This window comes from Streptomyces sp. NPDC059455, assembly GCF_042750115.1.
GTDB classification, from domain to species: Bacteria; Actinomycetota; Actinomycetes; order Streptomycetales; family Streptomycetaceae; genus Streptomyces; species Streptomyces endocoffeicus.
Map to the genome: position 1 here is coordinate 39,764 of NZ_JBHYVB010000009.1, position 57,671 is coordinate 97,434.

The window sequence follows — 57,671 nt, forward strand, 5'->3', positions numbered from 1 at the left end:
GCGCGCCCGCGCGCGCGGGCGGGGGGGGGGGGGGGCGGGCGCCGGCGCCCCCCCCCGGGGGCGCGCCGCGGGCGCGCCCCCCCCACGCCACCTACGACTTCGCGGAGCTGAACGCGGCCGCCAACCGGCTGGCGCACCATCTGATCGCCCAGGGCGTGGGCCCGGAGCGGGTCGTCGGGGTGAAGCTGCCCCGGACCTCCGACATGGTCGTGGCGATCCTGGGTGTGCTGAAGGCGGGCGGGGTCTATCTGCCCGTCGATCCCGAACTCCCCGCCGAGCGCGTGGCGTTCCTCCTGTCCGACGCCGAGCCCGCGCTGGTGCTCGACGAGGCCGCCCTGCGCGCCGTCCCGGCCACGCTGCCGGTGGCGAACCCCACGGACACGGACCGGACCGCCGCGCTGCGTCCCGACAGCGCCGCCTACGTCCTGTACACCTCGGGCTCCACCGGCCGCCCCAAGGGGGTGGCCGTGGAGCACCGGTCGCTGGTCAATCTGCTGGTCGGCCACCGCGAGGGCTTTGTGGCGGAGGCGGGCGGCGGGCCGCTGCGAGTGGCGCTGACCGCGTCGTTCTCCTTCGACACCTCGCTGGAGGGGTTGCTGCTGCTGGCCGACGGCCATGAGCTGCACCTCATCGACGAGGCCACCCGGCTCGACCCGGCCGCGCTCGTGGCGCGCGTCGCCGGGCACCGCATCGACTTCCTCGACCTCACCCCCTCGTATCTGCGGCAGCTCCTCCCGGCCGGGCTGCTGGACCACCCCCGGCACCGGCCGCGGGTGCTGATGCTGGGCGGCGAGGCCATCGGTTCGTCGCTGTGGCGGCGGCTGGCGGACACGCCGGGGACGACGGCGTACAACTTCTACGGTCCGACCGAGTGCACCATCGACGCGCTCGCCGCCCGGATCGGCGGCGCGGGGCGCCCGGTGGTGGGCCGCCCGCTGGGCAATCTGCGCGCCCATGTGCTCGACTCCCGGCTCCGGCCGGTGCCGGTGGGGGTCGCGGGTGAGCTGTATCTGGCGGGTGAGCAGGTGGCCCGGGGGTACCGGGGCCGTCCGGGGCTGACCGCGTCCCGCTTCGTGGCCGATCCGTACGGGCCCGCCGGGAGCCGGATGTACCGCACCGGCGACCTGGCCCGCTGGACCGCGGACGGGGAGCTGGACTACCTCGGCCGGGCCGACGACCAGGTGAAGATCCGGGGCCACCGGATCGAACCGGGCGAGATCGAGGCGGCGTTGCTGGATCTGCCGGCCGTCGCCGAGGCGGCCGTCGTCGCGGTGACCGACGACCGCGGCCACACCCGGCTGGCCGCCTACTACGTGCCCGCCCCCGGTGGTGAGCCGCCCGCCTCCGGCGAGTTGCGCGCGGCTCTCGGGCGGACCCTGCCCGGCCATATGGTCCCAGGTGCCTTCGTCGCCCTCGACGCCATGCCGCTCAACACCAGCGGCAAGCTGGACCGCCGGGCGCTGCCCGCGCCGCGGCTCGACGCGGACCGGTCGGAGCGGGACGCCACCGTGCCGCGCACCGAGGCGGAGCGGGAGCTGGCGCGGATCTGGGCCGAGGTGCTGGGCGCCCGGACGGTGGGGGTGAACGACAACTTCTTCGAGCTGGGCGGCGATTCGATCCTCAGCATCCAGATCGTCTCCCGGGCCCGCCAGGCCGGCCTCGCGCTCACCTCGCGGGATGTCTTCCTGCATCAGACCATCGCCGAGCTGGCCGCCGCCGTGGCACCGCGCGACGCGGCCGAAGCCGCCGGGGACGAGCCGGCGGAGGTGGCGGGTCCGGCGCCGCTGACCCCGATCCAGCACTGGTTCTTCGCCACCCATGGCCCGCTGCGCCACTTCACCATGTCGATGGTCCTCGATCTGCCGCCCGGCCTGGACGAGGGCGCGCTGGAGGCCGCGCTGGACGCCCTGGTCGCGCACCACCCGGCCCTGCGCACCCGGTTCGTCCAGGGCGACGACGGCGGGTGGCGGCAGCTCGCGGACGGCGCGCCGGGCGGGCCGGTGCTGCGCCGCCACGATCTGTCCGGGCTCGGCGGCGCCGAGGAGACGGCCGCGGCCGAGGCCGCCGCGGAGGCCGCCCGCGCCGAACTCGACCTGACCACGGGGGCGTTGCTGCGGGGTGCCCTGCTGAGGCGCGGGGCGGGGGCCCGGCCGCGGCTGTTCCTCACCGTGCACCACCTGGCCGTGGACAGCGTCTCGTGGCGCATTCTGCTGGGCGATCTGGAGAGCGCCTACCGGCAGGCCGCCGCCGGGGAGCCGGTGCGCCTGGAGCCCGCCTCCACCCCCTTCACCACCTGGGCCCATCGGCTGGGCGAGCGGGTGCGGGAGGGCGAGCTGGACGGCGATCTGCCGTACTGGGAGGGCGTACGGCGGGCGGGCGGCGCGGGCCTTCCGGCGGACCGTCCCGGCACGGCCACCGCCGGGTCCACCCACACCGTGCGCGTGACGCTCGGCCGCGAGGTCACCGATGGGCTGCTGCGCCGGGTGCCCGGGGTGTACCGGACGCAGATCAACGATGTGCTCCTCGGCGCGCTGGGGCGGGTGCTCGCCGGATGGACGGGCGGGGACCGGGTGCTGGTGGCCATGGAGGGCCATGGCCGCGAGGAGCTGGACGCGGCCGTCGATCTGTCCCGGACCGTGGGCTGGTTCACCACGCAGTACCCGGTGGCGCTGACGCTGCCCGGGGACGGCTGGGGCGCGGTGCTGAAGTCGGTGAAGGAGCAGCTGCGCGCGGTGCCGCACCGGGGGCTGAGCCATGAGGCGCTGGCGTATCTGAGCGCACCGGACTCCCCCGCGCGGGCGCTCGCCGACGCGCCGCTGCCGGGCATCTGCTTCAACTACCACGGCCAGTGGGACTCGGGCGGGGACGATGGCGCGTTCACCCTCACCGGGGAGACCCTGGGCCGGGATCTGGCCGCCGACGAGCCGTCGGTGTATCCGCTGGATGTGTCCGCCGTGGTGGCGGACGGTGAGCTGGAGCTGACCTGGCTGTACTCCGACCGGGTCCACGACGCGGCCACGGTGCGGGGGCTCGCGGACGGGATGCTCATGGCGCTGCGGGAGATCGTGGCGCACTGCGACGGACCGGACGCGGGCGGCCGGACCCCCTCCGACTTCCCGCTGGCCCGGCTGGACCAGGCCGCCGTCGACCGGCTGGTGGGCGACGGACGCCGGATCGAGGACGTCTATCCGCTGACGCCCCTTCAGGAGGGCATGCTCTTCCACCGGCTGGTCGGCGGCGAGGAGGACGTCTACCTCGACCAGGCCACGCTGATCCTGGACGGGGTGGGCGACCCGGAGGCGTTCGCCCGGGCCTGGCAGGAGACGGTGGACCGCACACCGGTGCTCCGTACCGGCGTCGTCTGGGAGGGTGTCGAGCGGCCGCTGCAGATCGTCCGTCACCGGGCCGAGGTGCCCGTGACCCAGCTGGACTGGCGCGGGCTGCCGGAGGAGCGGCGCGAGGCCGAACTGGAGCGGTTCCGGGCCGAGGACCTGGCCCGGGGCATCGACCTGACCGCGCCGCCGCTGATGCGGCTGGCCATCGCCCGGCTGACCGACGCCCGGGTGGCGCTGATGTGGACCTCGCACCATCTGGCCCTGGACGGCTGGAGCCTGGCGCAGGTGTTCACCGAGGTGTGCGAGCGGTATACCGCGGCGGCCCAGGGCCGTGCTCCGGCGCTTCCCGCCCGCCGCCCGTTCCGCGACTATCTGCAGTGGCTGGACGGGCGGGACGGGCAGGAGGCCGAGCGCCACTGGCGGGATGTGCTCGCCGGTTTCACCGCCCCGACCCCGCTTCCCGCCGACCGCAAGGCCGTGGAGTCCCACCGTGCCCGCTCCTCGGCGACCGTGGCGGTGTCGCTCACCCCCGAGGTGTCGGAGGAGCTGCGCCGTACGGCCCGGAGCGGCGGCCTGACCGTCAACACGATCGTGCAGGGCGCCTGGGCGCTGCTGCTGTCCCGGTACTGCGGTGAGGAGGACGTGGTCTTCGGCACCACCGTCTCGGGCCGTCCGGCGGAGCTGGCCGGGGTCGAGTCGATGGTGGGGATGTTCATCAACACCCTGCCGACCCGGGTGCGGGTGGACGCCGACCGGAACACCGGGGACTGGCTGCGGGACCTCCAGATGGCGCAGTCCGCGTCCCGGCGCCATGAATCCGTCTCGCTGGCGCAGGTGGCGGGCTGGAGCGAGATACCGGCCGGGACCTCGCTCTTCGATTCGATGGTGGCCTTCGAGAACTACCCCTTTGACGACTCCTCGGCGCGCGAGGCGGGCCTGCGGATCGTCGAGGTCCGCTCGATCGACGCCACCAACTTCGGCCTGAGTCTGCGGGCCCATCTCTCCGACCGGCTGGGCTTCGACCTCGGCTATGACCCGGGGCTGTTCGACGCCCGGACCGCGGCCGCGCTCGCCGACCGGCTGTCCCTGCTGCTCACCGCGATCGCGGCCGACCCCGACCGTCCGCTGCGGGCGCTTCCGTGGACCACCGCCGAGGAGCGGCGGCGGATCCTGGTGGAGTGGGGTGGCGGCGCGCCCCCTGAGGCGTCGGAGCGGACCCTGGTGGACCTGTTCGAGGAGCAGGCCGCCCGCACCCCCGGGGCCATCGCCGTCTCGTGTGCCGGGGTTTCGCTGTCGTACGCCGAACTCGACGCACGGGCGGGCCGGTTGGCGCATCGGCTGATCGCCGAGGGCGCCGGGCGGGAACGGTATGTGGCGCTGGCGCTGCCCCGCTCACCCGAGATGATCGTGGCGATCGTGGCGGTGCTGAAGACGGGGGCGGCCTATCTGCCCCTCGACCCGGACCAGCCGTCCGGCCGGATCGCCCGGATGCTCGCCGACGCCGAACCGGTGGCCCTGCTGACCACCACCGCCCTGGAGACGCGGCTCGCCGACGACTCGGACACCGCCGGGCACACCGCCGTGGCCCGGCTGTGTCTGGACGACCCCGCCCTGATCGCCGATCTGGAGCGCCGCCCCGCCGCCCTGCCGGCCGGTTCGGGGCCGCTGCCGGAGAGCCCCGCCTACGCCATCTACACCTCCGGGTCCACGGGCGTGCCCAAGGGCGTGGTGATCCCGCACTCCAATGTGGTCCGGCTGTTCTCCCGGACCCGGGAGTGGTTCTCGTACGACGCGAGCGATGTGTGGACGCTGTTCCACAGCTACGCCTTCGACTTCTCCGTCTGGGAGATCTGGGGGCCGCTGCTGCACGGCGGCCGGCTCGTGGTCGTCCCGTACGCCGTCTCCCGCTCCCCCGAGGAGTTCCTGCGGCTGCTGGCGGACGAAGGGGTGACGGTGCTCAGCCAGACGCCGTCCGCCTTCCAGGGGCTGATGCGCGCCGACGAGGAGCACCCCGCAGCCCAACTCGCCCTGCGCCGGGTGGTGTTCGGCGGTGAGGCGCTCGACGCGCGACGGCTGGCGGGCTGGTACGCACGGCATCCGGACACCGCGCCGGTGCTGGTCAACATGTACGGGATCACCGAGACCACCGTCCATGTCACCTACGCCCCGCTCGACCGCGCGGCAACGTCCGTCGCGGCGAGCGCCATCGGCACCGGCATCCCCGATCTGCGGGTGTATGTGCTGGACGAGGCGCTGCAGCCGGTGCCGCCGGGGGCGGTCGGCGAACTGTACGTGGCGGGGGCCGGGCTCGCCCGGGGCTATCTGCGCCGCCCGGGCCTGACCGCGTCCCGCTTCGTGGCCGATCCGTACGGGCCCGCCGGGAGCCGGATGTACCGCACCGGCGACCGGGCCCGGTGGAGCGCGGACGGCGAGCTGGAGTATCTGGGCCGCGCCGACGACCAGGTGAAGATCCGTGGTTTCCGGATCGAGCCCGGGGAGATCGAGGCCACCCTGACCGCCCATCCGGAGGTCGGCGACGCGGTGGTGACCGTACGGGAGGACCAGCCCGGGGTGCGGCGGCTGGTGGCCTATGTGGTGGCCGCCGGTTCGGCCGCGCCACCACGGGCCGGTGAGTTGCGGGAGTTCCTCCAGCGGACGCTGCCCTCGCAGATGATCCCGGCGGCGTTCGTGGCGCTGGACGCGCTGCCGCTGACCGCCAACGGCAAGCTGGACCGGCGCGCGCTGCCCGCGCCCGGCCTCGACGGCTTCGCGGCGAGCGCCGAGCGGATCGCCCCGCGCACCGAGGCCGAGCGCGCGGTGGCACGGGTGTGGGCCGAGGTGCTCCCGGTCGAGGCGGCCGGGGCGACGGACGACTTCTTCGCCCTGGGCGGCGATTCGATCCTGGCCATCCGGGTGGCCTCCCGGCTGCGGACGGCCTTCGGCACCGAGGTCACCCCGCGCGCGCTGTTCACCCACACCACCGTGGCCGAGCTCGCCGCCGCGCTGGGCGCGCCGGAGACGGGCGGAACACCGGAGGCCGGCGCGGCGGCGGGGGTCGGCGGGGCGGCGGACGCCATCCCGGCCGTGCCACGGGACGGGGAGCTGCCGCTGTCCTTCGCACAGGCGCGCCTGTGGTTCCTGGACTCCTTCGACGGCGGCGGCACGGAGTATGTGACGCCGTTCGCGCTGCGGCTGCGCGGCCGCCTGGACACCGCCGCGCTGCGCACCGCCCTGGACGCCCTGGTGGCCCGGCACGAGCCGCTGCGCACCACCTTCGCCGAGGTGGACGGCCGTGGGGTGCAGCGGGTGCACGACCCGTACCCGGTGGCGCTGCCGGTGCACGACCTGACGGCCCGCCCCGTGGCCGAGCGCGAGGGGGAGCTGGAGCGGCTGCTGGAGCGGGAGGGCGCCACCCCCTTCGAGCTGCGCACCGGGCCGCTGCTGCGGGCGTCCCTGATCCGGCTGGACGACGAGGAGCACGTGCTCACCCTGACGATGCACCACATCGTCACGGACGGCTGGTCCACGGCCGTCATCAGCGCCGATCTGAGCGAGTTGTACGGCGCGGCGGTCATGGCGCGGCGGCCCGCGCTCGCCCCGCTGCCGCTGGGCTACGCCGACTACGCGGCGTGGCAGCGCGATCCGCTCGGCGGCGCGGCGCGGATGGAGTCGCAGCTGGAGTACTGGCGGGCGCGGCTGGCGGATCTGGCGCCGCTGGAGCTGCCGACCGACCGTCCCCGGCCGGCCGTGCAGACCAAGAACGGGGCGCTGCTGGAGTTCACCCTGCCCGCCGCGCTGGTGGAGCGGCTGCGCGCGGCCGGGCGGCGGCGCGACTCCACCCTCTTCATGACGCTACTCGCCACCTGCCAGGTGCTGCTCGCCCGCTGGTCGGGGCAGGAGGACATCGCGGTGGGCACCGTGACCTCGGGACGGGAGCGACCCGAACTGGAGCATCTGGTCGGGATGTTCGTGAACACGCTGGTGCTGCGCACCCGCGTCGCGGCCGACGACTCGTTCGAGGAGCTGCTCACCCGGGTGCGGGGCACCGTGCTGGACGCCTTCGCCCACCAGGAGGTGCCGTTCGAGCGGATCGTGGACGCGCTCCAGCCGGAGCGGGACACCAGCCGCACCCCGCTCTTCCAGGTCATGGTGGCGCTGCACAACCTGGGCGCCGAGGTGCCCGACCTGCCCGGTCTGGCCGTGGAGGCCGTACGGGTCCCGGGCCGGACCGCCGGTTTCGACCTGGGCTTCGACTTCGTGGCGGGCCTCGGCGGCCTGACCGGCTTCGTGGAGTACAACACCGATCTGTTCGACACGGCCACCGTGGAGCGGATGGTCCGTCAGCTGCGGCTGCTGCTGGCAGCGGTGGCCGAGGAACCCGGGCTCCGGGTGGGCGAACTGCCGCTGCTGACCGCCGGGGAGCGGCGGACAGTGCTGGAGGAGTGGAACGACACCGCGCTCGCCGTGCCGGACACCACCTTCCCCCGGCTCTTCGAGGAGCAGGCCGCCCGCGCCCCGGGCGCCACCGCGCTGGTGGCCTCCGACGCCACCTACGACTTCGCGGGGCTGAACGCGGCCGCCAACCGGCTGGCCCACCATCTGATCGCCCTGGGCGTGGGCCCGGAGAAGGTGGTCGCGGTCAGGCTTCCGCGCACCGCCGAGCTGATGGTGGCCCTGCTCGCGGTCCTCAAGGCGGGCGGCACGCAGCTGTACGTGGACCCCGGCCTGCCCGCCGAACGCGCGCGGTTCCTGCTGGAGGACGCGGCGCCCGAGGTCGTCCTCACCCCCGATGCCCTGCGGGACGCGCCCCTCGACGGGCTGCCGGACACCGATCCCACCGACGCGGACCTGCTGTCCCCCCTGCTGCCCGGACACACCGCGTACATCACCTACACCTCGGGGTCCACCGGGCGTCCCAAGGGTGTCGCCGTCGAGCACCGTCAGCTGGTCAACCTCTGCCTCGACCACCGGGCCGGGCTCATCGCACCGCACCAGGCCGAGGCGGGCCGTCCGCTGCGCTCGGCGCTGACCGCCGCGTTCTCCTTCGACACCTCCTGGGAGGGTGCGGTGTTCCTGGCCTCGGGCCAGGAGGTACATCTGGTGGACGACGCGGTACGGCTCGACCCGGCCGCCCTCGTGGCGCTGGTCGAGGACCGTGGCCTGGACTTCCTCGACGTCACCCCGTCGTACCTGCATGAGCTGATGGCGGCCGGGCTGTTCGCCGGGGACCGCCACCGCCCCCGGATCGTCATGGTGGGCGGCGAGGCCCTCGGCGCGGCGCTGTGGCGGGAGCTGCGCGCGGTGCCGGGCGTGGCGGCGTACAACTTCTACGGGCCCACCGAATGCGCCGTGGACGCGGTCTACGGCGACCTGGCCGGTCTCGGTGACCGGCCGCTCATCGGACGGCCCGGCCGCAATCTGCGGGCGTACGTCCTGGACGGCGCGCTGCGGCCGGTGCCGCCCGGTGTCCCCGGTGAACTCCATCTGGCCGGGGCGCAGGTCACCCGCGGCTATCTGCGCCGCCCCGGGCTCACCGCGGGCCATTTCGTCGCCGACCCGTACGGGCCTCCCGGCAGCCGGATGTACCGCACCGGCGACCGGGCGCGCTGGACGGCGGACGGGACGCTGGAGTTCCTGGGCCGCGCCGACGAACAGCTCAAGATCCGTGGGTTCCGGATCGAGCCCGGCGAGATCGAGGCCGCGCTGCTGGGCCATCCGGCGGTCCAGGAGGCGGTGGTCGTGGCCCGTGAGGACACCGGCCACCGGCGGCTGGTGGCCTATCTGGTGACCTGCTCCGACGGCCCGACCGACTCCCCCGCCCCCGCCTGCTCCCCCGATCCGGTGGAGCTGCGCGCCCTGCTCAAGCGCACCCTGCCCGACTACATGGTCCCGGCCGCCTTCGTGACGCTGGACCGGATGCCCCGCACCGACAGCGGCAAGGTGGACCGGCGCGCACTGCCCGCTCCCCCGGACCGGCCGGAACAGGGCTCGCCGTATGTGGCGCCCCGGACCCCCGCCGAGACGGTGCTGGCGGGCGTGTGGGCCGAGGTGCTGGGCGTCCCCGAGGTGGGCGTGGAGGACAACTTCTTCGCCCTGGGTGGCGATTCGATCCTGAGCATCCAGATCGTCGCCCGCGCCCGCCAGGCCGGGCTGACGCTCACCTCCAAGGACGTCTTCCGCCACCAGACCATCGCGGAGCTCGCGCTGAGCGTCGAGACGGCCCGGCGGCAGCCGCTCGCCGACGCGGCCGGGGCGGTGGCCGGACCGGCGCCGCTGACCCCCATCCAGCACTGGTACCTGGACGGGCGGCACCCCGGCGACCGGCACCACTTCACCATGAGCCACCGGCTGGAGCTCGCCGGCGACCTCGACGAGGCCGCCCTGCGGCAGGCGGTGGACGCCCTGGTGGCGCACCACGCCGCGCTGCGCACCCGCTTCCTGGTCGTCGACGGGCAGTGGCGGCAGGAGGTCCTGCCCACCGCCCCCGGCGGTGTCCTGGAGCGGCACGACCTGTCCGGTCTGGACGACGCGGCACGCGCCGAAGCCGTACGGGAGGCCACGGTCGCGGCCCAGACGGGGCTGGACATCGCCGAGGGGGCCGTGCTGCGGGCGCTGCTGTTCACCTTCGGCCCCGGGCAGGCGCCCGAGTTGCTGCTCACCGCCCACCATCTGGTGGTGGACGGCGTCTCCTGGCGGGTCCTGCTCGGCGATCTGGAGACCGCCTACCGGGGCGCCGCCGCCGGTGGCGCGCCCGCCCTGCCCCCGGCGAGCAGTGCCTTCACCCGGTGGGCCGCCCGGCTGGCGGACCATGTGCGCTCCGGCGGGCTCGACGGCGACCTGGCGTACTGGACGGGCGTGGCGCGCTCCGCGCCCGCCGCGCTCCCCGTCGACCGCGAGGGCCCCAACACCCATGAGACGGCGGCCACGGTGACCACGGTCCTCGGCCGTGCCGAGACCGAGGCGCTGTTGCGCCGGGTCCCCGGCGTCTACCGGACGCGGATCAACGACGTACTGCTCGCCGCGCTCGGCCGGAGCCTGGTGCGCTGGACCGGCGGGGACACGGTGCTGATCGGCGTGGAGGGGCACGGCCGCGAGGACCTCTTCGAGGACCTGGACCTCTCCCGTACGGTCGGCTGGTTCACCGCCGAGTACCCGCTCGCGCTGGCCGTCGACGCCGGGGCGGGGTGGCGTGACACCCTCCGGTCCGTCAAGGAGCAGCTGCGGGCCGTTCCGCACCACGGCCTCGGCCACGGAGCGCTGCGCCATCTGGCCCCCGAGGACTCCCCGGCCGGGGTGCTGCGAGGCGGGCCGTCGCCGCGGATCGTCTTCAACTACCACGGCCAGTGGGAGGTGGCCGCGGCCGACGAAAGCGCCCCGGGCCTGTACCGCGCGGCCCTCCCCGTGACCGGCCAGGACGCCGCGCCCGGGGAGACCCGCCCGTGTCTGCTGGAGGTCACCGGGGCGGTCCAGGACGGCCGGCTGGAGCTGGGCTGGAGCTATCCGGCCCGGATGTACGACGAGGCCACCGTGCGCCGGGTCGCGGACGACTGTCTGGCCGCGCTGAAGGAGATCGTCGCGCACTGCGCGGAGCCCGGCGCGGGCGGGCGCACCCCGTCCGACTTCCCGCTCGCCCGGCTCGGCCAGCGGCAGGTGGATCTGATCGCCGGTGACGGCGGCGCGGTGGAGGACGTGTATCCGCTGACCCCGCTCCAGGCGGGCATGCTCTTCCATGGCCTCGTGGACAGCGGTGCCACCGGTGGCGCCTACTTCGACCAGATCGCCATCCGGATCGGCGGGATCGCCGACCGGGACGCCTTCGCGGCCGCCTGGCGGCGGGTGGTGGACCGTACGCCGGTGCTGCGCAGCTCCGTCCGCTGGGAGGGGCTCGCCGAGCCGGTCCAGGTCGTCCACCGCCGGGCCGACCTGCCCACCGTCCGGCTGGACTGGCGGGAGTTGACGCCGTCCGCCCGGGAGGAGGCGCTGCGGCGGCTGCTGGCCGAGGACCGCGCCGCCGGGATGGAGCTCACCTCGGCTCCGCTGAGCCGGATCGCGGTGGCCGGGCTGCCCGATGACGAGGTCATGCTGGTGTGGACCTCGCACCATCTGATGCTCGACGGCTGGAGCACCGGCCAGATCTTCGCCGAGGTGTGCGAGACCTACGCGGCCCTGGTGGCCGGGCGTTCGCCGCAGCCGCCCGCCCGCCGGGCCTTCCGGGACTTCCTGCGCTGGCTGCGTGAGCAGGACCAGGAGGGTGCGGAGCAGCATTGGCGCGAGGTGCTGGCGGGGTTCGGCGCCCGCACACCGCTGCCGTACGACCGGCCGCCCCGGGAGGCACATCGCACCACCTCGACCGCGCTGACCCGGCTGGAGCTGACCGAGGAGGTGTCCGCCCGGCTGCGGGAGACCGCGCGCGGCGGCGGGCTGACGGTCAACACGGTGGTGCAGGGCGCGTGGGCGCTGCTGCTGTCGCGGTACGGCGGGGTGCGCGACGTGGTGTTCGGCACCACCGTCTCGGGCCGTCCGGAGGGGCTGCCGGGCGTGGAGACGATGGTCGGCATGTTCATCAACACGGTCCCCACCCGGGCCGTGGCCGAGGGCGGCCGTGAGGTCGTGGCGTGGCTGCGGGAGCTTCAGGAGCAGCAGAGCGAGTCCCGCCGCTTCGACTTCGTCGCCCTCCCCCGGATCCAGGCCCTCAGCTCGGTCCCGGCCGGTGAGGCGCTCTTCGACAGCATGGTGGTGTTCGAGAACTACCCCTTCGACGAGGCGTCGGCGGCCGGTGCCGGGATCCGGGTCCTGGAGGTGCGGGCCGAGGACTCCACCAGCTTCCCGCTGTGTCTGCGCGCCTATCTCGGCGACCGGCTGGGCTTCGACCTCGCCTACGACCCGGCGCTGTTCGACGCGGCCACGGTCGAGCGGGCGGCGGCCCATCTGGAGACGCTGCTGACCGGGATCGCGGACGGCGCCGGGCGCTCACTGGACGAGCTGCCGCTGCTGACGGAGGCGGAGCGCCTGCGGGCGGCCGGCGAGTGGAATGCCACCGCCCGGCCGCTGCCGGAGGGTTCGCCGGCCGAGCTGTTCGCCGAGCGGGTGCGCCTTTGCCCGGACGCCGTCGCCGTCACCGACGGCGCCACCTCGCTCAGCTATGCCCAACTCGACGAGTGGGCGGGCCGGTTGGCCGGACATCTGCTGCGGTCCGGGGTGCGTCCTGAGGACCGGGTGGCGCTGCTCATGGACCGGTCGATGGAGTTGGTCGTGGCCCAGCTCGCGGTGGTCAGGGCCGGTGGGGTGTACGTACCGGTGGACGCCCGCGCCCCGCGCGACCGGCGGCGGACGCTGCTGGACCAGGCGGGCGCCGCGGTCGTGCTGACGCCGGAGGAGGTGGCCGCCGCCCGGGAGGGCGAGCCGGTGACGGTCGCGGTGCCGGTGCACCGGGACCAGCTGGCGTATGTGATGTTCACCTCCGGGTCGACCGGTGTGCCGAAGGCCGTGGGGGTGCGCCATCGCGATGTGGCAGCCCTCGCCCTGGACCGTGCCTTCGCCGGTGGCGGGCATGAGCGGGTGCCGCTGCACTCGCCGGTGGCGTTCGACGCCGCCACCTACGAGATGTGGGTGCCGCTGCTGAACGGTGGCCGGGTGGTGGTGACACCGGACGAGCTGGACGCCGCCGTGGTGCGCCGCCTGGTGGCCGAGCACGCCGTGACGGGGCTCTGGCTGACCGCCGGGCTGTTCCGGCTGCTGGCCAGGGACGCGCCGGACTGCTTCACCGGGCTGCGCGAGGTGTGGACCGGCGGCGATGTGGTGCCCGCGGCCTCGGTGCGCCGGGTGCTGGAGCGCTGCCCCGGGCTGACCGTGGTGGACGGCTACGGGCCGACCGAGACCACGACCTTCGCCACGTACTTCCCGATGTCCCGCGCCGACGAGGTGCCTGAGGTGGTGCCGATCGGCCGGCCGCTGGACAACATGCGGGTCCATGTCCTGGACTCCAGGATGCGGATCGTGCCGCCGGGTGTGGTCGGCGAGCTCTTCGTCGCCGGGGAGGGGGTGGCCCGTGGCTATCTCGGCCGGCCAGGACCGACCGCCGCGGCGTTCCTCCCCGATCCGTACGGGCCGGCCGGGGAGCGGATGTACCGCACCGGCGATCTGGCGCGGCGGCGCCCGGACGGCACGGTGGAGTTCCTCGGCCGCGCCGATGACCAGGTCAAGGTCCGTGGCTTCCGGATCGAGCCGGGCGAGGTGGAGGGGGTGCTGGCCGGGCATCCTGAGGTGGCGGATGTCGCGGTGGTGGCCCGCGCGGACGGTCCCGGTGGCAAGCGGCTGGTGGCCTATGTGGTGGCCGCCGGCGATGCCCCGGTGGAGGGTGACCTGCTGCGGGCGTACGCGGCCGAGCGGCTGCCGGACTACATGGTGCCGTCGGCCGTCGTCCCGCTGGACGCGCTGCCGCTCGGCCCCACCGGGAAGCTGGACCGCGCGGCGCTGCCCGCGCCGGGCCCGGACACCCGCCGCACGCCCTACCGGGCGCCGCGCGAGGGGGCCGAACGGGCCGTGGCGGCGGTCTGGGCCGAGGTGCTGGAGGTCGAACGCGTCGGCGCCGGGGACAACTTCTTCGAACTCGGCGGCGACTCGATCCTCTCCATCCGGCTCACCTCACGGCTGCGGGAGGTGCTCGGGGTGGAGCCGTCGCCCCGTCTGGTGTTCACCCATCCGACCGTCGCCGCCCTGGCCGAGGCGCTCGGTGGCGCGGACGGCCGCGGCGCGGACCGGCCGGCCCCGATCACACCGGTGGCCCGGGACGGCGAGCTGCCGCTGTCGTATCCGCAGCAGCGTCTGTGGTTCCTGGACTCCTTCGCCCCCGACAGCGCCGAGTACATCACCCCGCTGGCGCTGCGGATGCGGGGAGCCCTCGATGTGAACGCGCTCAGCGCGGCGCTGACCGCGCTGGTGGCCCGGCACGAGTCGCTGCGGACCACCTTCGACGCGGTGGACGGCCGCGGGGTGCAGATCGTGCACGACCCCCGGGAGATCCGGCTCGACCCGTACGACCTGTCCCATCTCCCCGCCGCCGAACGGGAGGCGGAGCTGCGGGAACTGCTGGCGTACGAACGGGAGCGCCCGTTCGATCTGCGGCGCGGCCCGCTGCTGCGCACCGGGCTGATCCGGCTCGGCCCCCAGGAGCACATGCTGAGCCTGACGCTGCATCACATCATCACGGACGGCTGGTCCACCGGTGTGCTCACCGGCGATCTGCGGGAGCTGTACCGGGCGGCGCTGAGCGGTGAGCCCGCGGCGCTGCCCCCGCTCCCGGTGCAGTACGCGGACTTCGCCGCCTGGCAGCGGACCGAACTCACCGCGCCCCGCGCGGATGAGGAACTGGCGTACTGGACACGCCAGTTGACCGGGGTACCGCCACTGGAGGTGCCCACCGACCGGCCCCGCCCGGCGGTACGGACGAAGAACGGCGCCACCGTGGAGTTCACGGTGCCCACCGGGGTGAGCTCGCGCCTGAAGGAGTTCGGGCAGGCACGGGGCACCACCCTGTTCATGACGCTGGTGGCGGCGGCCCAGATCCTGCTGGCCCGACTCTCCGGCGGGCGGGACATCGCCGTGGGCACCGTCACCTCGGGGCGGGAGCGCCCCGAAGTGGAGCGGCTGATCGGCTTCTTCGTCAACACCCTGGTGCTGCGCTCCACCGTCGATCCGCACGCCCGCTTCGGCGACTTCCTGGCCGAGGTGCGCGGCACCGTCCTGGACGCCTTCGCCCATCAGGCGGTGCCGTTCGAGCGGGTGGTGGACGAGGTGCGGCCGGTGCGGGACACCAGCCGGACACCCCTGTTCCAGGCGATGGTGGTGCTCCAGAACGCCCCGGGCCGGGCGCTGGAGCTGCCCGGACTGGAGCTGGCGGACGTGGAACTCGACACGCAGACCGCCGCCTTCGACCTCACCTTCGAGTTCGCCGAGGCCGAGGAGGGTGTGCTGCGCGGGCTGATCGGCTACAGCACCGATCTGTTCGACGCCTCGACCGTGGAGCGGATGGGCTCGGCCCTGCGGGCGCTGCTCGCCGGGATCGCCGCGGATCCGGAGCGTCCGGTGGGCGCGCTGCCGCTGACCACACAGGCCGAGCTGCGGCGCACCCTGGTCGAGTGGAACGACACCCGCCTGGAGGTGGAGCGGGCCACGCTGCGCGAGCTGTTCGAGCGGCAGGTGGCCGTCTCCCCGGATGCCACGGCCGTGCGGTACGGGAAGGGCGATCTCACCTTCGCCGAGCTGGACAGCGCCGCGAACCGGCTGGCGCACCGGCTGATCGGCCGGGGCGTGGGGCCGGAGCGACTGGTGGCGCTGGTGCTGCCGCGTTCGGTGGAGATGCTGGTGGCGCAGCTGGCCGTGGCGAAGGCGGGCGGTGCGTTCCTGCCGGTCGACCCCGGCTATCCGAAGGAGCGGGTGGCGTTCATGCTGCGCGACGCCGCGCCCTCGGTGGTGCTCGACGACGCGGCCTCGGTGTGGGCCGAGGAGGGCCCCGCCGGGCCGCCACCCCTCCGTGGCCTGACGCCGGACCACCCGGCGTATGTCATCTACACCTCCGGCTCCACCGGTGTGCCCAAGGCGGTCGTGGTCACCCATGCCGGGCTGGCCGGTTTCTCGGCCGCCGCGGCGGCGCACTACGAGGTACGGGCCGGGGACCGGGTGCTGCAGTTCTCCTCGCCCAGCTTCGACGCCTCCGTCCTGGAGCTGTGTGTCTCGCTGCCCCGTGGCGCGGCGCTGGTGATCGGCGACGAGGGCCCGCTGCTGGGCGAGCGGCTGGCCGAGGTGCTCGGCGGGCAGCGGATCACCCATGCGCTGATCCCCCCGGCCGCGCTGGCCACCGTGCCGGAGGCGGATCGGCGGACGGGGCTGCCGGATCTGCGGACCCTCATCGTCGGCGCCGACGCCTGCTCCGCGGAGCTGGTGGACCGCTGGGCGCCGGGCCGGCGGATGGTCAACTCCTACGGCCCGACCGAGGCCACGGTGGTGAGTACCTGGTCCGGGCCGCTGACCGCCGGGTCGGGGGTGCCGCCGATCGGCCGGCCGATCCCGAACACCCGGGTCTACGTACTGGACGAGGCGCTGCGCCCGGTGCCGGTGGGCGTGGCCGGGGAGCTGTATGTGGCGGGCGCGGGTCTGGCGCGGGGCTATCTGGGCCGTCCGGGGCTGACCGCCGCACGGTTCGTGGCCGATCCGTTCGGCCCGGCGGGCGGCCGGATGTACCGCACCGGCGATGTGGTGCGGTGGACCGGCGACGGTGAGCTCACCTTCCTGGGCCGGGCCGACGACCAGGTCAAGGTGCGGGGCTTCCGGATCGAGCTCGGCGAGGTGGAGAGCGCGCTGCGGCGCAGTCCGGAGGTACGGGAAGCGGTGGTCGCCGTACGGGAGACCGCCCCGACTCCGGAGCAGCCCTCCGGCGGGAAGCGCCTGGTGGGCTATGTCGTCCCGGCGCCGAGTACCTCGCCGACCGCCGCCTCGCTGCGCGACGTCCTGGGGCGGACCCTGCCATCCCATATGGTGCCGTCCGCGTTCGCCACCCTGGACGCCCTTCCGCTCACGGCCAACGGCAAGCTGGACCGCCGGGCGCTGCCCGACCCGGACCCGGTGCCCGTCACCTCCGGCGCGGGCCAGGTCGCCCCGCGCACCCCGATGGAGCGCCGGATCGCGGACATCTGGGCCGATGTGCTCGGTCTGGAGCGGGTGGGCGTGGAGGACAACTTCTTCGAGCTCGGCGGGGACTCCATCCTCAGCATCCAGGTGGTCTCCCGCGCCCGCCAGACCGGGCTTCGGCTGACCACCAAGGACCTGTTCACCCATCAGACGGTGGCCGGGCTCGCCACCGTGGCCACCGCCGAGCGGGACGAGGGCCGTGCGGAGCCGGTGACCGGGGCGCTTCCGCTCACCCCGATCCAGCGCTGGTTCTTCGCCACCCACACCGTGAATCCGGGCCACTTCAACCAGTCCACGCTGCTGGAGCTGCACCAGGAGCCGGACGAGAAGGCGCTGGAGGGAGCGCTGGCCGCGCTCCTGGTCCACCATGACGCGCTGCGCACCCGGTTCACCGAGGACGGCGGCGAGTGGCACGGCCACGTCCCGGAACCGGATGGCGACGGCGCCGTCCTGGACCGCCACGACCTGTCCGGTCTGCCGGCGCGGGAGGCGGACGCGGCGATGGAGAAGGCGGCCGACGCCCTCCACGCGGGCTTCGACCTGGGCCGGGGCCCGCTGCTGCGGGCCGCGCTGTTCCGCTTCGGCGAGGCCCGGCGGCCGTTCCTCTTCCTGACCGCGCACCATCTGGTCATCGACGGGGTGTCCTGGCGGATCCTGCTGGACGACCTGGACATCGCCTATCAGCAGGGCGTGCGGGGCGAACCGGTGGACCTCGGCGCCAGGACCACCGCCTTCCGCGACTGGGCACGACGGCTCGCGGAGCATGTGGCCGAGGGTGGCCTGGACCATGAGGCCGACCACTGGTGCGAGGCCCTCGACGCCCGGCCGCTGCCGGTCGACCATCAGGTGGCCGCGCCGGGACCCGAGATCGGTACGGTGCCGGTCGAGCTCGACGAACGGGACACCGAGGCGCTGCTGCGCTCGGCGCCCACCGCCTACCGCACCCGGATCAACGATGTGCTGCTCGCCGCCCTCGCGCTGGCGCTGTCCCGCTGGACTGGCCAGCAGCGGGTGTCGGTGGAGCTGGAGGGCCATGGGCGGGAGGACATCCTGGACGGTGTCGATCTCTCCCGTACGGTGGGCTGGTTCACCACCATGTATCCGGTCTCCTTCGAGCTGCCGGACACCCCCGGCGGCGGGCCGGCCGACTGGCGCGGACTGGTGAAGTCGGTGCGGCGGCGGCTGCGGACCGTCCCCGGCAACGGCTTCGGCTTCGGGGCGCTGCGCGCCTTCGGCCCACCCGAGCTGCGCGAACGGCTGTCCCGGCACGGCACCGGGCCGCAGATCGTGTTCAACTACCTCGGCCAGTGGGACGCCCGGTCGGCCGAGTCCCAGGGCGGTCTGGTCCACGCCGAGCACGGCTCGTTCGGCCAGGACCACGATCCGCGCGAGGGCGGCTCCCATCTGCTGGAGGTGGTGGGCGCGGTGCAGGACGGCCGGCTCGGCTTCACCTGGCGCTACCGTCCCGATGTGCACGAGAGGCGCACCGTGGAGGCGGTGGCCGGGGACTTCGCGGAGGCGCTGCGCCGGATCGCCGGGGACTGCCGAGGCGCCGTATGACCGCGGCCCCGCCGGTGTCCCCGCCGGTTCCGCTGTCGCGCAACCGGGACTACCGGCTGCTGTGGGGCGGTCAGGCGCTCTCGGAGTTCGGCTTCCACACGGCGCTGATCGCGTTTCCGCTGCTGGTCCTCGCGCTCACCGGCTCGGGCGCCGCCTCCGGTCTGGTCATGGGCACCATCGCCGCCGCGCAGATGGTGGCCGGGCTCCCGGCGGGCGTCCTGGTGGACCGCTACGACCGCAAGGCCATCATGCTGGGCTGTGAGGCGGCCCAGGCGGTCTCCGCCATCAGCCTGGTGGCCGCCGTGTGGGCCGGTGCGGCCACCGTCTGGCACATGGTCGTCGTGGCGGCGGTGTTCGGGGCGAGCGCCGCGCTCTTCGAACCCGCGGAGAGCGCGTCGCTGCCCGGCCTGGTGGCGGACGAGCATCTGCCCACGGCGGTGGCGATGAACACGGCACGGGCCTCGATGGGGCAGCTGGCGGGCACCGCGACCGGCGGGTTCCTGTTCGCCGTGGGGCGGTTCGTGCCCTTCCTGGTGGACGCCGTGACACACACGCTCTCCTTCGTCGCGCTGCTCTTCGTACGGCTGCCCCGGCGCGAGCGGTCCGCCGACGAGGTGGGCCCGCTGGGCCGGGAGGCGCTGGCCGGGCTGCGGTGGGTGTGGCGGGAGCGCCGGATCCGGGTCACGGTGGTGTGCGCGGTGGTGCTCAACCTGTTCTTCAGCGCCTTCTACCTCGTCGTCATCGTGCTCGCCGAGTCCAGGGGGGTGCCCTCCGGGGAGGTCGGAGTGATGGCGGCCATGCTCGGGGTGGGCGGGGTGGCCGGCGCGCTGCTGGCGCCCGCACTGCACCGGCGGCTGGGCCCGTACGGCGGCATCATCGCGGTGTTCTGGGCGCTGGCCGTGCTCGCCCCGGTCACCGTGCTGATGGACAGCGGCTATCTCATCGGGGTGCTGTTCGCCCTGATGGCGCTGTTCCCGCCGACGGCGAACACCGCCATCATGACCGACCAACTGCTGCGCACCCCGGACGAGCTGCGCGGCAGGCTCACCAGCACACTCGTCCTGGCCTGCGGTGCCGCGGGCGCCGCGGGGCCCGCCCTGGGCGGATCGCTCGCCCAGGCCCTGCCGGGCGACCGGGCCATCCTGCTCTGCTCGGCGGGGATGGCCGCCGCGGCCGTTCTGGCCACCGTCAGCCCGACCCTGCGCACGCTGTCCCGCCGCCATGAGGCCGGACGGCCGGCCGACTGACCGCCATCCGGCACTTCACCGACCAATCCCGATCTGACCGATCCGACCGAACCGACCGATCACCGACCGATCACCGACAGGAGAGAACGACCATGGACGACAACACCCGCTACCAGGTGCTGCGCAACGACGAGGACCAGTACTCACTCTGGCCCGCCGACCTCGAGGTGCCCGAGGGCTGGCACGCCGTCGGCAAGGAGGGCACCAGGGACGAGTGCTCCGCGTACGTCGACGAGGTGTGGACCGACATGCGGCCGCGCAGCCTGCGCGAACGCATGGACAACGCGGCCTCCTGACCCGGGCCTCGTAACGCGGCGCGGCCGGCGCGTGATGGCGCCGGCCGCACCGGGCCCCTCAACTTCCCCGTACGATCACGCGGTTACCATCCTGAAGAACAGTCGGCCGCGGCGTGAGGGATCGCGCCCGGATACGGAGGAGAACACCACGTGACCGCGCAAGGGGTAGCATCCCAGACCGGAAGCGGGCCGGAGCCCCCCAACACCCCTCTCAACCAGGGGCGACCGCACAGCGCCCGGATGTACGACTACTTCCTGGGCGGCAAGGACAACTACGTCGCCGACCGTGAGGCCGCGGCCAAGGTGCTCACTCTGTGGCCGGGTGTCATGGTCGCCGCCCGGACCAACCGGGCCTGGATGCACCGCGCGGTCCGGTTCCTCGCCCACGAGCGGGGCATCCGCCAGTTCCTCGACATCGGCACCGGCATTCCCACCCGGCCGAATCTGCACGAGGTCGCCCAGGAGATCGCCCCGGAGTCCCGGGTCGTCTACGTGGACAACGACCCCATCGTCCTCGCCCACGCCCAGGCCCTGCTCAAGAGCCACCCCGAGGGCCGCACCGCCTATGTGCACGGGGACATCACCGAGCCCGAGGCCATCCTCGCCTCGCCCGACCTCACCGAGGTGCTGGACCTGTCCCAGCCGGTCGCGCTGAGCCTGGTCTCGCTCCTGCACTTCGTCCCCGACGAGTGGGGCCCGTACGACCTCGTCCGGCGGCTGGTCGACGCGCTCGCCCCCGGCTCCTTCCTGGTGCTGAGCCACATCACCCCGGACTTCGACCCCGAGGCCACCCAGAAGACCGTGCAGGTGTACCACAGCGGCGGCATCCAGGGGAAGATCCGCACCAGGGACGAGGTGGAGCGCTTCTTCACCGGTCTTGAGCTGGTCGAACCGGGCCTGGAGGTGCCCCACCGCTGGCGGGCCGACCTGGCCGAAAGGGACTCCCATGTGGAGACCGGCGATGTGACCGACGCAGAGGTGTCCTTCTGGGCGGGCGTCGCGCAGAAGTCCTGACCCGGGGTCTCCCGGACGGGGTTCGGGGACGGGGTTCAGGGACGCGGTCCGACGGTCGTGGTGCCGTCGCGGATGGTGATCGCCATCGCGGGACAGGAGTCCGCCACGTCCAGCACCCGCTCCTCCTCCGGGACCTCCTCGCGTCGCGGCCGGGCGTGCTCCTCGTCGAGGACGAACAGGTCGGGGGCGATCCCGGCGCACATGCCGGACGCCATGCACCGGCCGCCGTCGACCTCCGCCTTCCAGGTCATCCGGCTCACCACCCGATGGGCATGACACGGGGCCCGCGGACCAGCATCTGGCCCTTCCACTCCACATCCCCGGCCGGCCGCAGATTCGGGAAGCGGGTGATCAGCGCGCCGAGCGCCTCCTGGAGCTCCAGCCGGGCCAGGGGCGCGCCCAGGCAGTGGTGCACACCGTGGCCGAAGCCCAGGTGCTGGGTGGCGGGGCGGGCGACGTTCAGGGTGCCCGGCTCGTCGAAGCGCAGCGCGTCGCGGTTGGCCGAGCCGACGGCGACGAGCACGGGCTCCCCGGCGCGCACCAGGGTGCCGCCCACCTCGATGTCCTCGGTGGCGTAGCGGGGGAAGGACGCTGCCATGCCCAGCGGGACGAAGCGCAGCAGCTCCTCGACGGCGCCGTGCAGCAGTGCGGGCTCCTCGCGCAGCCGGCGCAGTTCGTCCGGGTGGTCCAGGAGTGTCAGCACGAAGTTGGGGATCTGGGTGGCCGTGGTCTCGTGCCCGGCCACCAGGATGCCCACGCACAGATCGACGAGCTCGAGCTCGGACAGCCGGTCGCCCGCGTCCCTCGCCTCGATCAGCGACGTCATGATGTCGTCCCGCGGGCGGATGCGATGATCCTCGATCAGCCCGGCCATATAGGCGCGCAGCTCATCGCGGTTACGGTCGAACTCCTCGGCGCTCAGGGAGCTGGTGGACAGCGCGGCATCGCTCCAGGTGCGGAACTTGGGCCGGTCCTCCTCCGGGACGCCGAGCATGGTGCAGATGACCCCGACCGGAATGGGCAGGGCGTAGCGGTCCACGAGATCGACGGGTGGCCCCGCGGCCTCGAGCTCGTCGAGCAGGTCCTGGGTCAACTGCCTTACCCATGGGCGGAGTTTCTCCACCTGGTGGACGGTGAACGCCTTGGCGACGAGGGTGCGCAGCCGGGTGTGGTCGGGCGGGTCCATGGTCAGGATGCCGCTGTCGCGCCGGCCCTCGGACTGCCGTGGCACATCGTGGTGGAGCGCCGCGGCCCGGCTGAAGCGCCGGTCCCCGAGCACCAGCCGGGCGTCGGCGTACCGCGTGGCCAGCCAGGCGGGCTCACCGTAGGGCATGCGCACCCGGAGTAATCCGATGTGGTTCCTGGCCTGGTCGTACGCCTCGCTGAGCGCGAGCCCCTCGGCGGAGTTGAAGGGGTAGGCGAGGGGTGTGGTCTCCGCTGTGGTCACCGTGATCTCCCTTGCGTAAGCACGTGCTTACAAAGCTAGGAGGCGGCGGCTGGTACGGTCAACGGCCCCTTTGCGCCGTTGATCTGACGGGCCGAAGGGAATCGCCGGAGGCAGACGAGAGGGGTGTCGTGATGGGGACGACCGTGTCCGAGGGGCAGCGCCGGGACGCGCGGAACACACGTCGGCGGCTGCTGGAGGCCGCGGTGGCGCTGTTCGCCGAGCGGGGCTACGAACGGGCGACGGTCCGGGACATCGCCGATCTCGCGGGGGTCAACCAGGCGCTGCTGTTCCGCTACTTCGGCTCGAAGAGAGCGCTGTTCGGCGAGGTGATCGCGCACAACGGGGAGGAGCAGCTGCGCACCACCCCACCCCATGAGCTGCTGGAGGCCGCCCTGCGCGGGCTGCTGGGCCACGGCGGCAGGGAACCGGGCAGCCGCGCGCTGGCCACGCTGCTGCGCTCGGTGGACAGCGGCGACGAGATCGGTACGGCGGTGCGCGCCATCAGCGACGACTACGCGCGGGTGCTGGCCTCCCTGTCCAGCGCCGACAACCACGAACTGCGGGCGGATCTGGCGCTGTCCTGGCTGCTCGGCATAGGGATGATGCGGGTGCTGGTGGGCAAGGAGCCGCTGGCGGACGCGGACCCGGACGAGGTGTGCGCGCTGGTCACGTCCGCGCTCGGCACCCTCCTGGACGGCCTTCCGGCGGCCGGCGGCAGGCTCTAGGAGGCCATGTCCGAGAAGCGCGGGCCCGTACGAAGCCGGGCGCTACTCGCGGAACTCCCCGCGGGGCGTGGTGACGACGCGACGGGCCCGGGCTGGGGTGACCACCTCACGGAAGGCCGGATCGGTGAGCAGGACGACCGGGGCGATGCGGTGCGGGGAGTCGCAGTGCCAGTGCGGCAGGGCGGCCTCGAGCACGGCCCAGGACTGATCGGTGGCGCCGCGGTCGGCCAGCGCCCTGGCCAGGTCCAGGGCCTGCTGGAAGGTGCGGGACTCGGGCAGGGCGGGCGGGGCGAAGGCGGCGGCCCTGGCCATCCAGGCGGTGCTGTCGTCGCCCTCGGTGGCGGCGCCGCTCGCGGCCACACCGCCCGCGCCCACGACACCGTCCACGCCGTCGGGGAGCCGCGGCAGGATGTCGCCGAGGGCCGAGAGATAGCCGCCGGGGGTGCCGGTCCACTCCTCGGCCGCGCAGCGCAGATAGAGCGGGGCGGCCTCGGCCCGTAACTGCTCCATGCCGATCGCCTCGATGACGCGCGGGTCCCCGAGGATGCCGGTGCGTATCCAGTGGTGGGCGGCGCTGATGTCGAGGAACGCCCCCAGGATGATGCCCAGATACGCACCGGCGCCCGAACCCTTGACCGCGGCCTGCTCGAAGGTGGCCATCGCCATGCGCACCTCGCCCCGCAGGGCCTGCGCCCTGCCCTCGGCCACCAGATCCTCGGCGGTCCCGGGACGTCCCATGCGCACCTCATGGGCCGCCTGGTCCTCGAAGCCGGTGCGCTCCTCGGCCACCAGCTCGGCGAACGAGGCGTGCCGGTCCCCCAGAGCCGGGTACCAGCTCGCCCAGATGTACGCGGCCCACTCCCCGTCCTCGGACACATCGGCGGGGTCCAGCAGCCAGTGCTGGGCGTCCCCCTCCTCGGAGACCAGCAGCGCCCGGTCCATGAACGCGGTGTCGTCCCAGTCCTCGCCCTCGCCGCCCCGGATGACGCTCCAGGTCTCCGGGTCGGCCTCGCGCAGCCAGCCGACGGTCTTGGCCGGGCGCATCCGCCACATGAACGGGCTGATGTTCAGCCAGCCGTCGGAGGCGCCCAGGAAGGTGCGGTAGCTCGGCGGGAGCCGGGTGCCGAGCCGCTCCTCCAGGGCGAGGACGCTCTCCTCGTCCGCGCCCTCGAACCCGAGCCATCCGGCCGCCCGTTGCTCGTCGTCGACCTCGCTCAGCTCCTCCTCGTCGGCCACCCGCAGGATGGTCGCGCTGTACTCCGCCAGATAGGACCGCCACTGCTCGACGGTCCGCGGCGGCGCCGTCACGGACCCCGGCTCCGGGACGGCCGACACCGAGGTGCCGCGGTATCCGGTGGGCGCCTCGCCCGCCCGCTGGTAGTGGCCGATGAACCCCTTCGGCTGGGGGGCGGAGGTGAAGAGGCGGACCTGGGAGAGCTGGATCTGGTCCTCCCCCGCGTTCCGGGTGATCTCCAGGCGGTAGTGGCGGTGGGCCGTGGTGGCGGCGAAGGTGAATCCCCGGGGCTGATGGCGGTGCGCGAAGCTCTCCTCGACGCGGGAGTCCAGGTCCACCCAGTGCTCCCCGTCGTCCGAGCCCTTGAGGGTCCAGTCCTTCGGGTCGCGGCCCGGGACGTCGTCGGCCGAGGTCAGAACGTAGTGGCCGACGGCCACCGGCCGCCGCAGGGTGAACTCCAGCCAGGCGCGGTCGCCATGGCCCAGCCACTTGTGCCATGAGTCGTGCAGCAGGTTCTCCGCGACCTCGCCCGCCTCGGCGAACTCGCTGTGCGCCCGGACCTCGATGACCAGGTCGGTCACCTCGGCCTCCGGACCGGGCTCGGCGGCGAGCAGCGACACCGTGCCCGAGTGGCCGGACGGATCGCCCCACATCACCCGCTCGACGGGCGGCCCCCCGTCCTCGATCAGCAGGCGCAGCTCCTGGCGGAGCCCCGGGCCCCCGGACCCGCAACCCTCCACCGTGCGGAAGCGGTGCATCACCTCCGCCAGCGCGCTGTCCCGCAGCGGTGAGCGGCCCTCCAGCACCCCCCGGTACTCGGTGAGCGTGCCGTCAGCGGCCCTGCGGTGTCCGTAGAACTCCGTCATCGCGGGCTGGAAGCCGATCGACGACTCCGCGCCGTCCTGTCCGCGCCAGGCGAGCCGGACCGGCAGCGAGCCCTCGCCCCGGTCGAGATGGACCAGCAGCCGCGGTGCGGGCCGCCATTCGGCGGAGCCCGGGGCGCGCCACTCGGTGCGGTAGGCGCACACCGCCGCCTCGGCGGGGCGCTCCTCCGCCATGAGGTGCATCCGGGCGCAGATGCGGGACGGCTCGACGGTGATCCGGTACAGCCAGAGCAGCCCGCGCGCCTCGGCGCAGCCCCGGACGCACAGCGTGTTCAGGCCCGCCACCAGCGCCTCACCGGGGACCGCGAAGGCCACCTCCCGGGGGCGGGCGCCACCGGGCACGGTGAACCGCGAGATCACCGCTTGCCCGTTGACGGAGATGTCGATGGGCGCCCATCCCAGGGACTCCCCCAGCGGTGAGACCCGCGCGATCAGGGTCAGCGTCAGCTGCTCCGGCAGTTCGCCGCCGTCCAGCGCGAAGTCGAGCTCGACTCGTCCGCCCGCGCCGATCGCGAGACGGTCCCGGTCGGGATGGCACCGTATGTACCGGGCCGTGCCATTGCCGAATCGAGGCGGATCGATGGTGAAATCCGCAAAAGTCGCGCGCACGCTGTGCTCCTGAAAGGGCCGTCTGGTCCATTGACATGTCGTCGGGGCATGGGTGCGGGTGGCGTCACAACACCCGGATGCTGTCGATGCTAGGGCGGCCGACCAGGCACCGTCCGGGATCCGCGACGATCACTAGGGGGATGCGGGTCGGCCCCTCCCTCCCCCGCGCAGCACGGCTCCGAGGACGGCGGGGCGCATCAGCGCGGCGGGCGCGGCGACCATCGACATCACCTCGTGCAGGGCCTTGCAGACCCCCGGGTCGACGGTGGCACGCCGGATGACCCGGTCCAGATAGCGGTGCTGGGCCCGCACCATCACTCCGGCGGGGCCGCCCGTGGTGGTGGGGAAGCGCACATCCTCACTGGAGGACAGCAGCCACGCGGTGTCCGTGGCGGCCGCGATGCCCTTACGGGCGGTGCGCGCCGCACCGTGGCCGATTCCGCCGTGGCGCTCGGCGGCGGCCCGCAGAGCGCGGGCGCCGAGCGCGGACACGGTGATGCCCTGACCGTAGACCGGGTTGAAGGTGCACACGGCGTCGCCGATGACGACCAGCCCCCGCGGCGCCCGGCGCTCGTAGTGCCGCCGCACACCGGGGCCGGGCCAGAAGCCGCGGACCGCACCGGCGGGCTCGGCCGCGGCCAGCAGCTCGCGCAGGCTCGGGTCCCGCAGCAGCCGCAGCTGCCGGTCGAAACCGGACGCCCCCGGCTCGGCCTGCGCTCCCCGCATACTGCCGACGCTGGCGATCCACCGGCCGTCCTCCACGGGCAGCACCACGCCGAGCCTGGGCGCGTCGGGGGCCTTGGTCTGCAGGTAGAGCGCGTCGAAACCCGGATCCGCCCCGGCGGGACGGTGGTACATCCGGCTGGCGTACGACACCCCCGCGTCGACGCGCTCCTCGGGGGTGGGCGGACAGCCCAGCCGGGCCAGCCAGGACGGGACCGAGGAGGTGCGCCCGGAGGCGTCGACCACCATCTCCGCGCGCAGCTGGCGCACCCGGGCGCGGGCGTCGCCCCGCGCCCGGATCTGGACGCCCGTCAGCTCACCCGGGGTGCCGAGGAGTCCGACGACGTCGGTGTTCTCCAGCCATCGCACCGAGGGCTCGCCGCGCACCCGGCGCAGCACCGTATGGTCGAGCAGCGGTCTGGTGCAGGAGAGGAACGCGACCTCGCTCTCGTACTTCGCGAGCCACCCGGCCGCGCTGAGCCAGCGCACGCCCGACATCGGAACCCGCACCGCGCCGGCGGTCAGCAACTCCTCGCGCGCGCCGGGCATCAGCTCCTCCAGCGCCCGATGCCCGGCCTCGAGCAGCAGATGTGCGTGGCGCGCCTGCGGAACGCCCGAGCGGAACGCGGGCCCCTCGGGATAGCGGTCACGCTCGACTATGACAATGCGCTCGGCATATCCCCGCAGCGCCCATGCGGCCAGCAGCCCGGCGAGACCTCCGCCGATCACCACGGCGGTCCCTCGCTCCATACCTTCCCCCGGTACCCCCATACTACGGAGCGTAGTGCATGATCATCCCAGCGTCACCACTCTAACGGGTGGTAAATACAACCGCTTCGACGGCTCAGACCCCTTCGGCGGTCTCGGTGATGAAGGTATCGAGGACTCCGTCGGCGATGCGCACCGGGCCCTCGGGGCGGGTCTCGCCCGGGATGGTGCGGATCTCCCCGGCCCGCCGCGCGTCGGCCGCCGCCTCGGCGAACCACCGCGCGGATTGGGCGTCATCGCCGTCGAGTCGGGCGCCCAGCGCGTCCAGGGTGCGCTCGAAGGCGCGCCCCCACAGCGTCAGCGCGTCCAGCCAGGGCGCGCTGTCCGCCACGAATCCCCGGTCCGCGGCACCGGCTCTGATGCGCTCGGGCGCGGCGGCGAGCAGCCGGGCGTACGGGCGCAGCTCCCGCAGGGCCGCTCGCTCGTGCCCCGCCTCCCAGGCGGTGTGGAACCGGTCGAGCCGCGCGGCGAGTTCGGGGGCCTGCGGCTGCCAGGGTTCGGCGCCGAAGGTGGGTGCGAGGTGCTGGGTGTCGAAGAAGGCCAGCAGCGAGCGAACGGTTCCGTCCGTACGGCCCGGGTGCGCGCCGGGGCCGTCCCCGGCGAGGTAGCGGGCGGCGGCCTCCCAGGTGCGGGTGGCGTCGTAGCCGGTGTCGTTCCAGGCGAAGTCCGCTCCGCCGAAGAGGGCGACCTTGCTGGCGGCGGCCTGGTTCATCGGGTTGAGGACCAGGCCGGAGAGCCGCCGGTGCAGTCCGGGCTCACGGGCGCCGTACGGCGCGAGCAGCAGCCGACCCTCGGCCTGGCCGTAGTCGTTGACCGGGTAGTTGTCCCAGACGAAGACCTTGCGCCCCCACACGGTGGCGGCCCGCTCCGCGTCGGCCACGGTGATCCGCGGCGGCACCACATCGGTTCCGGTCCACATCACCTCGACCCGCGAGTCCAGCCGCTCGCGCAGGACACGCTTGTACGGGCTGTCGGTGACGTCCCCGTACTCGGTGGGCACCATCTGGAGCGGCCTGGTGTCCGCCCGTTCGTCCAGGAACGTCTTCTGCACCGTGTTGAGCAGGTCGGACTGGGCCTTGGCGGCGGCCTCCGACGAGGGGTTTCCGTAGGTGGCGCGGTCGGATTCGCAGTTCCAGCGGGTGTAGCTGATGTCGTCCAACGGCATGGAGAAGCTGCGCACCCCGAGGTCGTAGACCGCGTCCAGCTTGGCCTCCAGCGCGGCGAGGTCGGAGGGGTCGCTGTAGCAGATGGAGTTGCCCGGGGAGACGGCGAAGGTGAACCGCACATGGTGGTCGGTGGCCTGCCGGACGAGCTCGCCGAGCTCGACGAGTTTGGCGGCCGGATATGGCTCGCGCCACTTCTCGCGGTGGTAGGGGTCGTCCTTCGGCGCGTAGATGTAGGTGTTCATCTTGACGTCCCCGTAGAACGCCAGTTGGTCCATGCGCTCGGCGTGGGTCCAGGGGCTTCCGTAGAAGCCCTCGATCACCCCGCGCAGCGGCATCAGCGGATGGTCGGTGACCGAGACGGACGCGATCGTGCGGTGGCCGGACACGAGCTGACGCAGCGTCTGCGCCGCGTAGTACGTCCCGTCCGAGTCGGCGCCCGCGAGCGCCACCGAGCCGCGTCCGGCGGCGAGCGCGTAGCCCTCGGCGGGCAGCGGGCCGGGCACCCGGCCCCCGGCGGCCCGGAGTGCCCGCGCGACCCGTGGATCGGCGATCCGGCCGACGGTCACGGTCAGCTTCGGCCCGGGGCCGTCCTGGATCCGCGAGGCCCCCGCGCGGCGCAGCACGGAGGTGACCAGATCGCGGGTCGGACGGTCCACACCATCCGATATGACGAGGCGGACGCGGGAGGGGACGTGAACGTCCGCTCCAATACGGGACATCTCCTGCGGGCGCGGGGTGACGACCGGCAGCGGTCCGTCGGCGGTGGCCGTGGTGGCGGACGCGGTGGCGACCGCGCCGGTGGGCAACAGCAGGGCGAGCAGGGTGAACAGCACCGTGACGGGTGCCAGGGTTCTGGAGCGACTGCGCATGGGACATCTCCTCCGTGGCGTTCGGGAGCCTTCGGGGGCGGTGCGGTGCCTTGCGGTGGTGCGGGGGCAGTGTGCGGTGTGCCGTGCGCGGAGCGAGCCCGCGGCGGGGCCCGGCGTATCCCTACCCAGCGACGCGCCCGGATGATCGACCCCGCCAACGGTCGTCAAACGCGGTACCGGTCGGGCCACTTGGGGCTCAGGCGCCCTACAGGGGCGCGGCCACCGGCGGGCCGGGGCACCCGGCACGGACGGGGCCACCGCCGGAAGCGGGTCATCCCTTGAGCAACGCGTCGACCACCCGGCCGAAGAGCAGGCGGCCGGACCAGACCGTGGGCGGGTCGAACAGGCGGGGCAGCCCCCGGAGTCGCGCCTCCTCGCGCCATACCACCTCGGATCCGCCGTCCCGGCGGCGCACCTCGATCTCGGCCCATCCGAGGACCACCGAGCCGCGCTTCTCCAGCCTGCAACTTCCGGGAGTGTCCCCGGCGGGCGGGTCCCAGCGCACGACCTCCATGGGGTCGTCGAATCCGGCGCGGCCGACGCCCGTGCGCACCACGACCACGGTGCCCACCCGGGTCGGTCCCGCCGGACGCACGGTGACGTCGCTCAGCGGCACATGGGCGCCGTGGCGCGGCCAGTCGGTGAGCCGTCGCCAGGTCTCGTCGACGGGCAGTGCGGAGCGCCGCTCGATACGGAAGGGGGCCACGGCGGGATCGTAGGCGATCGACGGCCGGGGAGGCGGTCGTGGCGGCTGAGGCCATTGACAGCTCGGATCCGCCTGTTACCTTCCACAGAAGGAGAGAGATCCTACCTTTCTGGTCCGGCATAGACAGAAGTCGCCCCACCAGAGGGATTCTCGCAGCTCAATCAGGTTCAGACCTTCCAACACGTCGGATCTCCACGGCTCCACAGGAGAAGGAGAACGAGAGATGAAGAGACTCGCCGCAGGCGCGGCGCTCGCCCTCACCGCCGTCTTCGGGTTATCGCAAGTGCCGCAGGCGGCCGCCGCCCCCGCACAGGAGACGGTCACCGCCGCGGCACCGGTGTTCAGCGTGATGGACTACGGCGCCAAGGCCGACGGTTCGTCCAATGACTCCGGCGCCATCGAGAAGGCCATCACGGCGGCCAACAGCGCCGGAGGCGGAATCGTCCGCTTCCCGTCCGGACAGTACAAGTCCAAGAACACCGTCCACCTCAAGAGCGAGGTGACCCTCCAACTGGACTCCGGGGCCACGATCCTCGGTTCGAGCGCGGACACCTATGACAAGCCCGAGTCCAATCCGAACGACGACTACCAGGACTACGGCCACAGCCATTTCCACAACGCGATGTTCTACGGCGACAAGCTCACCAACATCGGGTTCACCGGTTCGGGCACCATCGACGGCGCGGGCAACCTCATCACCGGCACCCCCGACTCCGGCGAGGCGGACAAGATCATTTCGCTGACCCGCTGTGACGGACTGACCCTCGACGGGATCACCCTGCGGCGCGGTGGCCACTTCGCGGCCCTCATCAACGGCTGCAAGAACGTGACCTCGGACCACCTCACCATCGACACGGCGAGCGACCGCGACGGCTGGAACATCATCAGCACCACCAATGTGACCATCACCCATGCCGATATCGCCGCCAACGACGACGCGCTCGCCTTCAAGAGCGACTACGCCCTGGGCGCCAAGCTGTCCAACGGCCATGTGAAGGTGACCGATTCACATCTCTCCGCGAAGTGCTGCAACGCCCTGATGTTCGGCTCCGAGACCTGTGGTGACTTCTCGGACTACAACTTCCAGGGCATCACCATCACCGGTGCGGACAAGTCCGGGCTCGGCATGGTCTCGATGGACGGCGCCAACATCTCCGATGTGCACTACCGCGACATCACCATGACCAATGTGCACTCCCCCATCATGCAGAAGATCGGGACAAGAAAACGGTGTGGCGGAAATCCGGGAGTCGGCCACATCAGCGACATCACCTACGACAACATCACCGGGACCGGGAACACCCCCTCCTTCAGCCCGACGCTGTGGGGCGAGTCCGGTGGCAACCACATCAGCGGTGTGACCTTCAACAACGTCAATCTCACCGTGCCCGGCGGCAACGGCACCATGTCCACCGCTGTCCCCAGCAATGACTCCGGCGACTACAACCCGAAGAGCATCGGCACCCGTCCCGCCTTCGGCTGGTATCTGCACAACGCGGATCACATCACCTTCAACGACAGCTCGGTGCGGTTCGCCAAGAACGACGGACGTCCGGCGGTCATCGCCAACTCCGGGAGCGCGCTGCGGTTCGACCACTTCACCGCACAGCGCGGCAGCGACAGCCCGGCGGACGTCGTCGTCCAGAACGTGTCCGGCTACTGCCTCGCCGACAGCGCCAACACCTCCGGCGGAGCGCTGCGGGTGAACTCCAGCGGATCCAGCGAGAACTGCTCCTCGTGACCCACGACGGGCCGGCCGTGGCACCACGGCCGGCCGTCGAAGGCGGTCAGCCGCGCCTCTCGGAGCCGTCGGCCGCCTCGTGACCGGCCGCGTCGGGCAGGTCGGCGGGGGCGGCCGGATCCGCCGCGTCGGCCAGGTCGCGCAGGCCCTCCGGGAGCGGGCCGGTGTGCACCACGCCCAGCCGCTGGGTGGCCCGGGTGAGCGCCACATAGAGGTCGCTGGTGCCGAACTCCGCGGGCTCGGCCACGATCACGGTGTCGAACTCCAGCCCCTTGGCCTGCCGGGGGTCGAGCAGCACCACCGCGCTGGTCAGGTCCGGGGACCGGCCGGTGGACGCCTGCGGGAGGGCGGCTGACAGCGCGTCATGGCGGTCCTTCGGGGCGATCACCGCGAGACGGCCCTCGGCGCGGGTCTCCCGCACCACGGCCGAGGCCACCGCGCCGGGCAGATCGCCGGTGTGCTCCGCCCACGGCCGCACCCCGGTGGCGCGGACCGAGCGCGGGGGCTGGAAGGCGGGGTCGACGGTACGGGCCACCCGCGCCGCGATGTCCATGATCTCGGTCGGGGTGCGGTAGTTGACGCCGAGCCGGCTGTGTTCCCAGCGGTCGCCGACGTACGGCTCCAGGATCGAGGACCAGGAGCCGCAGCCGCCCGGCTCCGCGGTCTGCGCGGGGTCGCCGACCAGGGTCATCGAACGGGTCGGGCTGCGCCGCATCAGCAGCCGCCACGCCATCGCGGACAGCTCCTGGGCCTCGTCCACGATGATGTGGCCGAAGGCCCAGGTGCGGTCGGCGGCGGCGCGTTCGGCGGCGCTGCGGTGGTCGCGCTCCTCGGCGCGGTCGGCCAGCCGTTCGGCGTCGATGAGGTCGTGGGCGGCCAGCACCTCCGACTCCTCGTCCTCGCGGTCCTCGAACTCCAGGGTGCGGGAGCCGTAGGAGAGGTCGAGCACACCCTGTGCGTACTCGATGCGCTCCTGGCGCTCGGCCTCCGCGGCGGCGCGGGCCGCCGCGTCGTCATGGCCGAGGAGTTCGGCCGCCTCGTCCAGCAACGGGACGTCGGCGGGGGTCCATTCGCCGTCGGTGCGGCGGATCGCGGCGGCGTCGGCGTCGGAGAGGTGGACGGGGTCGCCGAGGAAGTCGGCCACGAGCTGCCGCGGGGTGAGGGCCGGCCACAGCTCCGCGATGGCCGCGTGCACCTCGGGGTTGACCGCGATGGCCTTGCCGAGCTGGGCGACGTCGTCCGCGCCGAGGAGGTTGGGCCCGCCGAGGGGGTCCGCGCCGATCCGGTCCACGAGCTGGTCGGTGAGGGCGTCGATGACACGGAACGCGAAGTGCGGACGGGCGAGGTTGTGCGGCAGCCCGGTCTCCCGTGCCTTGTGGCCCGCCTCGGACGCGATGTCCCTGTCCAGCACCAGATCGCCGTCGTCGTGCTCGATGACGATCGCGGGGTCGGGCAGCGTCTGCCGGGCCCGTACGAAGCGGGCCAGCGCATCCGCCATCTCCGGGCGGCCCTTGACCTCGGCGGCCTCGGGGGTGTCGGTCCCGGTGGCCGTCACACCGGGGAAGAGCTCGCCGAGCGTGGCCAGGAGCACACCGGTCTCGCCGAGCGAGGGCAGCACCTCGCCGATGTAGCCGAGGAACGCCGGATTGGGCCCGACGATCAGCACCGCGCGGCGGGCCAGCGACTCCCGGTGCGCATAGAGCAGATACGCGGCGCGGTGCAGCGCGACGACGGTCTTGCCGGTGCCGGGGCCGCCCTCCACGACGTGGACGCCGTGGTGCGGAGCGCGGATGATCTGATCCTGTTCGGCCTGGATGGTCTGCACGATGTCATGCATCCGGCCGGTGCGGGCGGCGTCGAGCGCGGCGAGCAGCACGGCGTCCGCGTCGGATCCCTCATGCCCGGTCCGTATGGTGTCCGAGAGGTCCAGGATCTCGTCGTGCAACCCGGTGACCTTGGGTCCCTCGGTGGTGATGTGGCGCCTGCGGCGCAGCCCCATGGGGGTGTGCCCGGTGGCGAGGTAGAACGGACGGGCCACATCGGCCCGCCAGTCGATGACCAGCGGGGTGCGGTCCGCGTCATCGCGCCGGATGCCGATGCGGCCGATGTGGTAGTCGCGGTCGTCGCGGAACAGCAGCCGGCCGAAACACAGCCCCCGCTCCCCCGCCTCGAACGCGGCGAGCAGCCCGGACCGCTCGGCCACCAGCACATCGCGCTCCAGCCGCGCCTGGAAGGTGGTGCCCTCCAAGGACAGTGCCTCGGTCACCGACTCCTCGGCTCGTGCCCTGAGCTCGGCGAGGCGCCCGTTGAGCAGATCAAGGAATTCTTGCTCACGGTCCCATTCCTCGTTTGACAATTCGACTCCCGCCGGGATACGATGACTTCATCAGGTTTCCTTATGCCGTAAATGCAATAGCAAAGGAAATCCCCAATATACGCCGAGGAACGCCCCGGCCGTCAAGGCAGCCGGGGCGTTCCTCTGTCTTATGGCCTCATTTCACCTGGATGACGTGTTTGCCGCGGACACCGCCGGCTTCCAAGGCGCGATGGGCCTCTCCGATGTCGGAGAGCGGATGGACGGTGTCGACGACCGGCCGGATCGCCCCGTTCTCCACATACGCGGCGAGGTCCGCGAAAAGCTCATGAGTGGGATTGCCGGAGAAGGCCCGCACCCGCCGTGAGCCGTGCAGGGTGGAGACGAGGATGGAGCCCAGCCAAGACAGCGGACGGTCTGCGTCGAAGGCGATGGACACCATGCGACCGCCGGGCGACAGCAGCCCGCGGTACGCACCGAGCTCGGTGCCCACCGTGTCCAGCACGGCGTCGAACGGCCCGAGAGCGGCCGGGCCGGTGGTCCGGTAGTCATGCGCCTCATCGGCTCCGAGCTCCCGGACGAGGTCGAGCGTCTTCGCGCCGGCGAGCGCGGTGACATGGGCGCCGAGCGCGTGTCCGAGCTGGACGGCGACGCTGCCGACACCGCCGGCCGCGCCACGCACCAGCAGCCGCTCGCCACTCATCAGGCCGATCTTGTCGCGCAGTGCCGTGATGGCCGTGGTGCCGACCCCGGGCAGGGCCGCCGCCCGGACCAGATCGATCCCCTCGGGGGCGTAGGAGAGCTGACGGGGCCGGACGGCCACATACTCGGCGGCCGCCCCGAACCTCAGGTGCGGCATCGCGCCCCATACCCGCTCGCCCACCGCGAGATGGCGCACGGAGGAGCCCACCTCGGCGATCTCTCCGGCGATGTCGACACCGGTGCCCTGGGGGAACTTCCGCCCGGTTACCAGCTTCAGCTTGCCCGCCCGGCCCGAGAGCTCGCCGCCGTTCACGCTCGTGGCGTGCACCCGCACCAGCACCTCCCGCGGACCGGCCACCGGCTTCGGCAGTGTGCCCTCGTACAGCACCTCGGGAGGTCCGTACCGGTCGTACCGCGCCGCGCGCATCTCGCTCATCGCCCTCATCGTCCCTTTCGCACATCGGGGTTGCCGCCACGCTAATGCGCGCAAAGGGGGAAACCGCCCGGTCGGCGTAAGGTGAGAAACATGCCTGCTCACGTTTCTCAGATAGCGCCCGACAGCGGTGTTCGGGACACCGGAGGTCCGGGGTTGCGGTCCGACGCGGCGTCCAACCGCCGGCGTGTCCTCGAAGCGGCCCGGGCGCTGTTCGTCTCGCGTGGGCTCGATGTGCCGATGGCCACCATCGCCCGTCATGCCGGGGTCGGGGTGGCCACGCTCTACCGGCGCTTCCCCACCCGGGAGGCGCTGGTCACGGAGGTGTTCTCGGACGAGTTCGCCGCCTGTGCGACGATCGTCGACGACGCCCTGGCCGACGACGACGCATGGCGGGCCTTCCGCCGGACCATCGAGACGGTGTGTGCTTCGCAGACGCAGGACCGGGAGTTCAACGACGCCTTGCTGTTGTCGCTCCCCGACACGGTCGGCTTCGAGCGGGAGCGGCTGCGGATCGAAGAGGGCTTCGCCGAGGTGGTCCGGCGCGCCAAGGCCGCGGGGCGACTGCGCGAGGACTTCGACGTGTCCGACCTGAGCCTCGTCTTCCTGGCCAACAAAGGTGTCATCGGCGACGCCGCGACCGCACCGGCCGCGTCCCGGCGGCTGGTCGCCCACCTCCTGCGGTCCTTCGAGGCGGGGCGGGCCGAACCGGCCCGCCCCCTCCCGCCACCCGCCCCGCTGGGGCTGGGCCGGTTGCCCCGGACATCCGAGGGATGAGCTATCGGGCGGTGCCGAAGTCCTGCGTCCAGTAGTTGCCGGGCTGCGCCAGACCGACGCCGATCTCCTTGAAGTCGCAGTTCAGGATGTTGGCCTTGTGGCCGGAGCTGTTCATCCAGCCCGCCATGACGCTCTTGGGCGAGTCATAGCCGTAGGCCACGTTCTCGCCGTAGGCGCGCCAGGAGTAGCCCGCGCGCTCGATCCGGTCACCCGGGGAGGAGCCGTCGGAGCCGGTGTGCGACATATTGCGGTGGGCCGCCATGTCCGCGCTGTGGTCCTGGGCGGCCTTGGTCAGCTTCTCGTTCACGGTCAGCGGCTTACAACCGGCCTTGCTGCGCTCGCTGTTGACCAGGTCCACCACTTCCTGCTGGTCAGTGGCGGATGCGGAGGTGGCGGAGGGGGAGGGGGAGCTCGTGGAGGGGGCGGAGGGGGAGCTCGTAGGGGTGGCGGAGTGGGAGCGCGCGGGGGCGAAGTGGGAGCGCGCGGGGGCGGTGTACTGCGATGCCATCGCGGCCGAGGGAACGCCCACGGCGGCCACGGCGAGCGTGGCGATGGCTATCTTGCGGCGGTGCGTCGTGCTGCTGCGGTGCTTGCTCATTCGGGACCTCACACTCGGTTGAGGCCCGTCATTCTTGGAGCCGTCCGCCACCCGGGCAACACACGTGTTCGTACGACACGAGTTCGTGGCGAGGACAAAACTTGCGCTCAGTGGCGAGTCATGCTGAGCGGGTTCCGGGGAAGGCCACGGTGGCCCGACACGCCATCAGAAATCCCGGGCAACCAGGCGAGTGGGTGGCGGGCCCGAAATGCCGGGGCCGGGGCGATACGGAATCCGCCATGTCCGACAGAGCAGATAAAGCCCACTATGGCGCCTAGTCGATATGCGCCGCTACGCCCTCTTTACTCCGGCGCCCGGTGTGAGAGATGTCATGACATGGCGGTGGGCGGTCAGCGGCGGTAGATGGTGATCGAGTGGCCGACCTCGTCGATCGGCCGGCTGCCGTCGATCAGCGCCGCCAGCCGACCGGTGGCCTGGGCGATCGAGGAGTCCGAGACCACCAGCAGCCCGCGCACCTCGTCCGGGGCGGCCCGGCGTGGGTCGGAGGCGTGGATGCCGTAGGCGGACGGCACACCGCTGCCCTTGTAGACGAGCCAGATCCGCTCGCCCCGGTAGCGGTCCCGGAGGCGGTCGGCCAGCCGTCCCAGGTCCTGCCCCCAGTCGACGTTCGAGTCGTGCAGCCGCAGATGGGTTCGGGACGGCCCGCCGAACGCCTCGTTGGAGTACGGCAGGTAGTACGGATACGTCCGCAGCGAACTGACCGCGACGAACAGCACCAGCGCCAGCGTGACCCCGTACGCCCATCGACGCCGCACGGCCATCAGGCCGGCCGCCGCGACCGCCAGGAACATCGGCAGGAAGATGGCGTACCGCACCCCGAGGTTGCGGGCCCCGTCCAGGGCGGCGAGCAGCAGCACGGCCGCGGGGACGAGCACATACGGCGCGGCGGGCCGCAGCCGGGGCACCACCAGCATCGTGACCGCCCCGGCCGACCAGAGCGCCAGCATGCCCAGGGGCGTCTTCACCAGCAGCGCGACGGGCAGGTAGTACCACAGCGACCCGAGGTAGCGGCGGCCGAGCAGAAAGCCACGCCAGGTGTCCTGCTCGAAGCCGAACTGGATGCGCATCCCGTCGCGGTACGCCTCCGGGAGCGGCAGCCACTGGACGGCGAGCCCGCGCAAGCCCTGGACGGCGGGCACCGGCCCGGTGGGCGTCCAGCGCAGCCGGGGGTCGACCAGCAGGTAAGTGGCCCACACCACGGCCACCGCGATCAGCGCCATGGCCACCGCCGCCGCCACTCCGATGCCGAGCGACCGCACCTGGTCGCGCGGTGTGCGGTGGTGGGTGCGGCGGGCGTACCAGACCGAGAGCACGGTCAGGAGCAGCAGCACCGGGACCGCGGCCAGCATGCTCATCTTCGTGGCGAGGGCGGCGCCGAGCGCCACCCCGGCGAGTGGCAGGTGCCATCGTGGCCGCCGCCGTGCCCGCCACAGCAGCCAGACCGACGTGAGCAGGAAACCGGCCGCCGGTACGTCGAGTGTGGCGAGCGAGCCGTGCGCGATGACGTCCGGCGAAAAGGTGTACAGGGCGAGAGCCACCGTTCCGCCCACGGGGCCGGTCAGTTCGCGGGCGGACGCGAACACCACCAGCCCGAACAGCAGCGTCAGCGCGATCATCGGCAACCGTGCGCACAGCATCAGCCGCCAGGGGTCGTTGCCCGCCTCGTACAGCACATGCCGCCCGAGCGCCGTCTGGTCACCGGTGAAACCGGCGTCGAGGTGCGGCCGGGCGAACGCCACCCCCGTCGCGACGATGAGCTTGCCCAGCGGGGGGTGTTCGGGGTTGTAGCGCACCCGGTGATGGTGCAGGGAGTCCACCGCCGCGCCGACGTACACGGGCTCGTCGATGGTCGGCGTCTGCTCCACCGCCGTGGTGACCATCGCGACGGCCATCTGGACGAGGAGCGCCGCGACGGCGGCCACCACCAGCCACCGCCGATGCCGCGCCGGCGCCGCCGGCCACCGGCCCTTCGGCCCGCCGACGGTCCTGGTCACGCTGTCGATCACACCGGCCCACCGCATAGCGACAGACGCTAACGCCCTCGTGCCCCCGCATCCGGCATCCGCCCGAAACTTGCGCCAAGTCCGCAAACGGGCCCGGACGCCGCGGTGGGCATCGCTAACCGGCCGCGGGCCAGCCGCGTTCGAGGAGGGCGAAGGCGGCCTCGATGGCCTGCCGGGCGTCGGCCCGGCCCCGGGCGAAGCTGACGGTCTCCAGCGCGAAGTGGGCGAGCGCCGCACATCCGGGGTCGTCCTCGGGGGCGCCGGTGGCCTCGGCGACGGCGGCGGCGAGAGCGGCCTCGTGGCGCATCCACATGCGGCGGCCGTACTCACGCAGCGCCGGGGTGCTCTCCGTCAGCTCGACGAACCGCGCCATCTCGGGGTCGCCCGCGCCGTCGGAGTGCATCCGCAGCGTGTGCTCGCGCAGGGCCCGGGGGATGGACATCCCCTCGGGCCGGTCGCGCACGACGGCTATGAGGGCGGCTTCCCGGTCGGAGTCCAGGTCGAAGAGCAGGGCCTCCTTGCTGGGGAAGTGCTTGAAGACCGTGGTGGTGGAGACGTCGGCGGCCTCCGCGATGTCCCGCACGCTCACCTGGTCGAAGCCACGGTCGAGGAACAGCCTCAGGGCCGCGTCCGCCAACGCCTGGCGGGTGGCGGCCTTCTTGCGCTCACGGCGCCCCATCGTCTCGCTCACGGGACCACTCTAGCCGCATGTGGATCGAATAGAAAAGTTGAGTCGTTGCACTTTTTTAGTCGGTGTGCTCTTCTGTTTCGGGTCGGAGCCCCGCCCTTTCGGCTCCCGTCTTTCGGAACCCCGCGCCGAGCGCGTTGAGAAGGAAGTGATCCACCATGTCCGTATCCGACGCACCGCCGTCCGGCAGTCCCGCCCCGCCGGAGAACCCCCCGAAAAGCGTCCGTCTGGCCCTGCTCGGTGTGCTGCTCGCGATGCTGCTGTCGATGCTCGACTCCACGATCGTCGGCACCGCGATGCCGACGATCGTCGGCGATCTCGGCGGCCTGGAGCACATCTCCTGGGTGGTGACCGCCTACACCCTGGCCACCGCCGCCTCCACCCCCGTCTGGGGCAAGTTCGGCGATCTGTACGGCCGCAAGCACATGTATCTGATCGCCGTCGTCGTCTTCGTTCTCGGCTCGGCGCTGTCCGGCGCGGCCCACACGATGACCCAGCTGATCGTCTTCCGGGCGCTGCAGGGTCTGGGCGCGGGCGGTATCGGCGCCGGTGCCTTCGCCCTGATCGCCTCGCTGGCGCCGCCCCGGGAGCGGGGCCGCTACCAGGGCATGACCGCCTCCATCATGGCCATCGGCACCATCGGCGGCCCGCTGCTCGGCGGCTTCGTCACCGGCCACCTCGGCTGGCGCTGGGCCTTCTTCATCAATCTGCCGCTCGGCGTCCTCACCCTGGTCTGGTGTCAGCTGATGCTGCGGCTGCCCGCCACCCGCGCCAAGGCCCGTATCGACTGGCCGGGCATCACCGTGATGACGACGACCGTGTGCGCTCTCACCCTGGCCGCCACCTGGGCCGGCTCCACCTACGCGTGGACCTCATGGCAGATCCTGGGTCTGTTCACTCTGGCCGCGGTGGGCGTGGCCGCCTTCGTGGCCCGGCAGCGGCGCGCGGCCGAACCGCTCATGCCGCTGCGCATCTTCACCGGACACCGCAACTTCTCCCTGGCGTCCTCGCTGATCCTGGTGGGCGGGGTGGTGATGTTCGGCTGCTCGCTGTATCTGCCGCTGTATCAGCAGACCGTCCAGGGCGTCTCCGCCTCCCGCTCCGGTCTGCTGCTGCTCCCCCTGATGATCCCCGTGGTGATCATGTCGCAGGTCGGCGGCAAGGTCATGTCCGCCACCGGCCGCTACAAGATCTTCCCCATCGTGGGCACCGTCTGCATGGCCGTCGGACTGTTCCTGCTGGCCACCATGGACACCACGACCTCCCGCGCGGCCACCGGGTGTTTCATGGCCCTGGTGGGCACCGGCATGGGCTGTCAGATGCAGATGGTCACCACGATCGCGCAGAACAGTGTGGAGATGCGCGACATGGGGGCCGCCTCGGCGTCGGTCACCCTCTTCCGCACCATCGGCGGCTCCCTGGGCGTGGCGGTCTTCGGTTCGCTCTTCACCGGTGCCGTACGGGGCCACGCGCCCGCCGGGGCGGAGACGGGCGAGGTCCGGCCCGATCCGGCGGCGCTGGCCCGGCTGCCGGAGTCCGTCAGGGACGGCTATCTCCACGCGGTGGCCACCGGCACCCAGCGGATCTTCCTGACCGCGGCCGTCGTGTGCACCGTGGCCTTCATCGCCGCCCTGTGTGTCCAGGAGGTCCCGCTGCGGGGCAGGCCGGGTCCGGTGGCCCAGCCGCAGAAGGACGAGGAGGCCGAGGAGTCCGCCACCCCGGCCGCCCCATAGCGCCGAGGGGCCGTCAGGTCAGGGCGGGGATGACCTCCTTCTCGTAGGCATCCATCGTGGACTCCACACCGTCGTGCATCGCATACAGGGCGAACTGGTCCACACCCAGGTCACGCAGCTGTTTGAGCTTGTCGATCTGGGCGCCGGCCGGGCCGAGGAGGCAGAAGCGGTCGACGATCTCGTCCGGTACGAAAGCGGTGTCCGGGTTGCCGGAGCGGCCGTGGTGAGCGTAGTCGTAGCCCTCACGGGCCTTGATGTACTCGGTCAGTTCGGCCGGCACCATGCCGGAGCTCTGACCGTAGCGCGTCACCAGGTCGGCGACATGGTTGCCGACCATGCCGCCGAACCAGCGGCACTGCTCACGGGCGTGGGCCAGATCGTCGCCCACATACGCGGGGGCGGCGACGCAGATGGTGACCGCGTCCGGGTCTCGCCCGGCCTCGGCGGCGGCGTCCCGTACCGCCTTGACCATCCACTCCGTCAGATAAGGGTCGGCGAGTTGCAGGATGAATCCGTCGGCCTGACGGCCGGTCAGTGCGAGGGCCCTGGGGCCGTACGCCGCCATCCACACCGGCAGGCTGCCGTCTCTCACCCAGGGCAGCCGCAGGGTGTTGCCGTCCACCGTGGCCTCACGGCCCTCGGCCAGCTCCTTGATGGTGTGCATGGCCTCGCCGAGGCGGGCGAGGGTGTTGGGCTTGCGCCCGGCCACCCGCATCGCCGAGTCGCCACGGCCGATACCGCACACAGTGCGGTTGCCGTACATGTCGTTGAGGGTGGCGAAGGTGGAGGCGGTCACCTCCCAGGTGCGGGTCCCGGGGTTGGTGACCATCGGCCCGACGATCAGCCGCTCGGTGTGTTCGAGGATACGGCTGTAGATGACGAACGGCTCCTGCCACAACACGGCCGAGTCGAACGTCCAGCCATAGGTGAATCCCGCGTCCTCCGCGCGCCGCATCCGGTCGACGACGCGGAGGCGGGGGGATCGGTCTGCAGGACGATTCCGAAGTCCATCGCATGCTCCGTGTGGTGGTCGCTAGAGGTACTGGCAGGTGGCGCGGGGCAGATACCGGCCGTGACCGGTCCGGCCGAGGTACGCGTCGCCGTCGACGACGACGTGTCCCCGCGAGAGGACGGTGCGCACCCGCCCGGTGATCTGCCTGCCCTCATATGCCGAGTAGTCGACGTTCATGTGGTGGGTCTCGGCGGACAGGGTCTGCCGCGCCTCCGGGTCGTAGAGCACGATGTCGGCGTCGGCCCCGGGGGCGATGGTGCCCTTGCGCGGGTAGAGGCCGAACATCCTGGCCGGGGTGGCGCAGGCGATCTCGATCCAGCGGCGGCGGGAGATACGGCCGTCCACCACGGCCTGGTGGAGCAGGTCCATCCGGTGCTCCACACCCGGCATACCGTTGGGGATCTTGGAGAAGTCGCCGCGGCCCAGCTCCTTCTGCCCGGTGAAGCAGAACGGGCAGTGGTCGGTGGAGACCACCGACAGGTCGTTGGTCCGCAGCCCCCGCCACAGCGCGGCCTGGTGCTCGACGGGCCGCAGCGGGGTGGAGCAGACGTACTTGGCGCCCTCGAAGTCCGGTTCGGCGAGGTTGTCCGTGGACAGGAACAGATACTGCGGACAGGTCTCGCCGAACACGGGCAGACCCAGGTCACGGGCTCCCGTGATCTCCTGGACGGCCTGCTCGGCGGAGACGTGGACGATGTAGAGCGGTGCGCCGGCCACCCGGGCGAGCTGGATGGCGCGATGGGTCGCCTCCGACTCCAGCAGCTCCCGGCGAACCTCACCGTGGTGGCGGGGATCGGTCCTGCCCTCGGCCAGGGCCTGCTCCACCAGGACGTCGATCGCGATGCCGTTCTCGGCGTGCATCATGACCAGTCCGCCGTTGGCGGCGCCGCGCTGCATGGCCCGCAGGATCTGCCCGTCGTCGCTGTAGAAGACACCGGGGTAGGCCATGAACAGCTTGAAGCTGGTCACGCCCTCGTCCACGAGAGCGTCCATCTCCTTGAGCGAGTGCTCGTCGACATGGGAGAGGATCATGTGGAACGCGTAGTCGATCGCGCACTGGCCCTCGGCCTTGGCATGCCACGCGTCCAGTCCCTCGCGCAGCGTGGCGCCGACGGACTGGATGGCGAAGTCCACGATGGTGGTGGTGCCGCCCCAGGCCGCCGCCCGGGTGCCGGTCTCGAAGGTGTCGGAGGCGAACGTGCCACCGAACGGCATCTCCATATGGGTGTGGGCGTCCACCCCGCCCGGAATGACATACAGCCCGGTGGCATCGATGACCCGGTCCGCTCCGCGCGCCCAGGTCTCGGTGACCTCGGTGCCCGAGGCGGCGACGGCCGCGACGCGCTCACCGTCCACGAGGACGTCGGCCGACAGCTCTTCGCCGGCGGTGATGACCAGCCCGCCCTGGATCAGCGTGCGGGTCACGGCCGCACCAGCCCCTCGTAGGCGTCGGGCCGCCGGTCCCGGTAGAACGCCCACTGCTGGCGCACCTCGTCGATGAGGCCGAAGTCGAGGTCGCGGACGATCAGCTCCTCCTTGTCACTGGCCACATCGCCGACGAACTGGCCGCGCGGATCGACGAAGTAGCTGGTGCCGTAGAAGTCGTTGTCGCCGTACTCCTCGGTGCCGACGCGGTTGATCGCGGCGATGAAGTACTCGTTGGCGACGGCCGCGGCGGGCTGCTCCAGCTGCCAGAGGTAGGCCGACAGGCCACGGGAGGTGGCCGAGGGGTTGTAGACCAGCTGTGCCCCGGCCAGGCCCAGCTCGCGCCAGCCCTCGGGGAAGTGGCGGTCGTAGCAGATGTACACCCCGACCTTGCCCACGGCGGTGTCGAACACCGGCCAGCCCAGGTTTCCCGGCTTGAAGTAGTACTTCTCCCAGAACCCCTTGACCTGCGGAATGTGATGCTTGCGGTACTTGCCGAGATAGCTGCCGTCCGCGTCGATCACGGCGGCGGTGTTGTAGTAGAAGCCGGACTGCTCGACCTCGTACACCGGCACCACGATCACCATGCCGGTCTCCCTGGCGAGCGTCTGCATCCGCCGCACGGTCGGCCCGTCCGGCACCGCCTCCGCCCACCGGTAGTGTTCCGCCTCCTGCACCTGGCAGAAGTACGGCGCGTTGAACACCTCCTGGAAGCCGATCACCTTGGCGCCCTGTTCCGCGGCGGTGCGGGCGTACTTCTCATGGAGCTCGATCATTGATTCGCTGTCGCCCGTCCACTTCGTCTGGACCAGGGCGGCGCGCACGATATTGGCCATTGTGAACTTCCCTCATGAAACCGCGACGCACTGGGTCGCGGACTGGGTCAGGGATTAACGGCTGCGGCAAGACCGTAAGCCGAAAGTACGAGCCCGTAAATGGCCACGGCAATATTCTGCGAGTTTCTTTTGCGTTGCCTGTCGGTAAAAAACTGACGGCCCGTCAAACAGCGGACCGCACGACGGGGCCCGGCGCCGGCGGCCGGGACGCCACCCCTTGACATGTTGAAGAACTTCATTATCGTGAAGTCACCGTTCCATGGTGGCCGGACGAGGAGCGACGCATGAGCAGCAGCAACACGGACGACAAGGACAACCGTCCCGACGCCGATGCGTCCATCGCCTCGTTGGGCGAACAGATCCGATCCCTCCGCAAGCATCTCGGACTCACCCTGGAGGAGCTGAGCAGCCGATCGAATGTGAGCACGGGCCTCATCAGTCTGCTGGAGCGAGGAAAGGGAAATCCCTCCTTCGCCAGTCTGATCCAATTGGCCCATGGGCTCGATGTGCCGATCGGTCGGCTTTTCCATGGTGAAACCCCTGCCAGTCCTGTGGTGCGCGCAAAAGAGCGCCGCACTCTGGAATGGCATGGAAATGAAAAGCTCGACGGCGCCCGTTACCAGCTCCTCACGCCGTCCCTGAAAGGGGCGCTCGAGGTGGTCTGGGTGGAGACGGAGCCCGGCCATGACACCAGCGGCACTCCCTTCCGGCACAACGGCGAGGAGTTCGGCATCGTTCTGTCCGGGGTGAAGGACGTCTTCCTCGACGGTGTCCGGCACCGACTCGAGGCGGGTGACTCCATCACCTACTCGTCGAGCATTCCGCACTGGTACGTCGCGGTCGGCGATGAGCCGTCAACCGCGATCTGGGTGATCACCCCGCCCACCTGGTAGAGCCAGGCCGTCGGGCCGCTCACCCCGCCCTCCGATCCGGTACGCGTCAGGGCAGCGTCGCCCGCGCCACTCGTGTTGCCCCCGCTCCCGCCCGGCTTTCCCCCGCCTCCCGCCCGGCATTGAGGGCGAGGGCGTTCCCCGACTCATCTCGCGGTACGGCCGCATGTCCGGTGTTCCCTCCGGGCGCCGTGCGCCGTCCTCCCCTTCCCGCTCACCGTTTCCCGCCGTGACTCATCGCCCGTCGGCGCGGCACGGCGGCCTCCGCGGCGCCCGGAGCCGGGCTCCGGGACAGGCACGCCCGGTCCACGGACGTCCGGTGACGCGACGCCGTATTCGAAAGGAGACAACGTGGCCGACCTCAACGGGTCCGTGACTCTGGAGGCCATCGACGCACCGATCGTGCGCCGCAGTGACGTCGTCGTCGTGGGCGGAGGCCCGGCGGGTGTCAGCGCCGCGGTCGCCGCCGCGCGGGCCGGTGCCGAGGTGACACTCCTGGAGCGCTACGCCGCCCTCGGTGGTCTCGCCTCCGGCGGTATGGTCCTGGTGCTCGACGACATGTGCAACGCCGATGAGATCACCGTGACCGGTGTGGTGGACGAGTACGTCGAGCGCATGGCCGCCATGGACCTGGCCGTCTACCCGCCCCCGGAGGAACGGGTCTCCTCGCCCGAGGCATGGGCCAAGTGGAGCCGCTGGGGCGCGTTCGACTTCCACTCCCACGCCAGTCCCAAGCCCATCTGCTACGCCGTCGCCTTCGACCCGGACGGCTGGAAGCGGGTCTCCAACGACCTGGTGCGGGAGAGCGGCGTCCACCTGCGCCTGCACAGCTGGTTCTCCCGGCCGGTGGTCCAGGACGGCGCGATCAAGGGCGTGGTGTGCGAGACCAAGGCGGGCCCACAGGCCGTCCTCGGTGATGTCGTCATCGACACCAGTGGGGACATCGACGTGGCCTCGCGCGCCGGAGCCCCGTTCACCGAGGGGCGCTACATCGTCACCCTCGTCTCCCGCCTCGGAGGTGTGGACACCGACGTGGCGCAGCGCTTCGAGACAGCGAACCCCCGTGAGTTCCGGGCGGTCAACCGCAAGATCAAGCGCATGCTCGGGGGCGCCTGGGACCTGTGGTGGCTCAAGACCCCGGTTCCGGGCGTCGTGTGGTGCAACTGCCCGCATCTGACCGGTTACGACGGCGCCGACCCGATCTCCCTGACCGAGGCGGAGTTCGACGCCAGGGCGCGGATGGGAGCCGTGGTGGAGTACGCCAGGCAGTACCTCCCCGGCTTCGAGAACTGCTATCTGCTCGACGTCGCCGAGCAGATGGGCGTCCGGCAGACCCGGCTGCTCGACGGGGAGTACGTCGTCACCAAGGACGACATCGTCTCGCGCCGCCACTTTCCCGACACCGTCGCCCGCGGCCGTGACTACTACTACCCCTATCGGTCGTTCGTTCCGCGAAGCGTCGACCAGCTCCTCGTCGCCGGACGGCACTACTCCGCCACGCCGGACGCCCAGCGGATGTCCCGGGAGATCCCGCCCTGCATGGCGATGGGCCAGGCCACGGGTATCGCCGCGAGCATCGCTGCCGACCGCGGCATCCTCGTCCGCGACGTACCGGCACGGGACATCCGGAAGCTGATGCGCGAGCAGGGCGCCGACCCGGGCGACGTCCCCTCGGAGAACGCCACGATCGACGAGACGAACAGTGAGGCGGCCGCATGAGCACGCGACGGCTCCCGCTCGACGGCGTGGTCGTCGTCGACTTCACCCAGGTGTACGCCGGCCCCTCCTGCACCCAGATGCTCGGCGACTTCGGCGCGGACGTGATCAAGATCGAGCGCCCCGGCACCGGCGATCTGTCCCGCACCTCCTTCCCCGACGAAGCGGGTCTCGACAACCCCGTCTTCTGGAGCATCAACCGCAACAAGCGCAGCGTCAGCCTCGACACCCGAACCGAGGAGGGCAAACAGGTGGTGCTCGACCTCGTCGCCCGCGCCGACGTGGTGACCTCCAACTTCCGGGCCGGCGTCATGGACCGGATCGGCTTCGGCTATGAGGCGCTGCGTGCCGTCAACCCCCGCGTCATCTGGGCCTCCGCGACCGGATTCGGGGAGAAGGGCCCGTACGCCCACAAGGGCGGCCAGGACATCCTGACGCAGGCGTACACCGGCGTCATGTGGCGCAGGGCCTCCGACGACACTCCGGTCAGCATCTATCCCACCAGCCTGTGCGACTACACCACGGGCATGCACATGGTGCAGGGCATCCTCCTGGCGCTGCTCCACCGGGAACGCACCGGGGAGGGGCAGAAGGTGGAGATCGCCATGTACGACTCCATCCTCCATATGCAGATGCAGGAGGCGGCCACCCGGATGAACCGGGGCGCGGAGATCAACTGGGCCGCGATGCCGCTCACCGGGGCGTATCAGACGACCGATGGCGCCGTGGTCATGGTCGGGGCGTTCAAACAGAACCCGCTCCGGGACATCTGCACCGCCCTGGAGATCGGCGAGGACCTTTCGCTCCGCCCGGAGTACGCCACCCCGGAGGGACAGCAGCGGCACCGCCCCGAGCTGCGGCGACTGTTCGCCGAGCGGTTCGCCACCGGGACCACCGCCCACTGGATGAAGCGGCTGGAGGCACAGGACCTGCTGTGCGCGCCCGTGCGCACCATGGAGGAGGCGCTCCGCGATGAACAGACCATCGTCAACGGCATGATCGTCGAGATGGAGCACCCCGCCGAGGGCTCGGTGCGGGTCCTGGGCAATCCGGTGCATCTGTCCGCCACCCCGGCCGAGGTGCGCAGGGTGCCTCCGGGGCTCGGGGAACACGGTGACGAGGTGCTGGGCGAGGCCGGTTACGACGCGGCCCGGCTGCGTGCCCTGCGCGAGGCGGGGGCGCTGCGATGAGCGGCGACGAGGCGGTGCGCGACGAGGTGCGCTGCATACGGGAGCACGACGGGCGGGTGGCACGTGTCGTCATCGACCGCCCCCGGGTCCTCAACGCCGTGGACCGGGCCGCCACCGAGCGGCTGAAGGAGATCTGGGCGGAGATCGAGGCCGACCGCGGCATCCGCGCGGTCGTCGTCACCGGGGCGGGCGAGCGGGCGTTCTCCACCGGGGCCGACATGTCGGCGGGCGCGACCGCCAAGAGCGGTCTGGAGTACTGGGCCGGGCTGGACCCCGATGGCTTCGGGGCCCTGAGCCTGCGCGAGACCCTCGATGTCCCGGTCATCGCGAGGGTCAACGGCTATGCCCTGGGCGGTGGCATGGAGATGGTGCTGGGCTGCGACATCGTGATCGCCGCCGAACACGCGCGGTTCGGCCTCACCGAGCCCAGGGTCGGGCGGATCCCCCTCGACGGAGGGGTGTTCCGGCTCATGGAGCGGGTGCCGCACACCCAGGCCATGGGACTGCTGCTCACCGGCCGCAAGGTCCCGGCCGCGGAAATGTACCGGATGGGCCTGGTGAACGAGGTCGTGCCCGGGGAGCGGCTCGATGAGGCGGTGGATCGCTGGCTCGCCGAGGTGTTGGCCTGCTCGCCGGTGTCCCTGCGCGCCATCAAGCAGATGGCGCGCGCCGGGGCCGGGCTCACCGCCCGTCAGGCGCATGCGCTGCGGCTGCCCGCGCTGATGGACGCGGTGGACAGCGAGGACGCGGCGGAGGGCGTACGCGCCTTCCAGGAGAAGCGTCCGCCCGTCTGGCCCGGCCGCTGAACCCGCCCCCGATCGAATGCCACGGCCACCGGAACAGGCCGAACAGCGAGGAGAGAACCCATGTCCATCCCACCACGGCCACTGCCGCCCGGCGTCTGGGGCGTCGTGGCGACACCCTTCGTCGGCTCGACCCTCGACGTCGATGAATCGGCCCTGGCCCAGCTGGTCGAGCACTACGCGGAGCTCGGTGTCATCGGGCTGACCGTGCTCGGTGTCTTCGGCGAGGCGTCCCAGCTCTCCCGTCCCGAGCGCCGGGCCGTCCTGGAGGTCGTCCGCGACACCGTCGATCTGCCGCTGGTGGTCGGGGCCACCGGTCTGTCCACCGCGCCGGTCGTCGAGGAGGCCGAGCTGATCGGCGAGGTGGCGGGCGACCGGGTCGCCGGGCTGATGACGCAGGTCAACTCCCCGCGCCCGGATACGGTCACGGCCCATCTCAACGCCGTGCACGAGGCCACCGGGCTCGGGCTCGTCATCCAGGACTACCCGGCGGCCAGCGGGGTCGCCATCCGCCCCGGGGACCTGACCACCGTCGTGCGCCGGGTGCCGTCGGCGGTCGCGGTGAAGGCGGAGGCGCCACCGACGCCCGCCGTCATCGGCGTCCTGGCGGAACAGACCGACATCCCCGTCTTCGGCGGGCTGGGCGGACTCGGTCTGCTGGACGAACTGGCGGCGGGGGCCGCCGGGGCGATGACCGGTTTCTCGGCACCCGAAGGGCTGATCGCCTGCGTCGAAGCCCACCGGTCCGGTGGGTACGAAGCGGCGCGCGAGGCGTATCTGCCGTATCTGCCGCTGGTCAACTTCGAGGCGCAGGCGGGGATCGGGCTCGCGCTGCGCAAGGAAGCGCTCCGGCAGCGCGGTCTGATCATGGAGGCCGGGGTCCGGCCGCCCGCCCGTGCGCTCCCCGAGAGCCTCGTCCCTCAGCTCCTCCGCCATCTCACCGCGCTGCCCCAGGCGGAGCGCGTGCCGCAAGGGGCGCGCTGATGGACCTGGGGCTGACGGGACGTACGGCCGTGGTCGCCGCGTCCACCGGAGGGCTCGGCCGAGCGGTGGCGGAGGCGCTGGCCGCCGAGGGGGCACGGGTGGTGGTCTCCGGCAGGCGCGGGGAAGTCGCCAAGGAGGTGGCCGCCGGGCTGCCCGAAGCGATCGGTGTCGAGGTGGACCTCACCGCGCCGGGCGGCCCGCGCACCCTCATGGACGCGGCGTACGCGGCGTACGGGCACGTGGACATCCTCGTCCTCAACGGTCCGGGCCCCGCACCGGGCCCGGCGGCGGACGTCGGCGCCACCGAGCTGGCCGGGGCGGCGGAGAGTCTGCTGCTCGCGCAGGCGCGCCTGGTGGCAGCCGCGCTGCCCGCGATGCGTGAACGTGGCTGGGGCAGGATTCTGGCGATCGGTTCCAGCGGTGTCACCGCGCCGCTGCCGGGCCTCGCCCTGTCCAACGCGGGCCGGGCGGCGCTGGCCGGATATCTCAAGACGCTGGCCGCGGAGACCGCCGCGGACGGGGTGACCGTCAACCTGCTGCTGCCGGGCCGGATCGCCACCGACCGGGTCGCCCGGTTGGACGCGGCCAAGGCCGAGCGGGAGGGGCACACCACCGAGGAGGTGGCGGCCGCCTCACGGGCCACGATCCCGGCCGGCCGGTACGGCACCACCGAGGAGTTCGGCGCCGTGGCCGCATTCCTGTGCGGGGCGCCCGCCTCGTATCTGACCGGTACCGCCGTGCGCTGCGACGGCGGTCTGGTGCGCAGCCTGTGATCCACGGCGCGATGAACCGAGAGGCACACCGATGACCCAGTCCACCACCCTGCGGATAGCCAACCACCTCGCCGGTTCGGCGGTAGGGGAACCCACGGTCGAGCGCCGCAACCCCGCGGATCCCGCTGACCTCGTGGCGGTTACCCCCGCCTCCGACGCGGCCGCGGTGGCCGACGCGGTCACGGCCGCCGAGGGGGCGCAGCCCGGCTGGGCCTCGCTGCCCGCCCCGGCGCGGGGCGCCATCCTGATGGACGCGGCCGAGATCCTGCGCGGCCGGCACGAGGCGGTGGCCCGTGATGTGACCCGGGAGGAGGGCAAGACCCTGGCCGAGGCGCGCGGCGAGGTGCGGCGCGCCATCGACGTGCTGCGCTACTTCGGTGCCGCGGGCTGGCGGCTCGGCGGGCAGACTTTCCCCAGCGCCACACCCGATACGGCGGTGCACACCCGGCTGGAACCGATGGGGGTGGCCGGGCTGATCACCCCGTGGAACTTCCCCATCGCCATCCCCGCCTGGAAGATGGCGCCCGCCCTGGTGAGCGGGAACAGCGTGGTCATCAAGCCCGCCGAGCTGACCCCGGTGTCGGTGCGCCATCTCACGACGGCCCTGGCCGAGGCGGGGCTGCCGCCCGGGGTGCTGAACGTGGTGCACGGCAAGGGGTCGGTGGTGGGCGAGGCGCTGGTCGCCGACCCGCGGGTGGCGGCGGTCTCCTTCACCGGCTCCACCGGTGTGGGCAACCGGATCCGTGAGACGGTCGAGCGCCGTCACGGCCGGGTCCAGTTGGAGATGGGCGGCAAGAACGCCGTGGTGGTGCTGGACGACGCCGATGTGAAGCAGGCCGCCGGGCTGGCGGCCGCGGGCGGCTTCGGCCTCACCGGGCAGGCGTGCACGGCCTCTTCGCGGATCATCTGCACCCCGGGGGTGCATGACGCGTTCGTCGAGGCGCTGGCCGAACAGGCCGCCCGCTACCGGCCGGGCGACGGGCTCGCGGCGGGGACGGCGATGGGCCCCGTGGTCAGCGCCTCTCAACTGGGGACGGATGTGGCGGCGGTGGAGCGGGCACGGGCCGAGGGCGCCACCGTCGTGGCGGGCGGCGAGGCCCCGGACGGGCTGTTCCTGGCGCCGACGGTGCTCGCGGGGGTCGGCCCCGGCCATTCCTCGGCCCGGGACGAGATCTTCGGCCCGGTGGTGGCGGTGCTCCCGGCCGAGGGCCTGGACGAGGCGATCAGTCTGGTCAACGATTCGGCGTACGGCCTCGCGGCAAGTATCTGCACCCGGGATCTGGCGGCCGCCCAGCATTTCGTGGCACGGGTGCAGGCAGGGGTCGTCAAGGTCAACCGTCCCACGACCGGGCTCGATTTGAACGTCCCGTTCGGCGGGGTCAAGGACTCCTCCACCAATACCTTCCGCGAACAGGGGCCGACCGCCGTGGAGTTCTTCACCTGGTCGAAATCCGTCTATCTCGGCTGGTGAGTTTCGCCGCCGTAAACAATGCTATTCAACAACGTTCCGTCATTGCCGACTTGAAGAAATACTGATGTAGTGAACGAAGCCATCGGAAGCAGCAGTTCCGTTTCGTTGTTTCCGCCTCCGGAATTGAGGTAGTCATGAGCGACAAGGTTTCCCGGCGGAGATTTCTCGCCGTCGGCGGCGGTCTCGCCGTGGGCGGTTTCGTCACGGCCTGCGGCGGTGGGCCCGGCGGAGCGGGCGGCACCGCGAAATACCAGATCGCCTGGACGGGTGACAACGGCGTTATCGGCGAGGTCGTCGCCGACGCGAAGGGCTGGTACAAGGAGGCCGGGGTCAAACTCACCTTCCAGCCCGGCGGCCCCAATGTGAACGGTGTGACGCTGGTCTCCGGCGGCGCCGCGGCCTTCGGCCAGAACGCGTCCAGCCCCGCCGTCATGATGGCGCGCTCCCAAGGGCAGCCCGTGCGGGCGTTCGCCGTGGGCGTGCAGCAGCATCCGCTCGCATACATCTCCCTGCCCGGCAATCCGCTCAGAAAGCCGGAGGACTTCATAGGCAAGACCGTCGGCATACAGGCGGGCGGCGATGTGGTCCTCGACGCGGTGCTCGCGGCGAACAACATCGATAAATCCAAGGTCAAGGTCCAGGTGGTCGGATCCGACTTCACCCCGCTCAAGCGCGGAAAGGTCGATGCCATGGCGGGCTGGATCACCAACCTGGAGGCGTTCTCCATCCTGGACGAATACGAGACGCTACGGGTGTGGGACTCGGGCGTGCATCTCTACGGCAATGTCTACTTCGCCACCGACACGACGATAGAGAAGCGCCCGAAAATGCTCCAGGGATTCGTGGAGGCAACCGCCCGTGGCTATGAATACGCCCATGGGCATCTCGACGAGGCCGTCGATCTGCTGGTGAAGAAGTATCCCAGCCTGAAGAAGGAATCCCAGTTCAAGGCCAGCGAGGTGCTGATGAAGCTGATCTTCACCAAAGCCACCGCCAAGGACGGATGGGGCGCCATGAGCAGGGACGTCTGGCAACGGCAGATCAGCCAGTACACACAGCTCAAGCAGTTCACCTCCAAGCCGCCGACCGTGGACAAGGTCATGACGACCGACGTTCTGCGGGCCACGGCGGCATCCCGACCCAAGCTCGGCTGACCACCCCCGAGGGAGGAACTCCCGTGACAGCCAAGACAGCCATGGCAGCCGGATCAACGACCGCCGCGGACACCCCGGACTCCGCGACGACGACGCCGGACGGGGCCGAGCCCCGGAACAGCGTCGAACTGGAGAACATCACGGTCACCTTCACCACCGAACGCGGGGAGGTGACCGCCCTGCGCGACATCAGCCTCGCCGTCGAGAGCGGCGGCTTCGTCTCGCTCCTGGGCCCGTCCGGATGCGGCAAGTCCACCCTGCTGCGCGTGGTGGCGGATCTGCTCTCCCCCACCGCCGGCACGGTCGCGGTGCTCGGCACCTCAGCACATCGAGCGCGCACCTCCCGCCGGCTGGGGTTCGTCTTCCAGGACTCGGCGCTGCTCCCCTGGCGCACCGCCGTGGAGAACGTCCGGCTGCCGCTCCAGGTCGGCGGCGGCACCAAAGCCGTACCGGACGCGGCGGACGCCCCGTCCCCCGAGGAACTGCTGGCGCTGGTGGGTCTCGCGGGGCGGGAGAACGCCTATCCGCATGAACTGTCCGGCGGAATGCGCCAGCGCGTCTCGATCGCCCGCGCGCTGGTGTGCCGACCGCGAGTGCTGCTGATGGACGAGCCCTTCGGCGCCCTGGACGAGATCACCCGCGACCGGCTCAACGAGGAGCTGCTGCGCATCTGGGAGGCGACCGGGACCACCATCCTCTTCGTCACCCACAGCATCGCCGAAGCCGTGTTCATGTCGCAGCGGGTCCTGGTGCTCTCCGCGCATCCGGGACGGGTCCGTGAGCTGGTCCCGGTGGACCTGCCGTATCCGCGCACCCTCGAGGTCCGCGAGACCCCCGAGTTCACCGCGCTCGCCGCCCGCCTTCGCCGCCTGCTGGAGGACTGCTGATGCCGACCGCCACCACCTCGACGCCGTCGGCGGCCGAGGACCCCGAGGTGAAGTCCGCCGGGCGCGGGCGAGGTTCCGTCCGCGGCGGCGCCCGTCCGCTCCGCGCGCTGCTGCCGGTGTCCGCGGCGCTCGTCCTGCTCGCCCTGTGGGAGCTCGGCTGTCGCGTCTTCTCGGTGCCCCAGTACGTGCTGCCGATGCCCTCGGACATCTGGCGCTCCCTGAACGACGACTCGGCCCTGCTGCTGGACAACGCCTGGCCGACCATCGTCGAATCCGCCCTGGGCTTCGCGGTGGGCAACGCGGTGGCGGTGCTGCTGGCCGTCGTCTTCGTCCACTACCGGCCGGTGGAGCGGGCGCTGATGCCCGTCGCGCTGTTCATCCGTACCATCCCCATCGTGGCCATCGCGCCCGTCCTCGTCATCATGATGGGCAACGGCTATGCCCCGAAGGTGGCCATCGGCGCGCTGATCTCCTTCTTCCCCACGCTGGTCAACATGGTGCGCGGGCTCCAGGCGGTGGACAAGCAGTCGCTGGAGCTGCTGCGAGTGCTGTCCGCCTCCCCCTGGGAGGTCCTGTTCAAGGTGCGGATGTACGCATCGCTGCCCTATCTCTTCTCCTCCCTGAAGATCGCCACCGGCAACTGTGTGATCGGGGCGATCGTGGCCGAGTGGATCGGCTCCCAGCAGGGGCTCGGCTATCTCATCATCCAGACCACCTACAACTTCAACACCCCGCAGCTGTACGCCGTGATGGTCATCGCTTCCGCCATCGCGATCGTCTTCTACGCACTGGTCGGCACGGCGGAGCGGCTGACGGTGCGCTGGGAGGCCAAGGCTCCCTGATGGGACGGAGACCACTGATCGCGGCCGACTTCCTGACCCTGCCGAAGGCCGAACTGCATCTGCACACCGAGGCCGCGATGCGTCCGGACACCGCGCGGGAGTTCGGCGAGCGGTACGGACTGCCGTTGCCGCCGCTGAGCGACGAGTATCCGACCTGGCCGGAGTTCAACCGCGCCTATGAGAGCTGCCGCGCTCTGGTGGGTTCGCTCGACGATCTGCGCCGGGTGGTCGGGGAGGTCTTCGACGCGGCCCCGGACGCCGGCGTCGTCTGGACGGAGCTCCATCTGGGCCCGCACCTCTACCAGGGCCGGCTGGGCCCGCCCGAGGCCCTGGTGGAGGCCGCGCTGGACGGCCTGGCCGCGGCGCGCGGCGACGGCGGCATGATCCTGGGGATCGGGCGCGACCGGAGCCCGGTGGACGCGGCCGAGGTGGCCGCGCTCGCGGTCCGCCACCGCGACCGCGGCATCGTGGCGATGGGCCTGACCGGAAACGAGGCGGGCCGTCCCGCCGACGACTTCGCCGGGGCGTTCCGCGTCGCGCGCGAGGGAGGTCTCGCGGTGGTCCCGCACGCCGGGGAGAGCGGCCCCGCCTCGAGCGTGCGCAACACCGTGGACTTCCTCACCCCCGATCGGGTGTGCCACGGCGTACGCGCCGTCGAGGATCCCGGGGTCGTCCGTGAGCTGGCCGCGCGGCGCATCTGCCTGGACCTCGCCCTCACCGGCAACGTCATGCTGAAGGCCGTCGAGTCGGCCGCGGCCCATCCGCTGCCGGCCCTGGTCCGCGCGGGTGTCCCGGTGACGCTGAACAGCGACGCGCCGTATCTGTACGGCATCGGCATCCTCGACGAGTACGCCACGGCGCACAGCCGCCACGGCCTGAGCGCCACCGACCTCGCCCGGATCGCCGCGGACTCGCTCCGTTTCTCGGCCGCCGGGCCGGACCTCGCGGCCAAGATGCGGGACCGGATCGACGCCTGGGCGGCCCACTACGGCTGACCGCCGGGCTGACGCCCCTAGTGCCGCGTCAGCCAAGGTGTGCCCCGCTCGCCGCCCTGGCACGGCCGCCCCCGGCTACCGCCGGGAGGTGCCCCCTGCGGCATTGCCGAACCGACCGAGTAGGCCCTCCCCCGGACTTCGTCCGGGCGGTGCCCCCTCGAGGCCGATTCGGCGCCTTGCGGCTGACCGCACCAGGACGCCTCGCTACCGGCCAAACCCCAGCCAGCCGCGTCACCAACCTCTCCGGACAGCACACCTAGAGCGTCTGGCGCCGCACCAGCTCGTGCAGCTTGCCGCCCGGGATGGCCATCAGCTCGGCCGGGGCGCCCTGCTCCACGATCCGGCCGTCCTCCATGACCAGTACGCGGTCGGCGTCCATGACCGTCGACAGCCGGTGTGCGATCACCAGCCGGCTGGCGTTGAGCCGGCGGGTGCTGTCGATGACGATGCGCTGGGTCTCGTTGTCCAGGGCGCTGGTGGCCTCGTCGAAGAAGAGGATGCGAGGACGGCGGATGAGCGCCTGGGCGATCATCAGCCGCTGCCGCTGGCCGCCGGAGATGGCGCCGCTGCCGGAGATCATGGTCTGGAGCCCCATGGGCATCTGCCGGATGTCCTCGGCCAGACCCGCCAGTTCGGCGGCCTCCATGGCCTCCTCGGGGGTGTACGGCTCGGCGCCGCGGACGCAGTCGAGGATCGTACCGCCCAGGGGCTGGGCGTTCTGGAGGACCACCCCGCACTGGCGGCGCACGGCCGCCTGGTCGAGGGCGGCGAGGTCCTGGCCGTCGTAGAGCACACTGCCGGACACCGGCCGTTCGAAGCCGATGAGCAACCGCAGCAGGGTCGACTTGCCGCAGCCGCTCGGGCCGACGACGGCCACGAACTCGCCCGGCCGGATCTCCAGCGAGACATCGTCGAGCACCAGCGGCCCGTCGTCGCCGTAGCGGAAGGTGAGGCTTCTGGCCCGGAGGTCACCGGAGAGCTGCCCCGGCTGGGCGCTGCCGCCGCGCACCTCGGGCGGCTCGTCCAGAATCGGCTTGACCTGCTCGAACATGGGCAGGACCGCGACCACCGAGACCAGGGAGTTGGTGAGCTGCGTGAGGGAGGTGAGCAGCATGGTCACGGAGGTGTTGAAGGTCAGGAAGGCGCCCGCCGACATGCTCCCCCGCGCCGGACCGGCCAGCAGCATGAACACGGCGAGGGACACCAGCGGGAGGTAGACGGAGTCCAGCACCTGGGTGAGGTTCTTGATGCGCCCGGTGCGCTGGTGCAGATCGCGGGAGTGGGCGAAGCCACGGGCCCAGGCCGCGTAGGCGAAGTTCTCGGCCGCGGCGACCCGCAGCTTGGGCAGACCGCGCAGGGTCTGGAACGCCTGGTTGTTGAGCTTGTTCTCGCTCTCCACCAGCCGTCGCTGCCA

33 protein-coding genes and 1 pseudogene (1 of these 34 cut by a window edge) are annotated in these 57,671 nt (G+C 72.1%); 19 read left to right on the forward strand and 15 right to left on the reverse strand.

The features are described from left to right. The first annotated feature begins 143 nt into the window (after window positions 1-143). The 4 genes from ACFXB5_RS04940 (at window position 144) to ACFXB5_RS04955 (ending at window position 21,138) form a co-directional block, all read left to right on the forward strand. The gene (locus ACFXB5_RS04940) at window positions 144-18,581 is read left to right on the forward strand and encodes a non-ribosomal peptide synthase/polyketide synthase (RefSeq protein WP_385202536.1); all 18,438 of its coding nucleotides are present in this window, start codon (window positions 144-146) and stop codon (window positions 18,579-18,581) included. Further along, complete coding sequence (locus tag ACFXB5_RS04945) at window positions 18,578-19,828, forward strand: MFS transporter (RefSeq protein ID WP_385202440.1); 1,251 nt, start codon at window positions 18,578-18,580, stop codon at window positions 19,826-19,828. Before ACFXB5_RS04940 ends, ACFXB5_RS04945 begins: the two co-directional genes overlap by 4 nt. A gap of 92 nt (window positions 19,829-19,920) precedes the next feature. Further along, window positions 19,921-20,124 carry an MbtH family protein gene (locus tag ACFXB5_RS04950; RefSeq protein ID WP_385202442.1) on the forward strand — a complete coding sequence of 68 codons (204 nt, stop codon included), beginning with the start codon at window positions 19,921-19,923 and terminating at the stop codon, window positions 20,122-20,124. A 150-nt stretch (window positions 20,125-20,274) separates the two neighbouring features. After that, window positions 20,275-21,138: an SAM-dependent methyltransferase gene (locus ACFXB5_RS04955; protein WP_385202444.1), complete on the forward strand. Its 864-nt coding sequence runs from the start codon at window positions 20,275-20,277 to the stop codon at window positions 21,136-21,138. A 35-nt stretch (window positions 21,139-21,173) separates the two neighbouring features. Here the strand turns inward: ACFXB5_RS04955 and ACFXB5_RS04960 are convergent, their stop codons facing one another. Then, window positions 21,174-21,389 (reverse strand): ferredoxin, encoded by a 216-nt coding sequence (locus ACFXB5_RS04960; RefSeq protein ID WP_385202445.1) that lies wholly within the window; start codon window positions 21,387-21,389, stop codon window positions 21,174-21,176. A 5-nt stretch (window positions 21,390-21,394) separates the two neighbouring features. After that, window positions 21,395-22,585 (reverse strand): cytochrome P450, encoded by a 1,191-nt coding sequence (locus tag ACFXB5_RS04965; protein WP_385202447.1) that lies wholly within the window; start codon window positions 22,583-22,585, stop codon window positions 21,395-21,397. 131 nt (window positions 22,586-22,716) lie between these two features. Here ACFXB5_RS04965 and ACFXB5_RS04970 point away from each other — a divergent pair, with 131 nt between their 5' ends. Then, the gene (locus ACFXB5_RS04970) at window positions 22,717-23,310 is read left to right on the forward strand and encodes a TetR/AcrR family transcriptional regulator (protein WP_385202449.1); all 594 of its coding nucleotides are present in this window, start codon (window positions 22,717-22,719) and stop codon (window positions 23,308-23,310) included. A gap of 42 nt (window positions 23,311-23,352) precedes the next feature. Here ACFXB5_RS04970 and ACFXB5_RS04975 read toward each other — a convergent pair whose 3' ends face one another. The 4 genes from ACFXB5_RS04975 to ACFXB5_RS04990 all read right to left on the reverse strand — a co-directional run bounded on the left by ACFXB5_RS04975 (window position 23,353) and on the right by ACFXB5_RS04990 (window position 30,269). Then, entirely contained in the window at window positions 23,353-26,037 is a 2,685-nt protein-coding gene (locus ACFXB5_RS04975) for a discoidin domain-containing protein (RefSeq protein WP_385202451.1), read from the reverse strand. Between the two features lie 132 nt (window positions 26,038-26,169). Further along, entirely contained in the window at window positions 26,170-27,510 is a 1,341-nt protein-coding gene (locus tag ACFXB5_RS04980) for an NAD(P)/FAD-dependent oxidoreductase (protein ID WP_385202453.1), read from the reverse strand. Between the two features lie 94 nt (window positions 27,511-27,604). Continuing rightward, a complete protein-coding gene (locus tag ACFXB5_RS04985) occupies window positions 27,605-29,563 on the reverse strand; it encodes a beta-N-acetylglucosaminidase domain-containing protein (RefSeq protein WP_385202455.1) in 1,959 nt (652 codons plus the stop codon). A 271-nt stretch (window positions 29,564-29,834) separates the two neighbouring features. Continuing rightward, window positions 29,835-30,269: an SRPBCC family protein gene (locus ACFXB5_RS04990; RefSeq protein WP_385202457.1), complete on the reverse strand. Its 435-nt coding sequence runs from the start codon at window positions 30,267-30,269 to the stop codon at window positions 29,835-29,837. 223 nt (window positions 30,270-30,492) lie between these two features. Between ACFXB5_RS04990 and ACFXB5_RS04995 the strand changes: the two genes are divergently transcribed. Next, entirely contained in the window at window positions 30,493-32,010 is a 1,518-nt protein-coding gene (locus ACFXB5_RS04995) for a glycoside hydrolase family 28 protein (RefSeq protein WP_385202459.1), read from the forward strand. Window positions 32,011-32,056: 46 nt separating this feature from the next. Here ACFXB5_RS04995 and ACFXB5_RS05000 read toward each other — a convergent pair whose 3' ends face one another. Together ACFXB5_RS05000 and ACFXB5_RS05005 are read right to left on the reverse strand one after the other, a co-directional pair. After that, window positions 32,057-34,366 carry a HelD family protein gene (locus ACFXB5_RS05000; RefSeq protein ID WP_385202461.1) on the reverse strand — a complete coding sequence of 770 codons (2,310 nt, stop codon included), beginning with the start codon at window positions 34,364-34,366 and terminating at the stop codon, window positions 32,057-32,059. 136 nt (window positions 34,367-34,502) lie between these two features. Continuing rightward, on the reverse strand, window positions 34,503-35,462 hold the full coding sequence (locus tag ACFXB5_RS05005; protein ID WP_385202463.1) for an NAD(P)-dependent alcohol dehydrogenase: 960 nt from the start codon (window positions 35,460-35,462) through the stop codon (window positions 34,503-34,505). A gap of 90 nt (window positions 35,463-35,552) precedes the next feature. Here ACFXB5_RS05005 and ACFXB5_RS05010 point away from each other — a divergent pair, with 90 nt between their 5' ends. Further along, entirely contained in the window at window positions 35,553-36,236 is a 684-nt protein-coding gene (locus ACFXB5_RS05010) for a TetR/AcrR family transcriptional regulator (protein WP_385202466.1), read from the forward strand. 1 nt (window position 36,237) lies between these two features. Here the strand turns inward: ACFXB5_RS05010 and ACFXB5_RS05015 are convergent, their stop codons facing one another. From ACFXB5_RS05015 to ACFXB5_RS05025, 3 genes are all read right to left on the reverse strand, one after another. Next, the gene (locus tag ACFXB5_RS05015; RefSeq protein WP_385202469.1) at window positions 36,238-36,834 is read right to left on the reverse strand and encodes a CAP domain-containing protein; all 597 of its coding nucleotides are present in this window, start codon (window positions 36,832-36,834) and stop codon (window positions 36,238-36,240) included. A gap of 350 nt (window positions 36,835-37,184) precedes the next feature. After that, entirely contained in the window at window positions 37,185-38,876 is a 1,692-nt protein-coding gene (locus ACFXB5_RS05020; RefSeq protein WP_385202472.1) for a phospholipid carrier-dependent glycosyltransferase, read from the reverse strand. A 97-nt stretch (window positions 38,877-38,973) separates the two neighbouring features. Further along, window positions 38,974-39,537 carry a TetR/AcrR family transcriptional regulator gene (locus ACFXB5_RS05025; protein ID WP_385202538.1) on the reverse strand — a complete coding sequence of 188 codons (564 nt, stop codon included), beginning with the start codon at window positions 39,535-39,537 and terminating at the stop codon, window positions 38,974-38,976. 167 nt (window positions 39,538-39,704) lie between these two features. Between ACFXB5_RS05025 and ACFXB5_RS05030 the strand changes: the two genes are divergently transcribed. Further along, window positions 39,705-41,279: an MDR family MFS transporter gene (locus tag ACFXB5_RS05030; protein WP_385202475.1), complete on the forward strand. Its 1,575-nt coding sequence runs from the start codon at window positions 39,705-39,707 to the stop codon at window positions 41,277-41,279. A 13-nt stretch (window positions 41,280-41,292) separates the two neighbouring features. Here the strand turns inward: ACFXB5_RS05030 and ACFXB5_RS05035 are convergent. The 3 genes and pseudogenes from ACFXB5_RS05035 to ACFXB5_RS05045 all read right to left on the reverse strand — a co-directional run bounded on the left by ACFXB5_RS05035 (window position 41,293) and on the right by ACFXB5_RS05045 (window position 44,552). Continuing rightward, window positions 41,293-42,290, reverse strand: a pseudogene (locus ACFXB5_RS05035) (TIGR03842 family LLM class F420-dependent oxidoreductase). A gap of 22 nt (window positions 42,291-42,312) precedes the next feature. Next, window positions 42,313-43,716, reverse strand: coding sequence for a dihydropyrimidinase (hydA, locus tag ACFXB5_RS05040; protein WP_385202478.1), 1,404 nt, complete (start codon window positions 43,714-43,716; stop codon window positions 42,313-42,315). Beyond that, window positions 43,713-44,552, reverse strand: coding sequence for a nitrilase-related carbon-nitrogen hydrolase (locus ACFXB5_RS05045; RefSeq protein ID WP_385202480.1), 840 nt, complete (start codon window positions 44,550-44,552; stop codon window positions 43,713-43,715). Before ACFXB5_RS05045 ends, hydA begins: the two co-directional genes overlap by 4 nt. Before the next feature lie 284 nt (window positions 44,553-44,836). Here ACFXB5_RS05045 and ACFXB5_RS05050 point away from each other — a divergent pair, with 284 nt between their 5' ends. From ACFXB5_RS05050 to add, 11 genes are all read left to right on the forward strand, one after another. After that, complete coding sequence (locus ACFXB5_RS05050; protein ID WP_385202483.1) at window positions 44,837-45,445, forward strand: helix-turn-helix domain-containing protein; 609 nt, start codon at window positions 44,837-44,839, stop codon at window positions 45,443-45,445. Between the two features lie 348 nt (window positions 45,446-45,793). After that, complete coding sequence (locus ACFXB5_RS05055; RefSeq protein ID WP_385202485.1) at window positions 45,794-47,161, forward strand: FAD-dependent oxidoreductase; 1,368 nt, start codon at window positions 45,794-45,796, stop codon at window positions 47,159-47,161. After that, window positions 47,158-48,348 (forward strand): CaiB/BaiF CoA transferase family protein, encoded by a 1,191-nt coding sequence (locus tag ACFXB5_RS05060; RefSeq protein ID WP_385202487.1) that lies wholly within the window; start codon window positions 47,158-47,160, stop codon window positions 48,346-48,348. The genes ACFXB5_RS05055 and ACFXB5_RS05060 overlap by 4 nt, the downstream gene beginning before the upstream one ends. Then, the gene (locus ACFXB5_RS05065) at window positions 48,345-49,154 is read left to right on the forward strand and encodes an enoyl-CoA hydratase-related protein (protein ID WP_385202490.1); all 810 of its coding nucleotides are present in this window, start codon (window positions 48,345-48,347) and stop codon (window positions 49,152-49,154) included. The genes ACFXB5_RS05060 and ACFXB5_RS05065 overlap by 4 nt, the downstream gene beginning before the upstream one ends. A 60-nt stretch (window positions 49,155-49,214) precedes the next feature. Next, the gene (locus ACFXB5_RS05070) at window positions 49,215-50,135 is read left to right on the forward strand and encodes a dihydrodipicolinate synthase family protein (RefSeq protein ID WP_385202492.1); all 921 of its coding nucleotides are present in this window, start codon (window positions 49,215-49,217) and stop codon (window positions 50,133-50,135) included. Further along, window positions 50,135-50,908 carry an SDR family oxidoreductase gene (locus ACFXB5_RS05075; RefSeq protein WP_385202495.1) on the forward strand — a complete coding sequence of 258 codons (774 nt, stop codon included), beginning with the start codon at window positions 50,135-50,137 and terminating at the stop codon, window positions 50,906-50,908. Before ACFXB5_RS05070 ends, ACFXB5_RS05075 begins: the two co-directional genes overlap by 1 nt. 31 nt (window positions 50,909-50,939) lie before the next feature. Beyond that, window positions 50,940-52,379, forward strand: coding sequence for an aldehyde dehydrogenase family protein (locus ACFXB5_RS05080; protein WP_385202497.1), 1,440 nt, complete (start codon window positions 50,940-50,942; stop codon window positions 52,377-52,379). 134 nt (window positions 52,380-52,513) lie between these two features. Continuing rightward, entirely contained in the window at window positions 52,514-53,533 is a 1,020-nt protein-coding gene (locus tag ACFXB5_RS05085) for an ABC transporter substrate-binding protein (protein ID WP_385202500.1), read from the forward strand. A 23-nt stretch (window positions 53,534-53,556) separates the two neighbouring features. Further along, a complete protein-coding gene (locus tag ACFXB5_RS05090; RefSeq protein ID WP_385202502.1) occupies window positions 53,557-54,420 on the forward strand; it encodes an ABC transporter ATP-binding protein in 864 nt (287 codons plus the stop codon). Then, a complete protein-coding gene (locus tag ACFXB5_RS05095; RefSeq protein ID WP_385202504.1) occupies window positions 54,420-55,262 on the forward strand; it encodes an ABC transporter permease in 843 nt (280 codons plus the stop codon). The genes ACFXB5_RS05090 and ACFXB5_RS05095 overlap by 1 nt, the downstream gene beginning before the upstream one ends. Further along, window positions 55,262-56,257, forward strand: coding sequence for an adenosine deaminase (gene add, locus ACFXB5_RS05100; RefSeq protein WP_385202507.1), 996 nt, complete (start codon window positions 55,262-55,264; stop codon window positions 56,255-56,257). The genes ACFXB5_RS05095 and add overlap by 1 nt, the downstream gene beginning before the upstream one ends. A 256-nt stretch (window positions 56,258-56,513) precedes the next feature. Here add and ACFXB5_RS05105 read toward each other — a convergent pair whose 3' ends face one another. Further along, on the reverse strand, window positions 56,514-57,671 hold the end of the coding sequence (locus tag ACFXB5_RS05105) for an NHLP bacteriocin export ABC transporter permease/ATPase subunit (RefSeq protein ID WP_385202510.1). Its footprint extends 1,713 nt past the window's final position; the window shows 1,158 of its 2,871 coding nt (coding positions 1,714-2,871); its start codon lies beyond the right edge, outside the window; it ends in the stop codon at window positions 56,514-56,516.

Coding starts and splice junctions, on each gene's coding strand:
- ACFXB5_RS04945 (WP_385202440.1), top strand. CDS start 18,578: ATGACCGCGGCCCCGCCGGTGTCCCCGCCGGTTCCGCTGTCGCGCAAC.
- ACFXB5_RS04950 (WP_385202442.1), top strand. CDS start 19,921: ATGGACGACAACACCCGCTACCAGGTGCTGCGCAACGACGAGGACCAG.
- ACFXB5_RS04960 (WP_385202445.1), bottom strand. CDS start 21,389: ATGACCTGGAAGGCGGAGGTCGACGGCGGCCGGTGCATGGCGTCCGGC.
- ACFXB5_RS04970 (WP_385202449.1), top strand. CDS start 22,717: ATGGGGACGACCGTGTCCGAGGGGCAGCGCCGGGACGCGCGGAACACA.
- ACFXB5_RS04980 (WP_385202453.1), bottom strand. CDS start 27,510: ATGGAGCGAGGGACCGCCGTGGTGATCGGCGGAGGTCTCGCCGGGCTG.
- ACFXB5_RS04985 (WP_385202455.1), bottom strand. CDS start 29,563: ATGCGCAGTCGCTCCAGAACCCTGGCACCCGTCACGGTGCTGTTCACC.
- ACFXB5_RS04995 (WP_385202459.1), top strand. CDS start 30,493: ATGAAGAGACTCGCCGCAGGCGCGGCGCTCGCCCTCACCGCCGTCTTC.
- ACFXB5_RS05005 (WP_385202463.1), bottom strand. CDS start 35,462: ATGAGCGAGATGCGCGCGGCGCGGTACGACCGGTACGGACCTCCCGAG.
- ACFXB5_RS05010 (WP_385202466.1), top strand. CDS start 35,553: ATGCCTGCTCACGTTTCTCAGATAGCGCCCGACAGCGGTGTTCGGGAC.
- ACFXB5_RS05015 (WP_385202469.1), bottom strand. CDS start 36,834: ATGAGCAAGCACCGCAGCAGCACGACGCACCGCCGCAAGATAGCCATC.
- ACFXB5_RS05020 (WP_385202472.1), bottom strand. CDS start 38,876: ATGCGGTGGGCCGGTGTGATCGACAGCGTGACCAGGACCGTCGGCGGG.
- ACFXB5_RS05025 (WP_385202538.1), bottom strand. CDS start 39,537: ATGGGGCGCCGTGAGCGCAAGAAGGCCGCCACCCGCCAGGCGTTGGCG.
- ACFXB5_RS05030 (WP_385202475.1), top strand. CDS start 39,705: ATGTCCGTATCCGACGCACCGCCGTCCGGCAGTCCCGCCCCGCCGGAG.
- ACFXB5_RS05045 (WP_385202480.1), bottom strand. CDS start 44,552: ATGGCCAATATCGTGCGCGCCGCCCTGGTCCAGACGAAGTGGACGGGC.
- ACFXB5_RS05050 (WP_385202483.1), top strand. CDS start 44,837: ATGAGCAGCAGCAACACGGACGACAAGGACAACCGTCCCGACGCCGAT.
- ACFXB5_RS05060 (WP_385202487.1), top strand. CDS start 47,158: ATGAGCACGCGACGGCTCCCGCTCGACGGCGTGGTCGTCGTCGACTTC.
- ACFXB5_RS05065 (WP_385202490.1), top strand. CDS start 48,345: ATGAGCGGCGACGAGGCGGTGCGCGACGAGGTGCGCTGCATACGGGAG.
- ACFXB5_RS05070 (WP_385202492.1), top strand. CDS start 49,215: ATGTCCATCCCACCACGGCCACTGCCGCCCGGCGTCTGGGGCGTCGTG.
- ACFXB5_RS05075 (WP_385202495.1), top strand. CDS start 50,135: ATGGACCTGGGGCTGACGGGACGTACGGCCGTGGTCGCCGCGTCCACC.
- ACFXB5_RS05080 (WP_385202497.1), top strand. CDS start 50,940: ATGACCCAGTCCACCACCCTGCGGATAGCCAACCACCTCGCCGGTTCG.
- ACFXB5_RS05085 (WP_385202500.1), top strand. CDS start 52,514: ATGAGCGACAAGGTTTCCCGGCGGAGATTTCTCGCCGTCGGCGGCGGT.
- ACFXB5_RS05095 (WP_385202504.1), top strand. CDS start 54,420: ATGCCGACCGCCACCACCTCGACGCCGTCGGCGGCCGAGGACCCCGAG.
- add (WP_385202507.1), top strand. CDS start 55,262: ATGGGACGGAGACCACTGATCGCGGCCGACTTCCTGACCCTGCCGAAG.